We start from the raw sequence: 55,816 nt of genomic DNA, 5'->3' as shown, positions 1-55,816 counted from the left end.
ATGCAAGCCTGCCGGAGAGAATGGAACAGCACGAAGCCGAATTGATCCGCGCGGCGCTGATCGAGAACGGCGGCGACGTCCGCCGCACGATTGAGGCGCTGCAGATTCCCCGCAAGACCTTCTACGACAAGCTGCAGCGGCACGGCATCAATCGGGCGGACTATGAATAGGAATGCTCCAAAGGACGCGCGCTATTCGTCGTCGATGCGCAGCGGCGCGCGACTGTGCTCGTTGCTCGCCTCCGCCGCCTTGTAGAGAAGCTTCACCAGCACCTCGCCTTCGCCGACCGAAAGCCCGGCGAGAATGCGTTGCTGCACCTTCTCGACCAGCGGCTCGATATCGTTGCGAACACGCTTTCCCTCCTCCGTGAGATGGAGTTGCTTGGCGCGCCGGTCCTGGCTGCTGGTGCCGCGATGCACCAGCCCCTTGCCGACCAGGCGGCTGACCACCCCGCCTATGGTGGCGCGGTCATAGGCGATACGTGCCGCAAGCGTCGCCTGATCGATCCCGGGCGCGACCTCGATCTCGGCCAAGGCCGCATATTGAACCGGTGTAAGGTCGTATCCTGCCCGGCCGACCTCTTCGAGGAAGAGCGAGACGGCCGCCTGGTTCAGGCGGCGGATCAGGTGTCCCGGGCTATGCGCGATTTTCGATATGCTCATACCGGCCTCCCGGCCTCGTCCGCGGAGCCCCGCGGAACCGCTGGGCGTCATCTGACGCGCTTAGATAGGGCGGAAATAACCGGCTGCCACAGGTAACATGCCGAAAGAAGACAGGTTCAATCGTCGGCGACGAAGCCGGCGGCGGCATCCACTTCGGAGACATCGACCTGCGCCATGGCGCCCTCAAGCTCTTCGAGAAGCTTCTGCAGGTCGCGCATCCGCTCGGCCCCGTAGGCATGGATGATCTCGCTGTAGATCTCGTCGGAATGACGGGTCATCTTCTCGATCAGTTCGAGGCCTGCCGCGCTGATCGAAATGCGGGCACGGCGCAGATCGTTTTCGTCAGGATGGCGCTCGATCAGGTGGCGGCCTTCGAGTTCCTTGAGAATTCGCGACAGGCTTGGCCCGAGCAGGAACGTGGCGCGCGCCAGTTCCGTCACCTCGATTTCCTTCACCGAGACCAGCGCACGCAGGATTCGCCACTGCTGCTCGGTGATGTCGTACATGCGTAGCGCATTGCGGAAATGCTTCATGACGGATTCACGGGCTCGCAACAGGAGCATCGGCATGGACCGCGAAAAATGGCGCAGCCGCAATCGTTGCGTGCCCGCGCCGCCATCCCTCTGGCCCTCGTCGCCCTCTCCGTATTTGTCCACCATGCCGTCCCCACGGAAATCCCGCCGCCGCATCGAAAGAGATGCAAGGACGGGGCCCCTTATAATTTCAAGAATAACTCATATGCCTTTGTTTGGCGTCTCTATACCAATCATTGCCCGCCACCGGCAAGAATGCGCATCCACCGGGAAAACGGGATTGGCCGCGCGGACGGCGCCACCGCAGCCAACGGCATCCGTCCGGGACCGAAGCACCGTTATCCACACATGATTAACACGTTAATCATTAAAGCGCAGCTTCGCGATTCAACCCCTTGACAATCTTCTCCGAATGCCATCTTATTAACTTGTTAAGTTCGCTTTCACCCCTCGAGGAGGCCGTCTGCTGCACTTGGTGCCGGACGGGAGGGGGCTTCAAAAACTCCGGGAGGGAGGAGAGTGCCGGTTGGCGTGGGAGGACGCCATTACCGGCATTTCTCGTTTAAGGGCACGCAAATGCCGCCCGCCTGCAAAGACCGAATCGCCCGGTCGATACGGCGGCTGTCCGCTCCCATCAAAAGACACCCGAAACGTCCGCGACGGGATCGCCGGCAGAGTGAGCGACAACATCGCCGCTCATCCCTCGATTGAAGTATGGCGTCTGCTCGTGATAGGAGAGCGCGAAACGCCCGCAGACAGCAAGAAAGACCGGCATGATCCCCTGGAAGCAGCTCGATATCGCCAGCATTCCGGGCGGCGGTGAATTGCGTCTCAAGCAGCGGGGAACCGAATTTTCCATCATGCTCGGCACCAACGAGTTGATGAACAGCCGCCTCAGCGGCTCGGAAGAGGCGCTCGCCACGCTTTCCTGCGAGCATATCAAGGACAAGAAACGCCCGGCCGTGCTCATCGGCGGGCTCGGCATGGGCTTCACCCTGCGTGCGGCGCTTGCCGTCCTGCCCGAGGATGCGGAAGTCACCGTCGCGGAGCTCGTGCCGGCCGTCGTCGCATGGGCGCGGGGCCCGATGGCCGAAATCTTCAAGGGCAGCCTCGACGATCCGCGCGTTCGGGTCCATGAAGGCGACGTCGGCGCGCTCATCCGCACGTCCCCCGGCAAATTCGATGCCATCATGCTGGACGTGGACAACGGTCCGGATGGCCTGACCCGCGCCTCGAATGACGGTCTCTACGATTTCGGCGGCCTGAATGCGTCGAAGACCGCGCTTCGGGCAAACGGCGTGCTGGCCGTCTGGTCGTCAGGCCCCGATGCCGGCTTCACCCGCCGCCTGCAAGGCAGCGGTTTTGCCGTGAAGGAAGTCAATACCCGCGCCAACGGCAAGCGCGGCGGCGCTCGCCACGTCATCTGGCTGGCGAGCAAACGGTGACCTCCCCGCAACCGCCGAATTGACACCAAACGGCTGCAACGCTACTCAAAATCGAGCAAAGGATTTCGATGGCGAAAAGAGCTGGCAATCTCGGACGGCTTGACGATGCGGCCCGCGCCGGCTGGCTTTATTATGTCGCCGGTCGGACCCAGGACGAGATCGCCGCCGCCATGGGCATTTCCCGCCAGAGTGCCCAGCGCCTCGTGTCTCTCTCCGTCGCCGAAAAGCTGATTAAGGTCCGTCTCGACCATCCGATCGCGGTCTGCATGGAACTCGCGGAGGCGGTGAAGCAGAAATATGGACTGCGACAGGTCGAGATCGTCCCCACCGACCCCGGTTCAGATGCGGCCCCGACCGGTGTTGCCGAAGCCGGTGCCGCCGAACTGGAGCGCTGGCTGAAGCAACCCGAACCGCTCATCATCGCCATGGGCACGGGACGTACGCTGCGCGCCGCCGTCGACCAGTTGTCGCCGATGGAGTGTCCGCAACACCGCATCGTGTCGCTCACCGGCAATATCAGCCCCGACGGCTCCGCTGCCTATTACAACGTCATCTTCTCCATGGCTGACGCGATCAAGGCGCGCCATTTCCCCATGCCGCTGCCGGTGCTCGTTTCCTCCCGGGCAGAACGGGAACTCCTGCACCAGCAGGCGCTCGTCCGGCCGACCATCACGCTCGGCACAAAGGCCGATGTGACCTTCGTCGGCATCGGTGAAATCGACCCGCAGGCCCCTCTCCTGCTGGACGGCTTCCTGCAACCGCAGGAAGTGGAAAGCCTGATGCAGGCGGGCGCGACCGGCGAGATCTGCGGCTGGACATTCGATGCGGACGGCAGGCTGCTCGACAACCCCGTCAACGAGCGGGTGGCCAGTATTCCGCTGCCTTCGCGGGAGACCTCCTGCGTCATCGGATTGGCCCGCGGCAGGCGCAAACATGCGGCCATTCGCGCCGCGTTGCGTGGCGCCCATATCAATGCGCTCATTACGGACGAGGATGCAGCCCGCTTTCTGCTGCTTCCCTGACATCCCCGATAACAACATTTTTCCTTTCAAATGAAGCGGCTTAACCGTCACCTTCGGCGCTGCAGCATGGAATCGGCATTGACTCTGTCCGCAGCAAAGTGAGAAATTGCTCACGAGCAAAGCGAATGCTCATTTTTCTTCTGGGAGGAAGATATGACATTGAAGACGATCCTGCTGGGCGCCTGCTCGGTATTGGCCATGGCTGGCCTGGCTTCCGCCGAAACCCTCACCATCGCCACCGTCAACAACGGCGACATGATCCGGATGCAGAAGCTGACGGACGACTTTAAGGCGAAGAATCCGGACATCGACCTCGAATGGGTGACGCTCGAGGAAAACGTGCTGCGCCAGAAGGTGACGACCGATATCGCCACCAAGGGCGGCCAGTTCGACGTGTTGACGATCGGCACCTACGAGGTTCCGATCTGGGCCAAGCAGGGCTGGCTCCTGCCGCTCGACAATCTCGGCGCCGACTACGACGTCGACGACCTCCTGCCGGCGATCCGCTCGGGCCTGACGGGAGAGGACGGCAAGCTCTACGCCGCGCCCTTCTACGGCGAAAGCTCGATGGTCATGTACCGCAAGGACCTGATGGAAAAGGCCGGCCTGACCATGCCCGACGCTCCGACCTGGGACTTCATCGCCGATGCGGCCCGCAAGATGACCGACAAGGCCAACGAGGTCTATGGCATCTGCCTACGCGGCAAGGCCGGCTGGGGTGAGAACATGGCCTTCCTCACCGCCACCTCCAACGCCTTCGGCGCCCGCTGGTTCGATGAGAACTGGAAGCCCCAGTTCGATCAGCCGGAATGGAAAACCACGCTGGACTTCTACGTCAATCTGATGAAGGACGCCGGCCCTCCGGGCGCCTCCTCCAACGGCTTCAACGAAAACCTGGCACTCTTCCAGACCGGCAAGTGCGGCATGTGGATCGATGCAACGGTGGCAGCCTCCTTCGTCTCGAACCCGAAGGAATCCACGGTCGCCGACAAGGTGGGCTATGCGCTCGCTCCCGACGCCGGCCTCGGCAAGCGCGGCAACTGGCTCTGGGCCTGGAACCTCGCAATCCCGGCAGGCACTCAGAAGGCGGGAGCCGCCGAGAAGTTCATCGCCTGGGCAACCGGCAAGGACTACCTGAAACTGGTCGCCGACAAGGAAGGCTGGGCCAACGTTCCTCCGGGAACCCGCACCTCGCTCTATGAAAACCCGGAATACCAGAAGGCAGCACCCTTCGCGAAGATGACGCTCGACTCGATCAACGCCGCCGATCCGAAGAACCCTTCGGTCAAGCCCGTTCCCTATGTCGGCGTGCAGTTCGTCGCCATTCCGGAATTCCAGGGCATTGGCACCGCCGTCGGCCAGCAGTTCTCTGCCGCCCTCGCAGGACAGGTCAGCGTCGACCAGGCGCTCAAGAATGCCCAGCAACTGACCGAGCGCGAAATGATGAAGGCCGGTTACATCAAGTAAACTCCCGTGGACTGTGGCCGGACGACGAGAGCGTCCGGCCCGCCTGGAGCGGGAGAGAAAGAGAAGCGTCAGCTCTCCTCCTTTCTCCCGCTTCTTTTTTTACCGGCGACATCGAGGAACCGGGCGATGGCTCAGTGTCCCTCGCCGACGTGGACCGGCATGGGTCGCCGAGAGTTGAACACCGAGATCGAGAAAGGCGCGGGACCGTCATGGCGACTACGCACACCCACTCCTCGGCGCGCCTGATGATGGCGCCCTCCGTTCTGCTCCTGCTGGCATGGATGATCGTGCCGCTGGTGATGACGGTCTACTTCTCCTTCCTGCGCTACAACCTGCTGATGCCGGGGATGGAAGAGTTTGCCGGTTTTATGAATTACCGGTTCTTCCTGACCGACCCGGCCTTCTTCGCGGCCTTGACCAACACCCTGCTGCTCGTCGGGGGCGTTCTCGCCATCACCGTGATCGGCGGCATTGCCTTCGCCCTGCTGCTCGACCAGCCAATGTTCGGCCAGGGCATCGTGCGCATTCTGGTGATCGCACCCTTCTTCATCATGCCGACGGTTTCCGCGCTGGTGTGGAAAAACATGCTGATGAACCCGGTCAACGGGCTCTTCGCCTGGATCGCCAAGCTCTTCGGCCTGCAGCCGGTCGACTGGCTCGCCAATTATCCGCTGCTGTCGATCGTCATGATCGTCGCCTGGCAGTGGCTGCCCTTCGCCACGCTGATCCTTCTGACCGCGCTGCAATCGCTCGACGAGGAACAGAAGGAAGCCGCCGAGATGGATGGCGCAGGCCCCGTTTCCAAACTCATCTATATCATCCTGCCCCATATGGCCCGCGCCATCACGGTGGTGATCCTGATCGAGACGATCTTCCTGCTCTCGGTCTTCGCCGAAATCCTCGTCACCACCAATGGCGGTCCCGGCTACCAGAGCACCAACATCACCTATCTCGTCTATGCCCAGGCGCTGCTGCAGTTCGACGTGGGCGGCGCATCCGCCGGCGGCATCGTCGCCGTGGTGCTCGCCAACATCGTCGCCTTCTTCCTCATCCGCCTGATCGGCAAGAATCTGGAGAGCTGACATGGCACGCGCTATTTCCACCCGCCGCAAAGTCGCCTGGACCGCCATCGCCTGGACGCTCGGCATCCTGATCTTCTTCCCGATCCTCTGGACCTTCCTGACAAGCTTCAAGACGGAAGCCGAAGCCATCGCTTCGCCGCCCTCCTTCCTGTTCTTCGACTGGACGACGGAGAACTATGCGGAAGTGCAGAGCCGTTCGAACTACTTCCGCCACTTCATGAACTCGGTGGTGATCTCGTTCGGCTCCACTCTGCTCGGCCTCATCATCGCCATTCCGGCCGCCTGGGCCATGGCGTTTTCGCCGACGAAGCGCACCAAGGACATCCTGATGTGGATGCTCTCCACCAAGATGCTGCCGCCGGTCGGTGTGCTGGTGCCGATCTACATCCTCTTCCGCGACTTCGGACTGCTCGACACCCGGACCGGCCTCGTCGGCGTGCTGACCCTCATCAACCTGCCGATCATCGTCTGGATGCTCTACACCTACTTCAAGGAAATCCCCGGAGAGATCCTCGAGGCGGCCCGCATGGACGGCGCATCGCTGATGAAGGAAATCGTCTACGTACTGACGCCGATGGCCGTGCCCGGCATCGCGTCCACGGTGCTCCTCAACATCATCCTCTCCTGGAACGAAGCCTTCTGGACGCTGAACCTGACGGCTTCCAAGGCCGCGCCGCTCACCGCCTTTATCGCCTCCTATTCCAGCCCCGAAGGGCTTTTCTACGCCAAGCTCTCCGCCGCTTCGACCATGGCGATCGCGCCCATCGTCATTCTCGGCTGGTTCAGCCAGAAACAGCTCGTCCGCGGTCTGACCTTCGGCGCCGTCAAATAAGGAACACGCACATGGGTAGCATCAAGCTCGAAAATGTCTCCAAGTCCTTCGGCGAGGCGACCGTCATTCCCTCGATCGACCTTGAGATCAATAATGGCGAATTCGTCGTCTTCGTCGGTCCTTCCGGCTGCGGCAAGTCCACCCTGCTCCGCCTGATCGCAGGCCTCGAAGATGTCTCCGGCGGCCGCATCCTGATCGACGGAAAGGACGCGACCGAAAAGGCGCCCGCCCATCGTGGCCTTGCCATGGTGTTCCAATCCTATGCGCTCTACCCGCATATGAGCGTGCGCTCCAATATCGGTTTTCCGCTGAAGATGGCCGGTGTCGACAAGGCCGAGATCGACCGCAAGGTGAACGACGCCGCGCGCATCCTGAACCTCACCGACTATCTCGACCGCAAGCCCCGCCAGCTTTCGGGTGGCCAGCGCCAGCGCGTCGCGATCGGCCGCGCCATCGTCCGCTCGCCGGAATGCTTCCTGTTCGACGAACCCCTGTCGAACCTCGATGCGGCGCTCCGGGTCAACATGCGGCTCGAAATCTCCGAGCTCCATCATCAGCTCAAGGCCACCTCGATCTATGTCACGCACGACCAGATCGAAGCCATGACCATGGCGGACAAGATCGTCGTCCTGAACAAGGGCCGTATCGAACAGGTCGGCTCGCCGCTGGAGCTCTATCGCAATCCGGCCAATCTCTTCGTCGCGGGTTTCATCGGCTCGCCCCGCATGAACCTGATCTCCGGCCAGACGGCAGCGGCCTACGGCGCCCACACCATCGGCATACGGCCGGAACATGTGACGCTTTCGACCGAAAGCGGAACATGGAAGGGCAAGGTCGCGGTCGCCGAACATCTGGGTTCCGACACCTTCCTCCACATCACGGTGGATGGCATCGGCCAGATCACCGCCCGCGCCGGCGGCGAGTTCGCGGCAAGGAGCGGCGACACGGTGTTCGTCAGCCCCGACACCGACCGCATCCATCGCTTCAATGACAAGGGACTTGCAGCATGACCGGCAGACTTCAGGGCAAATCGGCGCTGATTACCGGATCGGCGCGCGGCATCGGCCGCGCCTTCGCGGAAGCTTATGTCCGCGAAGGAGCAACTGTCGCCATCGCCGACATTAACTTCGAACGCGCCAGCCAGACTGCCGCAGAGATCGGGGATGAGGCCTATCCGGTGCTGCTCGACGTCACCGAGCAGGCCTCGATCGACGCCGCCGTCAAGGCGGTGGAGGAGAGAACCGGCGGCATCGACATTCTCATCAACAACGCCGCCCTTTTCGACCTTGCGCCAATCGTCGAAATCACCCGCGAAAGCTATGACAGGCTCTTCTCGATCAATGTCGCGGGCTCGCTCTTCACACTGCAGGCCGTCGCGAAATCGATGATCGCCCGCGGCAAGGGCGGCAAGATCGTCAACATGGCAAGCCAGGCGGGGCGGCGCGGCGAAGCGCTCGTCGCCGTTTACTGCGCCACCAAGGCCGCGATCATCTCGCTCACCCAGTCAGCCGGTCTCGACCTCATCAAGCACGGCATCAACGTCAACGCCATCGCACCTGGAGTCGTCGACGGCGAACACTGGGACGGCGTCGATGCGCTCTTCGCCCGCTACGAGAAGCGCCCTATCGGAGAAAAGAAGCGGCTCGTCGGCGAGGCTGTTCCCTTCGGTCGCATGGGCCGGGCCGAGGATCTCACGGGCATGGCGATTTTTCTCGCCACGGCGGAAGCCGACTACATCGTCGCCCAGACCTATAACGTCGACGGCGGCAACTGGATGAACTGAAGACCGCCTTCAAAGACAACATGTCTCGCTTTCGAGGACGACCGAAATGACCTGCAAGCTATCGCTGGCAAACCTTGCCGAAATCTCCAGGAACGCAGCCGTTCCGGCCTATCGCCGCGAACAGTTGAAGGCCGGCATCCTGCATTTCGGTGTCGGCAACTTCCACCGCGCCCATCAGGCCGTCTATCTCCACGAGCTCTTCAACCAGGGCCGGGACATGGATTTCGCCATTCTCGGCGCGGGCGTCCTGCCGTCCGACCGAAAGATGAAGGAAACTCTGGAGGAGCAGGATTATCTGACGACGGTTGTCGAACAGGACATCAACCGCAGCTCCGCCATGGTTACCGGCCCGATGACGGGTATGATCGCCGCCCCGGATTTCGGCGATATCATCGCTGCCCTTTCCGATCCGGCGATCCGCATCGTGTCGATGACCATCACCGAGGGCGGCTATTTCATCGATCCGGCAACCGGCAAGTTCGACCCCGGCCATCCGGCCATGGTGGCCGACGCCGCCAATCCCGGAGAGCCGAAGACCGTGTTCGGCCTCATCATCGCCGGTCTGAAGGCGCGCAGGGCCAAGGGCATTCCGCCCTTCACCGTCATGTGCTGCGACAACATTCCCGGCAATGGCGAAGTGACGGAGGCCACCGTCACCGGCCTTGCGAAACTATCGGATGCCGACTTCGCCCACTGGATCCATGAAAACGTGGCCTTTCCCAATTCCATGGTCGACCGCATCACGCCGGCAACCGGCGAACGCGAAATCGCCATCGCCCGCGATACCTACGGCATCGAGGACGGCTGGCCGGTCTTCTGCGAGGAGTTCAAGCAATGGGTTCTGGAGGATCGCTTTCCGCTCGGCCGCCCGGCGCTCGAAGAAGTCGGCGTCACCTTCGTGCCGGATGTCGCGCCCTACGAACTGATGAAGCTGCGCATCCTGAACGGCGGCCATGCGGCCATCGCCTATCCCGCCGCGCTGATGGACATCCATTTCGTTCACGAGGCGATGGAGGAACCGCTGGTCCGTGCCTTCCTCGCCAAGCTGGAGAGAGACGAAATCATCCCCGTTGTGCCGCCGGTGCCGGACACCAGCCTCGAAGACTATTTCCAGCTCATCGAACGCCGCTTTTCCAATCCGAAGATCGGCGACACCATTCCACGTCTCGCCCAGGACGGCTCGAACCGCCAGCCGAAATTCATCTTGCCCTCCACCGCCGACCGCCTGAACAAGGGACTGGATGTCGTTGGGCTGGCGCTGGTCTCGGCGCTCTGGTGCCGCTATTTCGAGGGCAAGTCGGACGGCGGAAAGACCATCGCCTTCAACGACGCAAGCGCCGAGCGCCTGCAGAAGGCAGCCCTTGCCTCCCGCGACGACCCGAAGGCATTCCTGGCGCTTGGCGATATCTTCGGCGCGGTCGGCCAGAACCCGCTCTTCATCAAACGCTTCAGCCATGCGCTCGCAACGCTCCGCGAGGTCGGCACCGCGGAAACGCTGAAGCGCTATCTCGACGGCAGGCTCGCGGCCTGATCCGATGATGGGGAAGGACGGCAAACGGCTGGTCATCTTCGATTGCGACGGCGTGCTCGTCGACAGCGAGCCGATCTCGCTCGCCGTTCTCGTCGATGCCTTCCGGCAGGCCGGCGTGACAATCGATGCAGACTATGCCCATCGGCGTTTTCTCGGCAAGAGCCTTGCGGCGGTGATTGCGACGGCACGCGACGAATTTTCGCTCGAAATCGGAGAACCCTTCCTCCTCGACCTGAGGAACGCCCTCTATGCAAGATTCCGCAGCGAGCTCAAACCGATGCCCGGCATCGCGGAAGCGCTCGATGCGCTGGCCGCAGCCGGTATCCGCTGGTGCGTTGCCTCGTCCAGCCAGCCGGAGCGTATCGCCCTGTCGCTGACGGTCACAGGTCTGATGGACCGTTTCTCGCCACATCTCTTTAGCGCGACGATGGTCAAAAACGGCAAGCCGGCGCCTGATCTCTTTCTTCATGCCGCCGCCGCCATGGGTTTTGCCCCCCGCGACTGCGTCGTGATCGAAGACAGCCCCGCCGGCATCATGGCCGCAAAGGCAGCCGGCATGACCGTCTTCGCCTTCACCGGAGGCTCGCACACGACGCTTGCCGCCTATCGCGACGAAATTGCAGCCCTTCGACCGGACCGGCAGTTTGACGACATGGCCGAATTGCTCCACCTTGTGCAAAAATGAAAAAACGGGACGGAAACAGGCCACGATGCGCGACCACGTGATTGCGGTTGATGTCGGGACGGGCAGCGCGCGCGCCGGTATCGTCGACAGACAGGGCCGGCTGCTTTGCCGCAGGGAACACCCGATCGAGATGCGGCGTCTCGGCGACCACATTGCCGAATACGATTCCGAACAGATATGGAGCGCCACCTGCATGGCCGTCCGCGAGGCGCTCGCAGTCACCGACCTGCCGGCTGAACGCATCGCTGCCCTTGCCTTCGACGCCACCTGCTCGCTGGTGCTACGCGATACCAGGGGCGAGCCGTTGGCGCTAGCTCGCGAAAGCGGCGCCACCTTCGACACGATTGCCTGGCTCGACCATCGCGCCAGCCGCGAGGCCGCCGAGATCAGCGCGACGCGCCACCCGTTGCTCGCCTATGCCGGCGAGGCGATCTCGCCGGAGATGCAGATCCCGAAGCTGATGTGGCTGAAGCGCAATCGCCCCGATCTCTGGGCGATATCCGGCCATTTCTTCGATCTCGCCGATTTCATGAGCTGGCGCGCCACCGGCAGCACCGGCCGGTCGCTTTGTACGCTCACATCGAAATGGAATTTTCTCGCCCATGAGAAAAGCGGCTGGAGCCCCGATTTTCTCGACAGGATCGGCCTCGGCGACCTTCTGGCGCGGGGCGGCCTGCCGCAACAGGGTGTGGCCGTCGGCAAGGCGGTCGGCCCGCTGACGGAAAGGGCCGCGACAGAGCTCGGTCTCGACCGGGCCGTCGTGGTCGCCGCCGGCATGGTCGATGCCTATGCCGGCGCGCTCGGCGTGCTGGGCGCCATCGCCGAGGAACCGAAATCGCTGGAAAAGCGGATCGCGCTGATCGGCGGAACCTCAAGCTGCCTGATTTCCTTTGCCGCCGCGCCCCATTTCGGCAAGAGTCTCTGGGGCCCCTTCCTCGACGCGGTGTTTCCCGGTCAATGGCTGGTCGAAGCCGGCCAGTCGGCCACCGGCGGCCTGCTCAATCATCTGCTGCGGCTGCATGCGGAAGGCGGAGAACCGACGCCGGCCCGGCATCGACAGGTCATCGAACGGGTGCAGGCCCTCAGGCAGACGGAAGGGCCGGATTTTGCCGCCCGCCTCCATATCCTGCCCGATTTTCACGGCAATCGCTCGCCCTTTGCCGATCCGGATCTCACCGGCGCGATCTTCGGCCTCACGCTCGACAGCTCGTTTGACGGCCTCTGCCGCATCTACTGGCGCGCCTGCGTGGCGATTGCGCTGGCGCTCCGCCAGATCCTCGAAGCGATGGAAAAGAGCGGCATCCGGCCGGAACGGCTGCATCTCACCGGCGGGCACGTCAAGAACCCGCTGCTGGTCGAACTTTATGGCGATGTCACCGGGCGCGAACTGGTCATCCCCGAAACCGACGACGCCGTGCTCGTTGGCACCGCCATGAATGCGGCAGCTGCAGGCGGGCTCTATCCCTCGCTTGCCGCCGCAGGCGTCGGAATGGCCGCATCCTCGCTGACCCGGCGGCCCGATGAAGCCAAACGCCCCCTCTATGAGCGCGACTATCGGCGCTTCCTTGCCATGCAGCGCCATCGCGCCGAACTGGATGCATTATAGAGTCGAGACGCCATCAACCCCAAAGCCGCGCCGCGGGCGGCTGCATCATCGACCCCTCATATCGGACCGGATCGTCGCGGTCGGCGGCGAGCAGCAGCGGCCCGTCGAGATCGACATAAGGCGCGCCCTGCGCCACCAGAAAGGCCGGCGCCATGGCGAGCGAGGTGCCGAGCATACAGCCGACCATGACGTCGAAACCGGCGGCAAGCGCCGCCTCCCGCATCGCCAGCGCCTCGGTCAGGCCACCCGTCTTGTCGAGCTTGATGTTGACGGCATCGTACTTGCCAACGAGCCTGGCGAGCGAAGCGCGGTCATGGCAGCTCTCGTCGGCGCAGACGGGCAGAACCCGCTCGATATCGAGAAGGGCATCGTCCTTGCCCGCCGGCAGCGGCTGTTCCACAAGCGCCACGCCGAGCTTGACCAGAACGGGCGCAAGCGCCTGATACTCATCGATCGACCAGCCCTCATTGGCATCGACGATGATTTTCGAGGCAGGCGCGCCCGCCCTCACCGCCTCGATCCGTTCGATATCGCCCTCGCCGCCGAGCTTCACCTTGAGGAGCGGCCGCGCAGCATTCTTCGCCGCAGCCTCGCGCATGCTCTCGGGCGTCCCGAGCGACAGCGTGAAGGCGGTCTCGACCGGCTTCGGCGTGGACAGGCCGGCAATCTGCCAGGCGGGCCGTCCGCCGCGTTTTGCCTCGAGATCCCAGAAGGCGCAATCGAGGCCGTTGCGCGCGGCCCCCGCCGGCAGCCGCGCTTGCAGCGCCTCGCGCGTCATGCCCGTCTTCAGGTCGGCCGCACAGGAAAGAATGGTCGCGATCACCCCGTCGACGGTCTCGTCATAGCGGGCATAGGGCACGCACTCGCCTCGCCCGGTGAAACTGCCGTCCGAAAGCATAACCGTCACGACGTGGATTTCGGTGCGCGACCCGCGCGAAATGGTGAAGCTGCCGGCGACCGGAAAACGCTCTTCCGTCGCAGTCAGAATGAGGCCTGTCATCGTCGTCCATTCCTTTGCCTGCAGGGCCCTTGCCGCCGCTCCCGAATCGCCGCCCCTTGCGCGGGACGGCAATCCTTTCTATATCCGTCAACAATCTGGTCGAGGTCTTCGCGATCCATAATCGCAATTTGCCGCATTCCGATGGCGGAATGCCGGCCGCATGCCTCGCCTTTCTAACGCATGAAATTGGCGGACAAGCCCCGTGAATACGCTGGATTTTGACAAGAAGCCTGAAGATACCCGCGTCGTTGTGGCGATGTCGGGCGGCGTGGATTCGTCCGTTGTCGCCGGCATCCTCAAACGCGAGGGCTACGATGTCCTCGGCATCACGCTGCAGCTCTACGATCACGGCGCCGCCGTGCATCGCGCCGGCTCCTGCTGCGCCGGCCAGGACATCGACGATGCGCGCCGCGTCTGCGAAACGCTCGGCATTCCCCATTACGTCCTCGATTACGAACAGCGCTTCCGCGACACGGTCATCAACCCGTTCATGGAAAGCTATGTCGCCGGAGAAACGCCGATCCCCTGCGTTGCATGCAACCAGACCGTCAAGTTCGCCGACCTCTTGGCGACCGCCAGGGAACTCGGCGCCGACGCGCTGGCAACCGGCCATTATATCCGTTCCAAGGCGACGCCCCTTCCCGGCAATCCGGGCCATCGGGCGCTCTTCCGCCCGATCGACAGCGAACGCGACCAGAGCTACTTCCTGTTCGCTACGACGCAGGAACAGATCGATTACCTGCGCTTTCCGCTGGGCGGCCTCTCCAAGGCCGAAACCCGGGCGCTGGCCGAGGAAATGGGCCTCGTCGTCGCCCAGAAGGCGGACAGCCAGGACATCTGTTTCGTGCCGCAGGGCAAATATGCCGACATCATCACCAAGCTCCGCCCCGATTCAGCGCTTGGCGGCGATATCGTGCATCTCGACGGCCGTGTGCTCGGTCGCCATGAAGGCATCCTGCATTACACCATCGGACAGAGGAAGGGCTTGGGCGTCGCCACGGGCGAACCGCTCTACGTCATCTATCTCGATGCCCGCTCGCGCCGCGTCATCGTCGGCCCGAAGGAAGCGCTGGAAACCCACCGCGTCTACCTGCGCGACATCAACTGGCTGGGCGACCGGCCGCTGGCCGACGAAGCCCGTGACGGTTTTGCCTGCTTCGCCAAGGTCCGTTCCACCCGCCCGCCGGCACCGGCTATGCTGCATGCCGACGAAAACGGCGTCTATGTCGATCTGGAGATCGGCGAAGCCGGCATAGCGCCCGGCCAGGCCTGTGTCCTTTATTCGGCGCCGGGCGCAGATGCCCGCGTCTATGGCGGCGGCTTCATCGATCGTTCGGAGCGCGCAGCAGAGGCGGAAGCCTCCCTGAAGGCGCTTCTTTCCGCTCCCGTTGCCGCCTGAAGGCAACGCTTCCCAACGCCGGTGAAAACGCTTCTGTTTTTGCCTGTCACGCGCTTGACACTAACGGGAGCCTCGCCTTATAAGCCGCCCATCGCTTCGGGCGGCTTTGATTTTTCAAACGCCTCGACCGATGTGTGGCGGGATAGCTCAGGTGGTTAGAGCGTGGGATTCATAACCCCAAGGTCGGCGGTTCAAGTCCGCCTCCCGCTACCAAATTCTCCTTCTCCCCTATGACCTTCCGCTGGATACCTTGATGCGCGCGGCGCTGCCTTTGGCACAAATCAACATTGGCTTTGGCACACAAAACCGAAAGCTGATGCTTCATAGTCTGTCTTACAGTCATATGTCATCACTCTCCCGACACAATTGAAGCGCATAAACGTTTATCTCCAGCACACAAAACGGGCGCTGGTGACAGAAGGGGATGCTCTTCGCCCCAACAAAGGAGGACGTCATGTCTTCCATCTCCCACAACCCTTATAAACAGTACACGCTTGCCGAAATGATCGGCTATGGCGTGTCCGGTCTCAGCATGATCTTCGTCGCATTTGTTCTGACGGAGGGATGGCTATGGTAGCGGTTCACATATTCACTCGCCGAGCAGCTGTCCGTGAATACAGCCAGGGCATCTTGATGCGTCTTCTTAGCCGTGCGGCCTACGCTACTGCAAATCTCGTCGCCGTCGCCGGCAGGGACTATGAAGAGGAGCTGTCAACAATCAGCCGCATTAAAGCCGGCATGGTTGGCAACGAGCCTCGTGACCCATCGGCCATAAACAAGCAAGATACTGCCGAAGCCTTGAACGAATGGGAAAACGAAGGCGGCGCATTGCAACGCGCTACCCCCAGCGAGAATGATCTTCAGCCGAAAGGAGGAAGGGTATATTTGCAACGGTACGCGAGCCGCAAGGACCATTCCGGCACATGGAGTGTCGTTGATTCATACGATGAAGCAATCTGCGAGATCGGCGGCCGGCAGGTCTCCCGGCTTCGCGAGAGCGACGCGGCCGAAATGGCTGATATCCTGAACGAGCACCCGAACGAGGCCATATCGCGCTGACAACACGCAGAAACAGCGGCTTGCGGATCTCTTGGCCGTTTGCTGGCCTCTGCCCTTATCCCCCATAAAGGTCAGAAAACTTTTCATTAAATTTTAAGGAATAGACTGAGGGCTCCAAGAGAGGTCTTTGTCATGCGTACCGCCCTTGTCTCTACGCTCAGCGTCATGCTGATCCTGTCTGCCTGCGCCAAGCCGCCGAGCCAGACGCGCAATGCCTGCGCCATATTCGAGCAGCGCGACGGCCTGTTCAACAACTGGCGAAGGGCGGCGCAGAACACCGAGCGCGAATATGGCGTGCCGGTGCCGATCCTGATGGCGACGATCTATACGGAATCCGGTTTCAAGGCCAATGCCAAGCCTCCGCGCACCAAGCTCTTCGGCTTCATCCCGTGGAAGCGCAGGTCGACGGCCTACGGCTATTCGCAGGCGCTCGACGGCACCTGGGATCGTTATCAGCGCGAAACCGGCCGTTACGGCGCGCGCCGCACCGACTTTGCCGATGCCATCCAGTTCATCGGCTGGTACCACCGCCAGAGCAACATCAAGAACGGCATTCCGCTGAACGAACCCTATCAGCTCTATCTCGCATACCATTCCGGTCATGCCGGCTACTCGCGCGGAAGCTACCGCAGCAACAGCGAGGCGCTGCAGGGCGCCAAGCGCTTCACCAACATCGCCTATACCTATTCCCGGCAGTTGCAGAGCTGCCCGAACTGAATTCGGGCTTCAAGTCGAAGACACGAAAAGGCCCGCGAACGCGGGCCTTCAGCTTGTTGAGAAAGGTCTTTGTTGCAAGCCGATTCATCCTTTTCCGTCATGCCGGACCTGTTCCGGCATCCAGCGGCGCGATGTCCATCGCGCGCAAGACTCTTTTACGATCAAGGACTTGATCGCGCTGGTTCCCGGCTCAAGGCCGGGAAGACGGCAGTAAGCGAAGCGCCGTCGAATTCACTCGGGGTCGCCGACCGCCTGGATTGCCGAAATCTGCCAGTCGGTGCCCGGGCGGCGGACGAAGGTCCAGATCTCCGTCGATTCAGAGAGATGATCGGGATCGCCGCTGACGACCCGGCCCGTCGCGCGGTCGCGCAGGTAGTCGATGCTCTCGTAGCGCATCGCAACGGTGGCGTAATCGACATTGCCTTCCCGCCAGGCCTCGGCGACATCGCCCTGTACCAGATGCACGTCGCGCACTTCGTTCTTGACGCCGCGGGTCGCGTTTTCGCTCAGTTCCTCGGCGAGATAGGACATCGCCTCCGGCGTGGTGATCCGGCGGAGCGCCGAATAGTCTTCCCCCGCATAGGCCGCCTGCATTTCTTTCAGGAGCACCTCGAAACGGTCGAGGTCGGACTGACCGACGCCGATTTCATCGGCATTGCCGTTCCGAGGTGCCGCCGGCGTTGCCGAAGCTGAACCGCCACCCATGCGCGGGATTTCGAAAGACGGACGCGACTGCGACGGCTGCGCATTGTTGCGCGCCGTGCCGCCTGCGCCGGAAAGCGCCGGCTGGTTATTGGCGAACATGCGCATGAGGAAACGCACGACGAAGAAGATCAGCACCATCTGCAGCAGCAGTCCGAGGAAGCCGAAACCGCCGCCGAAACCGGAGCCGAGCAGCATGCCGAACAGGCCGCCCATCAACAGGCCGCCGAGGATACCGCCACCCAGGCCGCCGAGAAGTCCGCCGAACAGGCCGGGGCGCGTGGCGTTCTGGCGCGACTGGGCAACCGAGGGCTGGGTCTGCGTGGCGCCGGTGTTCGGTGTCATCGACCGCTCGATAGGGGCAGCCGGCGCAGGCGCGGTGCGGGTGACGGGCGGAGCGGAATAGGTCCGCGTGCCACGGCTGCCGAAGCCGCCGCTTGCCTTGCGTGCTTCCGCCATGTCGGCAACGCTCAGCGCAACCGCCATACCGATTGCCAGAACTCCGAAAAACTTACCGTATCGCCCCATGGTCCGAACCTGTCCCTTTCCTGGCCTTCTCCGGCATAAGCGCCGGAATTCGATGCCCCTCATATGGGACGGCTTCGCGAAATATTGAAGACGGACCATGCGCTTTTCCCGCTTGCGCCACCGAAACACCGCGAATTTCACGGGTTCGGCAGCGGCATTCGTCTTCACGTTTTGGTGAGGCGCGAACACTGCGGTCCGCGAATACGAACACGCCCGCGACAAAAATAGAGAAAAGCCCGGCAGGACATCGCCTGCCGGGCTTTCCGGATCTTTCTCTTGGGAGGAGAAACCTTATTCGACGCTGAAGGTCAGCGGCTTGGCCTGCTTGATCGCCGGATTGGCCGTCAGTTTGTCGAGAACCGCCTGGTCAACCTGGCCGTCCACATAAAGGAGAGCGATCGCGTCGCCGGCTTCCTTTTCGCGTCCGAGCTGGAAGTTGGCGATGTTCACGCCGGCATTGCCGAGCGTCGTGCCGATGAAACCGATCATGCCGGGAACGTCGGTGTTGGTGATGTAGATCATGTGCTGGCCGACATCGGCATCCATGTTGATGCCCTTGATCTGGATGAAGCGCGGCTTGCCGTCGGAGAAGACCGTACCGGCAACCGAACGGGTCTGCCGCTCGGTCGTGACCGTGAGCTTGATGTATCCGTCATAAACGCCGGTCTTGTCGCGCTTGACCTCGGACAGGATGATGCCCTTTTCCTTTACCATGACGGGCGCCGACACCATGTTGACGTCAGCCACCTGCGGGCGGATGAGACCGGCGAGCAAAGCCGAGGTCAGCGCCTTGGTGTTCATGGTCGCGGTCTGGCCGTCGTAGAGGATTTCGATTTCCTTGATCGGGCCTTCCGTGACCTGGCCGACGAACGCGCCGAGGACGTCGGCGAGCTTGATGAACGGCTTCAGGATCGGGGCTTCCTCCGCCGTGATCGACGGCATGTTGATGGCGTTGGTCACGGCGCCCTTGACCAGGTAATCCGACATCTGTTCGGCCACCTGCAGGGCGACGTTTTCCTGCGCTTCCGTCGTCGAAGCGCCGAGATGCGGCGTGCAGACGACGTTCGGCAGGCCGAACAGCGGGCTCTCCGTTGCGGGCTCGACCTCGAACACGTCGAAACCGGCGCCGGCGACGTGTCCCGACTTGATGGCTTCCGCAAGGGCGACCTCGTCGACCAGCCCGCCGCGGGCGCAGTTGATGATGCGAACGCCGGGCTTGGTCTTGGCAAGGGCTTCCTTGTTGAGAATGCCGCGGGTCTTGTCGGTCATCGGCACGTGCAGTGTGATGAAATCGGCCTTCGCCAGCAGTTCGTCGAGCTCGACCTTGGTCACGCCCATTTCCTCGGCGCGTTCCTTCGACAGGAAGGGGTCATAGGCAAGGACGTGCATCTTGAGGCCAATGGCGCGCGAGCAGACGATGGAACCGATGTTGCCGGCACCGATGACGCCGAGCGTCTTGCCGGTGATTTCGACACCCATGAACTTCGACTTTTCCCACTTGCCGGCCTGCGTCGAGGCGTCGGCAGCCGGAAGCTGGCGGGCAACCGCGAACATCAGGGCGATAGCATGCTCGGCGGTCGTGATCGAATTGCCGAAAGGGGTGTTCATGACGATGATACCGCGGCGCGATGCAGCCGGGATATCGACATTGTCGACGCCGATGCCGGCGCGGCCGATGACCTTCAGGTTGGTCGCGGCTGCGATCAGCTTCTCCGTTGCCTTGGTCGCGGAACGAATGGCAAGACCGTCATAGTTGCCGATGATTTCGGCGAGCTTGTCCTTGTCCTTGCCGATCTTCGGCTGGAAATCCACTTCAACGCCGCGATCGCGGAAAATCTGGACGGCGGTTTCCGACAGTTCGTCGGATACGAGAACGCGAGGTGCCATTGCGAGGCCTCCTTCAAAGAGTTCGTGTCGATGAATGCTGGGAATTTTCAAAGAGGCTCCGCCTTTTGACGGCGGAGCCGGAAAGCCTCAGGCCGCAGCCTTGGCAAGCGTGGCCTTCTGGGTCTGGTAAGCCCATGCGAGCCACGGCATCAGCGCTTCCATGTCGGCCTTGTCGATGGTGGCACCGGCCCAGATGCGCAGACCGGACGGAGCGTCACGGTAAGCGCCGATATCGAGAGCGACGGCCTCCTTCTCGAGGAGAGCGACAACACCCTTGGCGAAAGCAGCCTGTGCATCTGCGTCGAGCGCCGCCACATCCTTGTCGACGATCTTCAGGCAAACGGAAGTGTTGGAACGGGTCTCGTCCTTGACGGCGAGATTGGCGATCCAGTCGTTCGCCGCGACGAAGTCGAAGATGACCTTGGCATTGGCGTCGGCACGGGCCATCAGCGCATCGAGACCGCCGATCTGCTTCGCCCAGAGCAGCGCGTCGATGTAGTCTTCGACGCAGAGCATGGACGGCGTGTTGATAGTCTCGCCGGTGAAGATGCCCTCGATCAGCTTGCCGCCCTTGGTCATGCGGAAGATCTTCGGCAGCGGCCATGCCGGCGTATAGCTTTCCAGCCGTTCGACGGCGCGAGGAGAAAGGATCAGCATGCCGTGACCGCCCTCGCCGCCCAGAACCTTCTGCCAGGAGAAAGTGACGACATCGAGCTTGGCGAAGTCGAGGTTCTGCGCGAAAGCCGCCGAAGTCGCGTCGCAGATGGTCAGGCCCTTGCGGTCGGCCGGGATGAAATCGGCGTTCGGAACGCGAACGCCCGAGGTGGTGCCGTTCCAGGTGAAGACGACATCGCGGTCGAAATCGACGGCAGTAAGATCGGGGAGTTCGCCGTAGTCGGCTTCGAACTTTCTGACATCCTTGAGCTTCAACTGCTTGACGACGTCGGTAACCCAGCCGGCGCCGAAGCTTTCCCAGGCCAGCATGTCGACGCCGCGCTCACCGAGCAGCGACCAGAGCGCCATTTCGACGGCGCCGGTGTCGGAGGCCGGAACGATACCGATGCGGTAATCGGCCGGAACCTTCAGAATTTCGCGGGTAAGATCGATGGCCTGCTTCAGCTTGGCCTTGCCGACCTTGGCGCGGTGCGAACGACCGAGCGGAGCATCGGAAAGAGCCTCAAGCGTCCATCCGGGGCGCTTGGCGCAGGGGCCAGAAGAAAAATGAGTATTCGCCGGACGCGCGGCGGGGGCGACGATATCAGCCATATAGATACCCTTCCAGGTAATTAGCCTCTCGTTGGGGAGAGGTGTCCCGCCGTCGGAACTACGCCTGTCGGGATTTCCCGTCAAGCGAATTTCGTGTCGCTTTCGGAAAATTTTTCGCCGCTGGCGGATCATGCCGGAAACACGGATTTGCACGCAAAACGCGAAAAGCCGCCCGGCGACCGGACGGCTTTGAAAATCGAAGTAAAACGATATGTATTACTTGTAGACGATCGGCTGCGGCGGCGGTTCGTAGGCAACCGGCTGCTCGCAGGCACCGAACACATAGCGGGCACCGGCGCGGATTTCGTGGCTGTAGAAACCCTTGTCGTAGCCCGGGCCGCCGTTCAGCTGATAGCCGAACATGTCGCCGCCGAGCGTGTGGCGGAACCGATAGCCGACATCGGCCTTGACGTTGCAGGTGAGGTCGATCGAGGCACCGGCCATCAGCTGGTAGGCGAAGCGCCATTCGCCCTTGCCGCCATGCTCGACCGTATCGTCGCAACCGCTGCCATCGTCGGCGCAGGAGGTGTTGCGCAGCTTGTCCCACTTGACGTAGGAACCGCCGATACCGCCACCGACATAAGGCGTGAACAGGCCGTAGGTGCCGAGATCGACATAGGCGTTGGCCATCAGCGTGTAGGCGCGCATGGCCGAAACGTCGGAGGAAGTGCAGGCAGAGGAGACGCCGCAGCTACCGATCGTCGAGCCGTCGAAATCCGACTTGAACATGTAGTCGAACGTCAGATCCGTGCGCAGGTAGTTGTTGATCTGGTAACCGACACCGGCGCCGACCGAGAACGCATCCTTCAGCTCGGCATCCTCGAAATCGACCAGATTGGCGTTGGAACCCTGATAGTATTCAGCCCCGCGCAGATGATTGAAGGAATAGCCGACATCGCCGCGCAGGTACCAGCCGGACGCCTCGGCTACGGTCACCTCCGGAGCCTCCATGATCGGAGCCGGCTCAGGCTGATAAAGATCTGCCGCATAGGTTGCGGTCGTGCTGACAAGCAGTACGGCCGCCGCAGCGAGAAGGCTCGTCTTCATGGTTAGGTACTCCAAAATCCATCGTTGAGGCATCGGACCCGCATGGCCGACTGGTGATTTCTCTTGGATAATGAAGGAAAAAAGTTAAGGTCGGCTTAACTACGTCTGTTTACCGTGTTTGCTGTCATTTTACTTACCATAGGCATGTAGCCCGAAGAAAAGGCACCTGTCGAAGGACAAGAAAATCGCCTTTTGGTTGCGCGTCCTTTATCCACGGTTCCCCGGGCAAACGAAAAAACGCGGCAGGATCGACCCGCCGCGTTTCGACTGGAACAGAGAAGCCTGTCGCGACTAGCTTGCCCGTCGCACTTCGTAGGAACCGGCGTGGCGCGGAGCGGCATCCTGTTCGCCGAGCGTGAACTGCCCGAGCTGCTGGTCCATCTCCGCAGCCTCGCTCGCCAGCCGGTGAATGGCGGCGGTGGTTTCCTCGACCATCGCGGCGTTCTGCTGGGTCATGACGTCGAGGGCATTGACCGAACCGTTGATCTCGGAAAGCGTCTGCGCCTCCTCGCGGGTCGAATGCATCATCTCGCCGATCTTCGCGTTGATGGAGAGCACCCGTTCACCGATGCCCTGCAGCGCGCTGCCAGCCTTTTCGACCAGGCCGACGCCATGCTCCACCTCGCCGGTCGACTTCGCAAGCAGGCTGGTGATCTGCTTCGCAGCCGTTGCCGACCGCTGGGCAAGTTCGCGTACTTCCTGGGCAACGACCGCAAAGCCCTTGCCGCTCTCGCCGGCACGCGCCGCCTCGACGCCGGCATTGAGTGCCAGAAGGTTGGTCTGGAAGGCGATCTCGTCGATCACGCCGATGATCTGATTGATCTCCTGGGACGAGCCGCGGATGGCTTCCATCGCCGCAATCGTCTCGCGCATGATGCGGCTCGACTGCTCCGCCTCGTCCTTGGCATTGCGTGCGATCCGCTCCGCATCCTCGCCGCGGGCGATCTGGGTCTTGACCGCATCGGTCATCGCCTTGATTGCGCTCGCCGTTTCCGTCAGCGCCGCGGCCTGGCGTTCCGTGCGTTCGGCCAGTTGGTCGGCGCCGGCGCGCATCTCCTCGGAGCCGCCGCGCACCGCAAGCGAATTGCCGCCGATACCGGAAAGCGTGGCGCTCAAGGTCGAAAGCGCGTTGTTGAAGTTGATGCGCAGGGTTTCGAGTTCGCTCGGGAACGGCTGGCGGATTTCGAAGGCGAGATCGCCATGGGCAAGACGATCGAGACCCTGATCGAGAGCGGCAACGACGCCCTCAAGCGTGCGGGCCTCGGCTTCCCGTTCCGCGAAGCGCTGGCGACGCTCCGCTTCTGCCTGCTCTCGCTCCTCGTTCGCCCGGCTTTCCAGCTGCTGCTGCTCGATGAGCGCGGTCCGGAAGCGTTCCAGCGCCCGGGCCATGGTGCCGATTTCATCACCGCGGTTCTGGTTGGCGACGGGGTTGTCGAGCTGGCCATCGGCCACCTGGCCCGTTACCACGGCAAGACGGGTCAAAGGTGCGAACAGACGGCGGGTTATAACACCTGTGGCAATCGCCATGACCACCAGAGCTGCGACAGCGATTGCCGTGAGTGTCAGGGCGATCTGCAGCGAGCCGGCGCCGAGTTCGGCCAGCGTCAGGCTCTCGACCATCAGGTATTTCCCGCCGCTGAATTCCACGGCGCGGCCATAGGCCCGCGCGGCGCCGTCCTCCCGATCGAAATCGCTGATGACGATGCCGCCATTGCCCTGCATGGCCTCCGGCGCAAAGCCGAAGGGTGCGGCGGCGATGTCGACAAGCCTGCCGTCGGCGCCGAGACTGATGCCGGTGCCGTCCTCGGAGAGAACGGCCGCCCGCTCGACGCTGTCGGCGGCGATCCCCTTGGACAGCAGGCTGGTGATGGCCGTATCCTGCAACTGGAACAGGATCGAGCCCTTGAAGGCTCCGAACTTCACGACCGGCACGGAGAAATAGATGTCCGGGGACTGCGCGTCGCTGCCGGTCTTCAGACCCGAAAAGGTCGTCGGCGCGGCATCCTCGACCGCCTTGGCGGCGACCTCGACGCTACGGGCGAAGGCCCGGCCAAGGCCGCTGCCTGCGAGGTTTCCGCCGGTGACATTTTCCGCGAACACCTGCCCCTTGCGATAGGAGTAGATCACATTGCCCGCCGGGTCGACCATCAGCAGGTCACGGAACTGGGTGCCCTTGAGGTAGCCGGCCACCAGATTCTGGGTCGCCTCGTGGTTCGAATAATAGAAACCGCTCGGCCCTTCCGGTTTCAGCAGCTTTTCGCGTTCACCCGCGGGATAGGGGTTGTTCTTGATGAAAACCGTCTGAAGCTCACCCTTCGCATCGCCGGAATTCTTGACGATGGTGTTCCAGCCGCTCTTCATCGAGGTGAACGACTGCTGGAGACCTTCGATCTTGGCGATGGAGGTCGCCTGGTTTTCCAGTTGCTGCAACTGTTCCTTCAGCATGTCGCCCCGGAACGTCAGCGTCCCGTGCATGGCACGGTATGTTTGCTTGTCGAAAAGCGAGCTGGAGGTGAAATAGGCGAGGACATTGAGTATCCCCACCGACAGCGCCGTCAGCAGCAGGAATATCCCGATCACCTTGGAAGAAAGCGAGTTGAAACGAAAAACCATAAGCGAATCCCCGCGGCCGCCGTCGCCTGTTCTTGAATGCGGCGGTCTTTTTTAAAGCCATGCCAGGCGGAACCGCGTTCATGCGGCCACCCTGGAGACCGCATCATTCAAGGTGTTGTTTAAACGCCAGTTAAGGGGAACGGCAATTTCTGGTGGGCGACACCCCCGAAATTTCAGCTATTGCAGGAGACTTTTTCCATCAGGCCGCCGAAGATCTCCACCGAGCGTAGGCGGGCATCGAGATCGTGGATCGGCATGGAAACGATGAGCTCGTCCGCGCCCGTCTCGTCGAGAAAATCTTTCAACTTGCTTTTCACCGTGGCGGGAGATCCCACCACGGCATAGCGCAGCGTATGTTCGACGCCCATGCGCTCCATGTCGGTCCATATGCCATCCATCGTGTCGACGGGCCGCGGGAAAGGACGCCGCACATTGCGCCGCAGATTGACGAACTGCTGCTGGGAGGACGTGAAGAGATATCGTGCCTGCGCATCGCTGTCGGCCCCCACCCCCATGACGCCGACCATCACATGCGGCTCGTCGAGTTCCGCCGAGGGCTCGAACCGCTCGCGATAGATGGCGATCGCTTCCAGGAGCGAATCCGGCGCGAAATGCGAGGCAAACGCATAGGGCAGCCCGAGGGCGGCGGCGAGATGGGCGCTGTAAAGGCTGGACCCGAGGAGCCAGATCGGGACATGGCTTCGCGCACCCGGAATGGCGAGAAGGGCCTGATCCTCGCCCGGCTCGCCGAGAAGACGCTGCAACTCGATGATATCATGGGGAAAACTCTCGGCGCCCGCCTCAAGATTGCGGCGGAGAGCCCGCGCCGTCCGCATATCTGTGCCGGGCGCGCGGCCCAGACCGAGATCGACACGGTCGGGAAACAGCGCCGCAAGCGTGCCGAACTGCTCGGCAATCACCAGCGGCGAGTGGTTCGGCAGCATGATGCCCCCGGAACCGATGCGAATGCGCTTCGTCGCGGCCCCCACATGGGCGATCACGATGGATGTTGCGGCGCTGGCGATCCCCGGCATGCCGTGATGCTCGGCAAGCCAGAAACGCTTGAAGCCCAGTTCTTCTGCCTTCTGCGCCATTCGCCGGGAAGCGTCCAGCGCCTCTGTTACGGTATGTCCCTCGGCGATCGGTGACAGGTCGAGGATCGAAAAGGGTATCATGCGCGGCATCCTATTCTGGTCTTGCTATGCACTCATATGTAGAGACCCGCCGAGGCAATACCAGAACGAAATGACGATCCGGAGCAACCGTCACCACAATCTTTTTGAACCGATGTTGTGGACTCTTGAACCGAATGTTTTTGGTTTGTTCACTTTTCGCTGGCAGAGCCGTAAGACAGCCAGCTAGGATAGCGCCATGCGAGATACGATTCGGATTATCGGCATAGACCCCGGCCTCAGGCGCACGGGATGGGGCATCATCGAGACGCTCGGCAACTCGTTGCGCTTCGTCGCCTCCGGCACTGTCACCTCCGACGGCGACATGGACCTCGCCTCGCGCCTTCGCCAGCTGCATGACGGACTGGAGGACGTGGTTCACAACTATCGGCCCCACGAAGCCGCCGTCGAACAGACCTTCGTCAACAAGGACGCGGTGGCAACCCTGAAGCTCGGGCAGGCCCGCGGCATCGCCATGCTGGTTCCTGCCCGCGCCGGCCTGCCGGTTTCCGAATATGCGCCGAACGCGGTGAAGAAATCGGTGATCGGCGTCGGCCACGGCGAAAAACAGCAGATCCACATGATGCTGAAGATCCTGATGCCGAAGGCCGAGTTCAAAGGCAACGACGCCGCCGACGCGCTGGCCATCGCCATCTGCCACGCCCACAATCGCGGCGGCGATCGCATGCGGAAGGTGCTGGCATCCGCCTGATTTGTTCTTGACTTGTTCTCGTTGGCTCGCTAGGTAATACTTGAGAGGTATTACCATGCGTGTAACGGAAAAAGGTCAGGTGACCATCCCCAAAGACATTCGCGACCGGCTCGGTATCGTCCCGGGTTCGGAAGTGGAGTTCGTCGCGGATGAAAAGGGAGCAAGGCTGGTCCTGATCGCCGGCAATACCGATCAGAAGCCGGCAGACTTCGAAGCTTGGCTGAACAGCGTAAGCGGCTCTTTCGACACCGGCGGCATGAGCACCGACGAATTCATGCAATGGCTCAGGGGACCGCGCGATGACCTCGATCCTCGTTGATACCAATATCTTCATCGACGTGTTCGGTCCGCCGAACGTATTTCGGGATTGGTCAGCCGGCCAGCTTGCATCGTGGAAGCGGCGCTCCCAGTTGATTCTTACCCCGATCGTTTGGGCCGAACTGGCCAGCATGACGGCAAGCGAGGCAGATCTGGCCAACCTGTTGGCACGTCTGGACCTTGTGCGAGAAGTCCTGCCGTTTTCCGCCGCCTACGAGGCCGGCAGGGCCCACGTCGCCTACAGACGGAGCGGCGGTCTGCGTGAGCGAACCTTACCGGATTTCTTCATCGGGGCGCATGCATCCGTGCGAGCACACCGGCTGCTGACCCGCGACCCTCAGCGCTACCGCTCCTATTTTCCGGATATCGACATCATCTCCCCCGAAACCCATCCCTGACGGACACACTTCATGATCGGCAAGCTCAAAGGCACCATCGACGAAATCGGCGACGACCACGCGCTGATCGACGTGCATGGCGTCTGCTACATTGCTCACTGCTCCTCGCGCACGCTGTCCAGGCTCGGTTCGCCCGGAGAGGCCGCGGTCCTGTTCATCGAGACCTATGTCCGCGAGGACCAGCTGAAGCTCTTCGGTTTCCTCACCGCGCTCGAACGCGAATGGTTCAACCTCCTGCAGAGCGTGCAGGGCGTCGGCACCAAGGTGGCGCTCGCCGTTCTCTCGACATTGACGCCGTCGGAACTTGCCAATGCCATCGCGCTTCAGGACAGGACCGCCGTTTCCCGCGCGCCGGGTGTCGGACCGAAGGTCGCTGTCCGCATCATCACCGAACTGAAGAACAAGGCGCCCGCCTTTGCCGGCGAGGCCGCCGCCACGATCGGCCTGAAGCAGGAACTCGGCGAAGGCGTTGCCGCGGCTCCGGTCGCGGATGCCGTCTCAGCACTCACCAATCTCGGCTATTCGCGCGAGCAGGCGGCCAATGCCATCGCCGCGGCCCTGAAGAACGGCGGCGAAGGCGCGGACAGCGCGAAGCTGATCCGCCTCGGCCTCAAGGAGCTGTCGCGGTGATACCGCGCTTTACCCCTTCTACTGAATCTGGTCAAAGGCGCTTGAGCGGTCCCCTCCGCGCTGCCAAGATGGCCGCCAACCGGAAGTACTGTCATGAGTGAAGCCGACCGTCTCATCTCATCGGAAAAGCGTGGCGAGGATATCGACACCGCGCTGCGTCCGCAGTCGCTCGACGAATTCACCGGCCAGGCCAAAGCCCGCGCCAACCTGAAGATCTTCATCGAGGCCGCCAGGAATCGCGGCGAAGCGCTCGACCATGTGCTGTTCGTCGGCCCGCCCGGTCTCGGCAAGACCACCCTTGCCCAGATCATGGCGAAGGAACTCGGCGTAAACTTCCGCTCGACCTCAGGCCCCGTCATCGCCAAGGCCGGCGATCTGGCCGCGCTGCTGACCAATCTCGAGGAGCGCGACGTGCTCTTCATCGACGAAATCCACCGTCTGAACCCCGCGGTGGAGGAAATTCTCTATCCTGCGATGGAGGATTTCCAGCTCGACCTCATCATCGGCGAAGGGCCCGCCGCCCGCTCGGTCAAGATCGATCTCTCCAAGTTCACCCTCGTCGCGGCAACCACCCGTCTCGGCCTGCTGACCACGCCGCTTCGCGACCGTTTCGGCATTCCGGTCCGGCTGAATTTCTACACGGTCGAGGAACTGGAACTGATCGTGCGCCGCGGCGCGCGCCTGATGGGGCTCGGCATGACCGACGAAGGCGCCCGCGAAATTGCCCGCCGCGCCCGCGGCACGCCCCGCATCGCCGGTCGCCTCCTGCGTCGCGTACGCGACTTCGCGGAAGTCGCCCGCGCCGAAGCGGTCACCCGCGAGATTGCCGACGAGGCGTTGACCCGCCTGCTCGTCGACAATATGGGCCTCGACCAACTCGACAAGCGCTATCTGAACATGATCGCCGTCAACTTCGGTGGGGGCCCGGTCGGCATCGAGACCATCGCCGCCGGGCTTTCCGAGCCTCGCGATGCGATCGAGGATATCATCGAGCCCTACATGATCCAGCAGGGGTTCATCCAGCGCACGCCGCGCGGCCGCGTCCTCACGGCCATCGCCTGGAAGCATCTCGGGCTTCAGCCGCCCAAGGATCTGGAAGCCGCGCAATTCCGGCTATCGCTCGAGGAGGATTGAATGATCGCGCGGCGCGGGTTCCTCAAGCTTCTCGGCAGTCTGCTGATGGCCGGCTTTGGAACCAGCACCTACGCGGTCGGCGTCGAGCCCTTCGCCCGGCCCCGCGTCACTCAATATTCCGTCCACCCACGCGCCTGGCCACGGGATCTCAGGCTCCGGCTTGTAGTGCTGGCCGACTTCCATGCCTGCGAACCATGGATGCCCGCCGAGCGGATTGCGGCGATCTGCGATCAGGCCAACGCCCTTAACGGAGATATCGTCCTCCTTCTCGGCGACTACATGACCAGTATGTGGTTCAACACCGGCTACGTCGAACCGGCGAGATGGGCGGAAGCGCTGGCCCGCCTGAAAGCGCCGCTCGGCGTTCATGCCATCCTCGGCAATCACGACTGGCTGAACGACCCTGCGGCCCTTGCCGCAAGACGCGGACCGACGCTCGCGCACAGGGCGCTCGGCAATGTCGGCATCCCCGTCTATGACAATCTCGCCGTCCGGCTCGAAAAGGACGGACGCGGCTTCTGGCTCGCGGGCCTCGCCGACCAGCTCCAGCCGGGCTATCCGGCGCCCGACGGGTCGGGCATCATCCACGGTCTCGACGATCTCTCCGGAACCCTGACGCAGATCAGGGGAGATGAACCCGCCATCCTCATGGCCCACGAACCGGACATTTTCGTCGAGGTTCCCGGGCGAATCTCCCTGACCCTGTCGGGACACACCCATGGCGGCCAGATCAGGCTTTTCGGTTTTTCGCCGCTGGTGCCCTCGCGCTACGGTAACCGCTATGCCTATGGCCACATCGTCGAGGATGAACGCCATCTCATCGTTTCCGCCGGCTTCGGACTGTCCAACCTGCCGGTTCGACTCGGCGCTCCGCCTGAGATCGTCGTGGTCGAACTCGGCGGAACCGGAGCGGCGGAAATACCGGCCTCATGAACGAGGATTCCAGAGAGAGGAAGGGCAGGCCATGACGGAGGAAATCGACCCCTGCCGCGTGTTTCGAAAGCTCGCTCGCAACAATGCGCTGGCCAATCTCAGGCTGCACGATGCCGTGGCGCGCCTCCGGCCCGGTGAATTCGAGGCGGAGCGCACAAGCTTCTTTCCCTCGATTCGGGCAACGCTCAACCACATCCTCGTCATCGACTGGTTCTATGTCGATGCATTGGAAGGTGGAACCCTCGGCCCCAGGGCCTGGGAAAACGACATGCCCTTTCCGGACCCGGAAACCCTGCACGCTGCGCAGGCGGCTGTCGACCGGCGATTGCTTGCCTTCTGCGATGGACTGAAGTCGGAAGACCTCAGCCGCGTGGTCGATATTCATCGCGGCAGCCGTATCCAGCACGACCGCTGCGACGATGTCTTGAGCCACCTTTTCCAGCATCAGACCCATCATCGGGGACAAGTGCACGCCATGCTGGCCGGTACCGGCATCAGGCCCCCGCAGCTCGATGAATTCATTGTCGGAGACGATGCATCGGCAAGGGAAAGGGAGATGGCGGCAATCGGCTGGAGCGAGGCGGAGCTCATGCGCTGAAAGCTTTGGACGCAGGGTCTGCAACGCGAAAACCGGAAGGCCTCATACAGCCGCGTCGCGTTTTCCAAGCCCATCGGGCGCAGATAAAAAGCATACTCATCTAGCTGTTTTCATTACAAATTGTTAATTACAGCATTCATATTGCATTCACCTCTCGGGGTCTAGCGTCGGGTCATAGACAACGAGGTACAAGACCATGAAGAAAGCATTCCTGATCGCACTGGCCAGCCTGATGATCGCTGCTCCGATGGCCCAGGCGCAGCAATACCGCCCGGATGATCGCCGTCCGCCCCAGCACCATCAGCCGGTCAAGCCGCAAAAGCCCGTTGCCAGCAAAGTCGCGCCTAAGCCCTATTACTGGAAGAAGGGCCAGCGCATGAACGACTGGAGGCGCCATCAGGCAATCAACGATTACCGGCGCTACGGCCTTCACAAGCCGGGTCGCGATCAGCGCTGGATCAGGATCGACAACCAGTATCTCCTGATCGGCGTCACCACCGGCCTGATAGCCGGCATCGCAAACGCCCGCTAGATCGGCCTATCCTCACAAACCGGAGCCGCGGGCGTCCCGTCGCCAGCGGTTCCCTCAAGGCGGAAAAAGACGGTGGCACTGTTGCCCGGCGCGTCTTCTCAATAGCTTTCCGCCAGGAAGCGGACCGTGCTTTCAAACAGCGATTGGCCACCGGGCTTCCAGCCAAGCCCCCTGATCTTGTCGGTCGGCATCGCCCGCACCGCCGCCTTGTCTGCCGGAGGAGGCAGCGGTCGCGAACACGGGACCGCCGACCGGAACATCCCCAGGATATCGCGGCTGTCGGCGACGATATCGGAAACGTTGAAGGACTGGCCGCTGACCTTCGCCGCCTCAGTGGTCAGCATCAGCCGCACGGCCTGCCCCACGTCCCGGCCATGAACCTCCGAACCGGCTCGCGCCGGAAGATCCCGCCCGGCAAGATAGTCGGCGAAGAGCGCGTCCCACTTGTTCGGCCGGGCTCCTCCATAGACACCCGTCACCCTCAGGCTCGCCGTCACGAAACCGGGCGCGGCGAGATCCGCCAGAACCCGCTCGGCCAGCAGCTTCACTTCGCCATAAAGGCTCGACGGCTTCAGAAACTGCTCTTCGGTGAGCGGCGTCTCGACGGTAAGTCCGTCATAGACCGCCCGGCTGGAGAGGAAAACGGCCCGCCGGACACCGGCCTGCTTTGCGGTTTCAAACAGACGGATGGTGCCGTCGAGGTTGAGTTTGCGAAAGCCGTCGGGATCGGCCCCCTCCCCGCCTCTGTACTTTCCGGGCAGATGGTCGAAAGCCGCATGCACGAAGAAATAGGCATCGTCGAAAACCTGCATCTGGTCGTCCCGAGGGTCGAGCGACAGACGACGGAATTCGACAGCCTGGGAAAACAGCCGCTCCGCCGGCTCATGCCGCGCCCCGACGACCACGCTATAGCCGGCGGCAAGCAGGTCCTCGACGATATAGCGTCCGACCAGCCCGGTTCCGCCGGAGACCAAGACTTTCATGCCGCCGCCCGCTCGGGCTTGGAGAGCGATCCGACATCGGGGATGTCCTGGCCGGTATAATAGGCGTTCCACAGGTCGATGAGGGGTTTCAGTGCCGCCGCCTTGGGATGATCCTTCTCCCAGGGCTTTTCGTACTGGTAGTGCAGGATGCCGATCTGCCGCCAGTCCCAGAGCTCCGGCAGGTTGAACCACACATATTGCAGCATGTTCATGAACACCGGCAGGCCATGCCAGTCCGGAAAATAGCTTTCAAGGAAGGTCTGGTCGGTGCGGCGCCAGAAGACCTCAGGCTGGTCCAGCCGGCGCAGCATGTCCTCGAAGGTCGCAAGCGAGGGGCGCGCAACGAAGACGCCCGAATTCAGCCTGTGGAAATCAGCAAGGCTTTCATAGACGTTCGGCGCAGCGGAGAACTCGGGATAATCGAACAGCCGGTCGACGTTGCGCAGTACAATCGCATCCGCATCGATGAAGACGCAGCTCTCATAATCGATCAACTGCCACAGCCGCAGCTTGCAGAAATTGTCGAGCGGCGAATGGAAGGCCGGCTTGCGCCCTTTGGTGAAGGGTGCGTTGGCATGCAGGTTGCCTCGCGCGTGCCGCTGGTTGAAGCCGTCGGACAGCGGCAGGTGCTCGACCTCGACAAGCCGGCAACCGAGCCGGTCGAGCGGCTCCAGCGCATCGGCCTCCACCCCGCCCGTATAGAGCACGACGACATCGGCGGAACTGCCCGTCAGGCGGATGGAACGCACAAGCGCGGTCGCGCCCATCGCATAATCGCGATTGGTCACCAGCGTGACATAGGCCTCCCGCGAGCCGGCAGTCGTGACCGGCCGGATGCCTTTCAGCAGTTCGGCCCCCATCATCATGACACCGATTTCAGCTTCTTGCCTTCCGGATCGCGGTTGATCGTCCGGGCGATGTCCTTGGTCCAGGCGGAAACGGCCGGCACGCGGGAACGGTCGACGCGATAGGCGAACTTCTTCGCAACGTCGACGATTTCCTCCAGCAGGCCGCCCTCAAGCGTCGTCGGCTTCAGCCCGAGCCCCAGGAACTTCTCGTTCCTGACGATGAGGTCGTTTTCCGGCGCTTCCTTGCGCGGATTGGGCAGCCAGGCAATCTCGGCGCCCGACATTTTCGCAATCATCTCGGCAAGGTCGCGCACCCGATGCGTTTCCGTCATCTGGTTGAAGATCTCGACCCGCGACCCACGCGCCGGCGGATTGTTCAGCGCAATCTCGATGCAACGGACCGAATCCTGAATATGGATGAAGGCGCGGGTCTGCCCGCCGGTGCCGTGCACCGTCAACGGATAGCCGATTGCCGCCTGGATCAGGAAACGGTTGAGAACCGTTCCATAATCGCCATCGTAATCGAAGCGGTTGACGAGTTGCGGATGACCGCGCGTCTGCTCCGTATGGGTGCCCCAGACGATGCCCTGATGCAGGTCGGTGATCCTGAGACCATCGTTCTTTGCATAGAACTGGAAGAGCAACTGATCGAGGCATTTCGTCATGTGGTAGATCGAACCCGGATTGGCCGGATAAAGGATCTCTTGCGAGACCGTCTCGCCCTGTGTGGTTTCGATACCGACCGGCAGATAGCCTTCCGGAATCGCAGCCCCCACCGTCGAATAACCGTAGACACCCATCGTACCGAGATGGACCAGATGCGCATCGAGCCCGATTTCGACGAGCGCATTCAAGAGATTGTGTGTCGCCGAGACATTGTTGTTGACGGTGTAGTTCTTGTGCCGGTCGCTCTTCATCGAATAGGGCGCGGCGCGCTGCTCGGCGAAATGGATGATGGCGTCGGGGCGCTCCTCGGCCAGCCACTTTTTCAGAAGCTCATAGTCCTTGGCGAGGTCGATCAGGTTGAAATGGATACGGCGGCCGGTTTCCGCATGCCAGATGCGGGTCCGCTCCTGGATCGAATCCATCGGCGTCAGCGACTGCACGCCGAGTTCCGTGTCGATCCAGCGGCGTGACAGGTTATCGAGAATATGAACATCGTGGCCGGCATCGGAAAGGTGCAGGGATGTAGGCCAACCAACGAAACCGTCTCCGCCCATGACTGCGATCTTCATAAGATGGTCTCCTTTGCCGATGAGGTATCAATCCTGATAATGCCGATTTATGACAGAACTACAATCAGCGTCGAAAAGGTTCCGGACAGACCTTGAAGACTTCTCGCCGCGCAGGGATAACATGATGACGAATATGGATTTTTTGCTTTCCGGCCACCTTGTGGAACACGGACATCGGCTCGTTCAGCGGGTCTATTATGAAGACACCGATTTCTCCGGCCTCGTCTATCACGCCCGCTATCTGCACTTCCTTGAGCGCGGCCGCACCGACTACCTGCGCTGCCTCGGCGTCGAACAGAGCGCGCTGATCGGCATCGACGAGGAAGGCCTCGTTTTCGTCGTCCACCGGATGGAAATCGACTTCAAGTCGCCGGCTCGCATGGACGATATCCTGGAAATCCGCACCACCACCACCAAGGCCGGCGGCGCCAAGATGGTGCTGGAACAGGAAATCCGCCGCGGCGACGACCTTCTGATCGCGGCGAAGGTGGTCATCGCCGTGGTCAACCGCCGCGGGCGCCCGCGCCGCCTGCCGGAAGACCTTGCGGCCCAGTTTCTCTCTTGAGACCGGGTCCCGGTTTTATCATTGCCGACATATCGGGATGATAACGGTCCTTTAACGATAATGATGTCTTACTTCGATTATGGAAAATTGTGCGTCGCACGCCTTCCTTTGACCAAATTTCGACGCAAGAAGGCAATCTGGGAGCTTGATGCGGGATAGGGCGTTCGGCGATGGCTACCGCAAATTTCCGGCAATAGAGCTTTTTCACCGCCCGGTCATGCGCCGGGCGTTTGGATTTCGGGGATAAGAGAGCGATGGAAGAAGTTGGATTGGCAGCAGCGACCCATGACGTGAGCCTCTGGGCCCTGTTCATGCAGGCCGGCTTCGTGGTGAAACTCGTGATGCTGGGACTGATCGCGGCCTCGGTGTGGACCTGGGCGATCGTCATCGACAAGTTCATGAGCTACTCGCGCGCCCGCAGGCAGTTCGACCAGTTCGAACAGGTGTTCTGGTCCGGCCAATCGCTGGAAGAACTTTACCGGACCCTGGCGGAGCGCAACAACAGCGGCCTTGCGGCGATGTTCGTCGCCGCCATGCGGGAATGGAAGAAGAGCTTCGAGCGTGGCGCCCGTTCGCCGATCGGGCTTCAGATGCGTATCGACCGTGCCATGGACGTCACACTGGCGCGTGAGTCGGAAACGCTCGAAGCCCGCCTCGCCTCGCTCGCCACCATCGGTTCGGCCGCCCCCTTCGTCGGCCTCTTCGGTACGGTTGTCGGTATCATGACCTCTTTCCAGGCGATTGCCGGTTCGAAGTCGACCAACCTGGCCGTCGTCGCCCCCGGTATCGCGGAAGCGCTTCTGGCAACGGCCATCGGCCTCGTCGCCGCTATCCCCGCCGTTATCGCCTACAACAAGTTCTCCGGCGAGGCCGGCAAGCTGACGGCCCGCATGGAAGGCTTTGCCGACGAGTTCTCCGCCATTCTTTCGCGCCAGATCGACGAGAAACTGCAGCCCCGTCAGGCGGCGCAGTAATCGGTCCGACTTAGGAGACGCAAGCAATGGGTATGTCTGTTGGATCGAGCGGTGGCGGCGGTGGACGTCGTGGCAGGCGCGGCGGCCGCAAGGCCCCGATGAGCGAGATCAACGTGACGCCGCTCGTCGACGTCATGCTCGTGCTGCTCATCATCTTCATGGTCGCCGCCCCGATGATGACCGTGGGCGTTCCCCTGGACCTGCCCAAGACCGGGGCCAAGGCGCTCAACTCAGAAACCCAGCCGATCACCGTTTCCATCAAGGCCGACGGATCGGTCTTCCTTCAGGAAACCCCGATCTCGACGGACGAGATTGCAGCCAAGCTCGCAGCCATCGCCACCACCGGCTACACCGAACGCATCTTCGTGCGCGGCGACGGCGCGGCGCCTTACGGCGTGATCGCCGACGTGATGGCACGCATGCAGACCGCAGGCTACACGAATATCGGCCTGGTGACCGAGCAGAAAACGGATAACTGATCGTATCGCAATGAGAGGCAGTCTCGCGACATCGGCTGTACTGCACGCACTGGCGCTCACCTGGGCACTGGTCTCCATCGGCGCGCCCGAAACTTTCGACGTCGCCAATGTCGAGGCGCTGCCTGTCGATCTCGTGCCGATCGAGGAACTGACGCAGATCCAGCAGGGCGACCAGAAGGCGCCGAAGGCGGAAAAGGCAGCCCCCGTTCCGACCAAGAAGCCGACCTCCGTCGACAATGCCGAAAACCTCGGCGACAACAAGGTCGACCTGAAGTCGGTTCCGACGCCGAACGCCAAGCCGAACGCCAACGAATCCTCTGCGGCACCGGAAAAGGTCGAGAAGGTCCAGCCGAGGCAGGACAACGAGACCAACGACATCAAGGACATCATCAAGGAAGACACGGTCGCCGAGCCGCAGAAGGAAGTGGCCAAGGCCGAACCGCCGAAGCCGCAGGTGACCGAGCCGCCGGCCCCCGAGAAGCCGCCGGAGCCTACGCCGCAGCAGCCGGACGAGACGGCCGAAATCCCGCTGCCGGAGAAGGCGCCCGTCCCGTCCGTCCGCCCGAAGCCCGAGACACCGAAGCCGGTCGAGCCCAAGACTGCCGAGGCCAAGCCGACCGAAAGTCAGTCGGAGAAAGCGCCTGACAAGAAGAAGGACACCAAGACCCAGGAAGCGGCCAAGTCGAAATCCACCAAGGAAAGCGACTTCAACGCCGACGAGGTCGCCGCCCTCCTCAACAAGAACGACCCGACCGCCGGCGGCGCCAAGGCTTCGCAGGACAAGGCTGCATTCGGCGGCAAGAAGACCACCAGCGGCACGAAATTGAGCCAGACCGAAATGGATGCGCTAAAGGGCGTCATTCAGAACAACTGGTCGTTCATCCCCGGCCTTGCCGGAATGGAGGGCATGGTCATCACGGTTCGCTTCAAACTGGACGAAGCCGGAAATCTGATCGGAGAGCCAGAGGTCAGCGCCAAAGGCGGAGAAGCTTCCACCCAACAGGTGATGATGGGTAGTGCAAGGCGCGCCGTTCTGCGCTCCGCTCCCTTCACCAATCTTCCACGCGACAAATACGACGCATGGTCTGAGGTCATCGTAAACTTCGACCCCAGCGAAATGATGTAAAAGCTAAAAAGGCTTGGAACTCATGATGAAACTCAATCTTCTTCGATATCTGGCGGTGATCGTCGGCCTTGCCGGCGCCTTCGCCACGCCGGCCCACGCGGTCGTCGAGATCAACATCAACAAGGGCAATGTCGAGCCGTTGCCGATTGCGATCACGGACTTCGTTTCCGGCAACGGTATCGGCGCCAAGATTTCGGCGGTGGTCGAGGCGGACCTCAAGCGTTCCGGTCTGTTCGCCCCCGTGAGCCGTGCGGCCTTCATCGAAAAGAACAGCAATCCGGACCAGACGCCGAACATGCAGAGCTGGACGGTGCTGAACGCCCAGGCGCTCGTCGTCGGCCGCATCACGCAGGAAGGCGACGGACGTCTGCGCGCCGAGTTCCGCCTGTGGGACACCTTCGCCGGCCAGCAGATGGCCGGCCAGCAGTTCTACACCCAGCCGGAAAACTGGCGTCGCGTCGCCCACATCATCGCCGATGCGATCTATGAGCGCATCACCGGCGAGAAGGGCTACTTCGACACCCGCGTCGTCTTCGTCGCGGAAAGCGGCTCCAAGCAGGATCGCAAGCGGCAGCTTGCCATCATGGACCAGGACGGCGAAAACGTCCGTATGCTGACCAACAGCAAGGACATCGTCCTGACGCCGCGCTTCTCGCCGAGCCGTCAGGAAATCACCTACATGTCCTTCGAGGGCCAGCAGCCGCGGGTCTACCTCCTGCAACTGGAATCCGGCCAGCGCGAAGTGGTCGGCAACTTCCCGGGCATGACCTTCTCCCCCCGCTTCTCGCCCGATGGCCAGCGGGTCATCATGAGCCTGCAGCAGGATGGCAACGCCAATATCTACACGATGGACCTGCGCTCGCGCACCACGACGCGCCTGACCTCCACGGCCGCGATCGACACCTCTCCCTCCTACTCGCCGGACGGCAGCCGCATCGTCTTCGAAAGCGACCGCGGCGGACGCCAGCAGCTCTATGTGATGAATGCCGACGGCTCCGGCCAGCAGCGCATTTCCTTCGGCGACGGCTCCTATTCGACGCCTGTATGGTCTCCGCGCGGCGACCTGATCGCCTTCACCAAGCAGTCCGGCGGCAAGTTCTCGATCGGCGTGATGAAGACCGACGGTTCGGGCGAGCGCATCCTGACCACCGGCTTCCACAACGAAGGCCCGACCTGGGCGCCGAACGGCCGCGTCATTATGTTCTTCCGCCAGGGCGCCGGCGCAGGCGGTCCGCAGCTCTATTCGATTGACCTGACCGGTTACAACGAACAGCTCATCAAGACACCGGGCTACGCCTCCGACCCGGCCTGGTCGCCGCTGCTCGAATAGGGCGCGGAAAAACGCCTCTTTCTTGCCGCAATGTGTTGGGAATCGGCGCATTGCGGCAGTGTTTTGACAGTTTGTTAACCATGTTCGTTCGAAGCCGGTTAACCTCGAATGGTTAGAGTCCGGCAACCCTAACGGAAAGAATCAAGGAGACCGGCGATGAGCCGCATTCACACTCCGGCGAAGAGCCGCATGCAGCAACTTGCAAGCAACCCCGCCATCGTCGCAATCGCGATGACGCTGGCGCTTGCCGGCTGCGCCTCGAAGAAGAACCTGCCGAACAGCGCTTCCGAACTCGGCCTCGGCGCCGGCGGTGCCGCAACGCCGGGCTCGACCCAGGACTTCACCGTCAATGTCGGCGACCGCATCTTCTTCGACACCGATTCGACCTCGATCCGTGCCGATGCCCAGCAGACGCTCGACCGTCAGGCTCAGTGGCTCGCCAAGTACCCGAACTACGCCATCACCATCGAAGGCCATGCAGACGAACGCGGCACCCGCGAATACAACCTCGCGCTCGGCGCTCGCCGCGCTGCCGTCACCCGCGACTACCTCGCCTCGCGCGGCGTACCGGCAAGCCGCATGAAGACCATCTCCTACGGCAAGGAACGTCCGGTCGCCGTCTGCGACGACATCTCCTGCTGGTCGCAGAACCGCCGCGCCGTCACCGTTCTCGGCGGCGCCGGCCTCTGATCCGGCCGGTCCCTCAAGCTTATGTGAAGGCGGCCGCTCGGCCGCCTTTTCTTTTCTCCACACTTTGGCCGAACTTGAGTTGCTTTTTTACGGTCAATTGTAAAAATCCGCCATGTGCGCCATCCGGCGTGACGATTCAAAGGATAACAGGACGAACCATATGAAGAGACTTGTCATGGCCGCATTGCTTGCGACGGCCTCGCTGGCAGGCCTGAACGGAACGGCAAGCGCGCTGCAACTGTTTCCCTCGCTCAACAAGAGCCAGCCGGCGCCGGCCGCAAGCAGCCGCCAGCCCGTGCAGCTCGCGCAAAGCGCCGATCCCTCGATCCGCGTGCAGCAGCTCGAGGAGGAGATCCGCAGCCTCAACGGCCGTATCGAGGAAATGAGCTATCAGTTGCTGCAGATGCAGGAACAGATGCGCAAGACCCAGGAAGACAATGAATACCGTTTCCAGGATCTGGAAAAAGGCGGCGCCAAGAAGAGCGGTTCGCTCGACAGGCCGGTGAATGCCGGCGCGACGCCGGAGGATTCGGTCGCCGAAATCATCACCCAGGAACCGGCGCCCGGTGGAGACATCGGCGCCTCCTCCTCGTCGCTCGGACAGCCCGAGCAGACGCTGGGCTCGATCGAGCTCGATTCCAGCGGCATGCCGCAAACGGCCACGATCAATCAGGACGCGGTCAACAAGTCCTCCGCACTGCCCGGCGTCAGCGCGCCCGCGGCGACCCAGACCGCCTCCACCGGCTCGGAAAGCGACGTCTACCAGGTCGCCTATGCGCATGTGCTTTCCGGTGACTACGGCATGGCGGAAAACGAGTTCCGGGACTTCATCGCTCGTTACCCCAAGAGCTCCAAGATCGCCGACGCCAACTTCTGGCTGGGCGAAGCGCTCTATTCCCAGGGCAATTTCAACGAAGCCGCCAAGACCTTCCTCAATGCCCACCAGGCCTATAGCTCCTCGCCCAAGGCTCCCGAAATGCTGCTGAAGCTCGGCATGTCGCTCGCCGCGCTCGACAATACCGACACGGCCTGCGCAACGCTGCGGGAAGTGACGAAGCGCTATCCGAAGGCCTCCCGCGCGGTGGTATCCAAGGTGGCGAGCGAACAGAAGCGCCTCCGCTGCTGACCCGCGTCCGCCCGGCCACCCCTGCCGTGGACCACGCCCCATCTCCCGAGGATGCAGCCGCAAGGCTTCTTGACCGACTGTCCGGCACCCGCCGGCTTCTCGTCGCCGTTTCCGGCGGCAGCGATTCCACCGGCCTGCTGATCGCCCTCGATCGCGCCATGACCTCGCTTCGCCTGCCCCATTCGCTCATCGCCGCCACGGTCGATCATCGGCTGAGACCGGAGAGCACTGCCGAGGCCGAAGCCGTCGCAACCCTTTGCGCATCGCTCGGCGTTCCCCATCGCATTCTCGCTTGGACCGGACCGAAGCCGGAAACGGGAATATCTGCCGCAGCCCGCGACGCGCGTTACCGTCTGCTTTCCCATGCGGCCGCAGAGGTCGGCACGGATCTTATCGTCACCGGCCACACGCTCGACGACCAGGAGGAGACCATCGCCATGCGCGCCGCCCGCGCCGCCGGCGAAAATCTCGGCCTCGCCGGAATGGCCGAGGCGACGCTTCATGACCGGCGTTTCTGGCTTCTCCGTCCCTTCCTTGAGATCCGGCGGCAGGATATCCGCGATTATCTCCGCCGGCTCGGCACCGGCTGGATCGACGATCCGAGCAACGAGGATCGCAAGTACGAACGCGTGCGGGTGCGTCACGATCGCGAGGCCATGGATACGCAGAGCATCCGCTCTGCGGGCACCGACCGAACCGCACTGTCGCGACAGGCCGCAGCCCTCCTCCAAGCCCATGCGACCGGCTACGCCTCGCTCGCGGTGAGAGTGGCCCCGGAAGCCCTGGACCTTCGGTCGCCCGCTCTCCTTCATGCCCTCTCGACACTGTGCGCCGTCGTCGGCGGCCGGTCCCACCGGCCGGGCCGGGACAGCATGGATCGGCTGGCATCTTTCCTCGCCTCAGGTCGACAGGGTCGCATCACCCTCTCCCGCGCACTCGTCGAACGGCACAGGGACGGCCTGTTCCTCATGCGCGAGAGCCGCGATATTTTGCCGCTGGAGATCCCGCCCGGCGATTGGGCGGAATGGGACGGACGCTTTCGCATCACCAATCGCGGGCCGGAAACCGCCTTCGTCACAGCCGGCCGAATGACCCCGCCCATGCATGGCCCTCAGTTTCTCCCCGACGGCCTCGTCCGCCATCTGAACCGGATCGGCCCCTCGGCGGCCCTCGGTAAAGCAAGTGTGATGCCCGCGGCTGCACCGGCCGGCTCCGTCGAAATCGAGCCTTCCCTGCCCTTGTTCGATCGCTTTTTACCCGCCTTCGACCTCGATTTGGCCAATGCCATCGCGCGTCTCATGGGACGGAAGGACTATTGCCCTCTCCCGTTTAATCCTTATTGACGGAAAAAGCAGCCAAACCGCCGCTTTGCCTTGGCAAGGCCGCAGTGCAATCCTATGTTAGTCGATAATCCGGCGGGCATTATCCCGCGCATCTTATTCGGGGAGTTCGATGAACCCAAATTTTCGGAACTTTGCGCTATGGGCGATCATAGCCCTCCTGCTGATCGCATTGTTCAGCATGTTCCAGACGACTCCGTCGCAAACCAGTTCGCGCGAAATTCCGTATTCGCAGTTCCTTCGCGAAGTGGATTCCGGCCGTGTCCGTGACGTGACCGTCACAGGCAATCGCGTTCTCGGCACCTATGCCGAAAACGGCACTGCCTTCCAGACTTACGCACCGGTTATCGACGACAACCTGCTCGAAAAGCTGCAGTCGAAGAACGTGATGATCGTCGCCCGTCCCGAGACGGACGGGTCTTCCAGCTTCCTGAGCTATCTCGGCACGCTGCTGCCCATGCTGCTGATCCTCGGTGTCTGGCTCTTCTTCATGCGCCAGATGCAGGGCGGTTCGCGCGGCGCGATGGGCTTCGGCAAATCCAAGGCGAAGCTTTTGACGGAAGCCCATGGTCGGGTCACATTCGACGATGTCGCCGGTGTCGACGAAGCCAAGCAGGACCTGGAAGAGATCGTCGAATTCCTGCGCGACCCGCAGAAGTTCCAGCGCCTCGGCGGCAAGATCCCGCGCGGCGTCCTGCTCGTCGGCCCACCCGGCACCGGTAAGACGCTGCTCGCCCGCTCTGTTGCCGGCGAAGCAAACGTGCCCTTCTTCACCATTTCCGGTTCGGACTTCGTCGAAATGTTCGTCGGTGTCGGCGCAAGCCGCGTCCGTGACATGTTCGAGCAGGCCAAGAAGAATGCGCCCTGCATCATCTTCATCGACGAAATCGACGCCGTCGGCCGCCATCGTGGCGCTGGCCTCGGCGGCGGTAACGACGAACGCGAACAGACGCTGAACCAGTTGCTCGTCGAGATGGACGGCTTCGAAGCGAATGAAGGCATCATCCTGATCGCTGCGACCAACCGCCCCGACGTTCTCGACCCGGCGCTGCTGCGTCCCGGCCGTTTCGACCGTCAGGTCGTCGTGCCGAATCCCGATATCGTCGGTCGCGAGCGTATTTTGAAGGTCCATGCCCGCAACGTGCCGCTGGCACCGAATGTCGACCTCAAGGTTCTTGCCCGCGGCACGCCCGGCTTCTCCGGCGCGGACCTGATGAACCTCGTCAACGAAGCCGCCCTCATGGCCGCCCGCCGCAACAAGCGCGTCGTCACCATGCAGGAATTCGAGGACGCCAAGGACAAGATCATGATGGGCGCGGAACGCCGTTCGTCCGCCATGACCGAGGCCGAGAAGAAGCTCACCGCCTATCACGAAGCCGGCCACGCGATCACTGCGCTCAACGTGCCGGTCGCCGACCCGCTTCACAAGGCGACCATCATCCCGCGCGGCCGCGCGCTCGGCATGGTCATGCAGCTGCCGGAAGGTGACCGCTACTCGATGAGCTACAAGTGGATGGTCTCCCGTCTCGTCATCATGATGGGCGGCCGCGTCGCCGAAGAACTGACCTTCGGCAAGGAGAACATCACCTCGGGTGCATCCTCTGACATCGAGCAGGCGACCAAGCTTGCCCGCGCCATGGTCACCCAGTGGGGCTTCTCCGACGAGCTCGGCCAGGTCGCCTACGGCGAGAACCAGCAGGAAGTCTTCCTCGGCCATTCGGTCTCCCAGACGCGCAATGTCTCGGAATCGACGGCCCAGAAGATCGACAACGAAGTGCGCCGCCTGATCGACGAGGCCTATACCGAGGCCCGCCGTATCATCTCGGAAAAGCACGACGAGTTCGTGGCTCTGGCCGAAGGCCTGCTGGAATACGAAACGCTCTCCGGCGACGAGATCAAGGCGCTGCTGAAGGGCGACAAGCCCGCCCGCGACCTGGGCGACGACAGCCCGACCAGCCGCGGTTCGGCGGTTCCCTCGACCGGCCCGAAGAAAGATCAGCCGAAGGGCGGCGAGCCCGAAAGCGGTCTGGAACCGCAGCCGCACTGATCCACAGGTTCAGAGCAGGATAGAGAGCCACCCCCGGCAACGGCGGGTGGCTTTTTCATAAGCGGTAACGGGATGTAATGGTTTTTTGCGCTAATTTACGTGTCCTGTTGCGGTTTTTGTGGCAAGAGCAGCCCAGTCGATATCGCGCTCGCCGCCTCGGGCGGCGCTTCCGTCGAACAGACGGAAGTAAGCGGCAAACGGAGCATTTCGGGAAACACATGACACGTCGTTATTTTGGCACGGATGGCATTCGCGGACAGTCCAACCAGTTTCCGATGACGCCGGACCTTGCGATGCGGGTCGGCATTGCGGTCGGCACCATCTTCCGGCGGGGCCATCACCGTCACCGCGTGGTAATCGGCAAGGATACCCGCCTCTCCGGTTACATGCTGGAAAATGCGCTGGTCGCCGGCTTCACCGCAGCGGGCCTCGATGTCTTCCTGCTCGGCCCGATCCCGACGCCAGCGGTCGCCATGCTCACCCGCTCGCTGCGCGCCGATATCGGCGTCATGATCTCGGCGTCCCACAATCCCTTCGCCGACAATGGCATCAAGCTTTTCGGACCGGACGGCTACAAGCTCTCCGATGAGATCGAGGCCGAGATCGAAAACCTTCTCGAACAGGACATCTACGGCCAGCTCGCACCGGCCCAGGAGATCGGCCGGGCAAAGCGCGTCGAGGGCGACATCTATCGCTACATCGAATTCGTCAAGCGCACCCTGCCCCGTGACGTGACCCTGCACGGCCTGCGCGTCGCCATCGACTGCGCCAATGGTGCAGCCTACAAGGTCGCTCCGCTGGCGCTTTGGGAACTCGGCGCCGAAGTGGTGACGATCGGCAACGAACCGAACGGCACCAATATCAACCTCGACTGCGGCTCGACCCACCCCGCCGCCCTGCAGAAGAAGGTGCATGAGGTACGCGCCGATATCGGCATTGCACTCGACGGCGACGCCGACCGCGTCATCATCATCGACGAAAATGGCGCGATCGTCGACGGCGACCAGTTGATGGCGGTCATCGCCGACACATGGGCGCAGGACCAGATCCTGAAGGGTGACGGCATCGTCGCCACCGTCATGTCCAATCTCGGGCTCGAACGCTTCCTCTCCGGCAAGGGTCTGTCGCTTGCCCGCACGAAGGTCGGCGACCGCTATGTCGTCGAACACATGCGCCAGCACAATTTCAATGTCGGAGGCGAACAGTCCGGCCATATCGTTCTTTCGGACTTCGGCACGACCGGCGACGGTCTCGTGGCCGCGCTCCAGATTCTGGCCTGCGTCAAGCGCACCGGAAAGACCGTCAGCGAAATCTGCCACCGCTTCGATCCGGTGCCGCAGCTCCTGCGCAACGTCCGCTATTCCGGCGGCAAGCCGCTGGAGGATGCGTCCGTCAAGCAGGCGATTGCCGATGCCGAGAGCGAACTGGCCAGGAACGGCCGCCTCGTCATCCGCCCTTCCGGCACCGAGCCCCTGATCCGCGTCATGGCCGAAGGCGACGACCGCGGTCAGATTGAGCGCATCGTCAACGACCTCGTCGGCGTTATCGCCAGCGTGCGCAGCGAGGCGGCCTGAGACGCGGCAATACTCCGCGCCGCACAGTTGTATTTCCATGGGCTTGCCGCTACTTTCTAACAGAAAGGCGAAGCTTATGACCCAAGAAACCGTTGATCTCAGTTTTCTGGCAAAGCTCAACCAGAAAAACAACGAGGAACTGAAAGTGCTTCGCAAGGAAATTGCGGAGATAAGAACTCTTTCCTTGCAGACATATGAATATATGAAGCGGGTCGAACGACGTCAGAGCGAGCTTCGCGACGATCTCGAGATTGCCATCAAGATGGAAATTGGCGGCGGGCTTACACACCTTCAAGCAGTTCTTGAGAACACTTTATCCAGAATCGAAGGCAAGGTCGATGAGGCAATGGATCGGGTAACAGCCATCGAGCGGCGCCCGTGAAGCGCGATCGAAGAAGCTAAGACAAAAAAGGCCCGGCCGCCATTGGCGCCGGGCCTTCATTTTGAAACGTATACCGACGTCAGGCCGAAAGCTTGGCCATGATCTCGTCGGAAACTTCGAAGTTCGAATAGACGTTCTGCACGTCGTCATCGTCTTCCAGCGTGTCGATGAGCTTCATCAGCGACTGGGCCTTTTCCTCATCGACCGGAACGGTGTTCTGAGGCTTCCAGATCGCCTTGATGGATTCGGCTTCGCCGAGGGCTGCTTCCAGCGCCTTCGAGACTTCGTTGATGTCCTCGAAGCCGCAATAGATCGTGTGGCCGTCCTCGTCGGTGACGACGTCTTCGGCGCCGGCCTCGATCGCCGCTTCCATCACCTTGTCCGCATCGCCAACGGAAAGCTTATAGGTGATTTCGCCGACACGGTCGAAGGAGAAGGAAACCGAACCGGTTTCCCCGAGGGCGCCGCCGGCCTTCGAGAAGGTCGAGCGCACGGAGGAGGCGGTGCGGTTGCGGTTGTCGGTCAGCGCCTCGACGATGACGGCGACGCCGCCCGGACCGTAGCCTTCGTAGCGGACTTCTTCGTAGTTCTCGCTGTCTGCTCCGGATGCCTTCTTGATGGCGCGCTCGATGTTGTCCTTCGGCATCGACTGCGCCTTGGCGTTCTGAACGGCAAGACGAAGACGCGCATTCATGTTCACGTCGGGAAGGCCGGTCTTGGCCGCGACCGTGATTTCACGCGCGAGCTTGGAGAACATTTTCGACCGCACGGCATCCTGACGGCCCTTGCGGTGCATGATGTTTTTAAACTGTGAATGGCCAGCCATGGCACCCCTGATCAGGTCTAAATATTGGGAATGGGCGCCTTATACGGATGAAAACCTCCGCGTTCAAGGGGAAGGAGGGGAAAACGGAAGTCCGTACGGGTCCGGCACGGCCCCGCGCGAAGGCGTCACATTCCCTGCATCACCAGGATCAGCGGCTTGCGCGGCAGGGTGCGCATCGAAACCGTAACACCCCGGCTTTCGGAGATCTTCACGTCGAAGCTCTGGTCGAACATGGCGATGAAATCGCGAACGGGAGGGCCGGTGCGATGCATCGGCAGGATCAACGCCGAGCGCAGTCGCTTGATCGTGCGGCTCATGCTGTCGGCCCCCATGGTGAGCCCCCCGTCGACAGGCACCATCACGATGTCGAGGCGACCGATCTCGGCGTAGTGCCCATCCGTCAGTTCATGATGCAGATGGCCGAGATGCCCGATGCAAAGCCCGGCCACTTCGAAGATGAAGATCGAATTGCCGTTGCGCTCGAAATCGCCGCCCCAGGTACGAATATCGGTCGAAACATTGCGGATATAAGCGTCGCCGACCACCAGCCGGTGCTCGATCTTCTCGCCCGGCTTTTCGTCGTTCCAGCCATGCAGCACATTGACGATCGCCGGATCCGGGGAAAGCGTGTAGTGGCTGGAATGCGCCTTGTTCATGGTCACGACATCGGGAACCCTAGGCATCCGAAGCCAGCCGTTGAAGTCGGTGGCGATGGAGATTCCGCCCGGCGTATCGATCTGAAAGGTCGAATGGCCGAGAAAGGTGATCGTCACGTTCTCCGGAAGCGCCGCGAACTGCCGAGAAACAATGTCCTCGGATGGCTTGTAAGCGGCGAAGCTCGCCGATGGCAATGTCTCCGCGATCAACTGGCACTGGCTCGCCGGCGGACGACTGTCCTGGGCGCCAGCGCCAGCGGCGGCAAACATCAGGGAAATGAACGCCATCGCAAGTCGCAGCAGCATCGCGCAGGCCCCGCTCATCGATCCGAGACCTCAGGATGCGACAGGCGGCATGTCAGGTAAAGCGCCCTGCAGGGCATACACCGTCACATTAGCGTGAGAGCAAGGCAAAATCCGGCCGAAGTGGCGTTACTCTAAACCCAGAAATCCGGAATGCTCTCCGCCAGCCGCGGCCCGATCCGGAGCGGTGCGATCTTCTCGGCAAGGCCGGTTCGGTCGGAGATTTCGACGCCGACGCCGCAGATCGTGGCGGGGCCGTGGGCAGCCTCGAAACGGCCCTTCGGCATCTTGGAGATGAAGCGGTTGAGCGGTTCTTCCTTCTCCATGCCGAGCGAGGAATCGTAATCGCCGCACATGCCGGCATCCGACATATAGGCCGTGCCGCCGTTGAGGATCTGGTAGTCGGCGGTCGGCACATGGGTATGCGTGCCGACGACGAAACTCGCGCGGCCGTCGACGAAGTGGCCGAAACACTGCTTCTCGCTGGTTGCCTCGGCGTGGAAGTCGAAGACGATCGCATCCGCCTGTTCCTTCAGCGGGCAAGCGGTCAGGATGGCCTCCGCCGACTTGAAGGGATCGTCGAGTTCGGGATGCATGAAGACCCGGCCCATGATGTTGGCGACGAGCACACGGGCGCCGTTGCGCGCGTAATAGATGCCGGAGCCACGGCCGGGGGTTCCGGCGGGATAGTTGGCCGGCCTGAGGAACTGGTCGTGGCGCTCGCAGAACACCACGGCCTCCTTCTGGTCCCAGACATGGTTGCCGGTCGTCACGACGTCGGCGCCGGCATTGATCGTTTCGAGATAGATGTCCTCGGTAATGCCGAAACCGCCAGCCGCGTTCTCGCCGTTGACGATGACGAAATCGAGCTTGAGGTCGGAGATCAGGCCGGGCAGCCGCTCCCATACCGCCGTGCGTCCCGTCTTGCCCACCATGTCCCCGAGAAAAAGCAGCCTCATTCGCCCTGTCCAGTCTCCGTCAGAATTGCCTGTAGCCGCTTTCCGTCAGAACAGCCTCCAGCTGGACGTCATGCGGTTCAAAGGGCACTTCTGCCACCTCCTGACAGTCGAATGCAATGCCGATCAGCCTGGGGTCGTGGCCTTTTTCTCTCAGCCGGGCGATGGCGCGGTCGTAATGGCCGGCGCCGTAGCCGATCCGGTGGCCGCGACCGTCGAAGGCCGAAAGCGGGACAAGCATGATTTCCGGATCGAGGACAGCGGCATCCGGACCGGGGCCGCGGGTGCCGAAACCGGTATCGACAAGTTCAGCGCCTGTCACCAGCTCGCGGAAAACGATGGTTTCCCGGTCCTGGATGATCGGCAGGCAGAGCCGCGCACCCCGGGCCTTCAGATGCGCCATCAGCGGTCGGATATCGGCCTCCGAACGGATCGGGAAAAAACCGGAAACGATCGTCCCCGGCGAAAATGCCAAGCGATCGCCGCCGTGGTCGGCCATCGCAAGGCTGAATTCCGTCCTGACATCGGCGGGAATAGCATCCCGGGCTGCCAGCCGTTCACGGCGAATGATCGCCTTCCGTTCCCTGTTGCTCATATCGCGATTGTATCCTTCGGGGCGAGCGGACCATATCCGAGATCGTTTTTTTTGCAATCGCCGGACGGCCTCGGCGTCCATCGGCACCCCCAAAGCGCTTTTGATCCGGATTTCTCGGGTTTTTCAAAGAATGAATTAACACTCGTCAATTATGATGGCGGCAATTCAACAAGGGATCTTTCATGAAGATTTTCTCACGTTACGGCATCGTCAAGACCGTCACCGCGGCGACCGTTCTCGTTCTGATGGCTTCGCTCGCGGCAGTGTCTTGGGTCATCTCGGAAAGCATTGCCGCCCGCATCGCCGAACAGGCGGTGGCGAGCCAGAATGCCAGTCTGAGGACGGCGGCAACCATCGTCGAACGCGACCTTCCGGGCACCACGGTTACATGGAGCAAGGACGGCAACGTCCAGCGCATCGTAACCACTGCGATCCCTGCGGAATTCTCGTCTCACGATATGATCGACACCATTGGCCGCATGACCGGCCAGACGGCCACGATTTTCGCCTGGGACCCGGCCAGCAAGGATTTCTGGCGTAGGACGACGAACATCATCAAACCCGATGGCAAGCGCGCCGTGGGCACCGCGCTCGGACAGACGGGCGCCGTCTATCCCGTCGTCACGAAGGGCGAAACCTATCGCGGCGAGGCCGTCATCCTGGATGTGCCTTATTACACCATCTATCAGCCGATCTTCACCCCCACCGGTGAGGTCACCGGCATCCTCTATGCCGGTGTCCGCGCCGCCGAAATCGACAGCATGGCGCAGCAGATGGCATGGGCAATCGGCGCGACCGCTCTCGTGACCCTGTTGCTCGGAACCCTTGTCACCGCCTTCATCGCCCGCCGGATCATCGGCCCGCTGCCCCGGCTGACAGCGGTCGCCGGCGAAATGGCCGCCGGCCATCTGGATGTCGTCGTACCCCATCGCGATCTCGGCAACGAGATCGGTGCCTTGGCGCAAGCCCTCGACGTCTTCCGCGAAAGCGCGCAGCAGAAGATCGAACTGGAGCGGCAGGCCGCGGAGAACATCGCCCTCGGTGAACAGGAGCGCCTCGAACGCGAAGCCCTCGAAGCCGAAAAAGCGCGAAACACGCAAATCGCGGTCGATGCATTGGCGACCGGTCTGCGCCGCCTCAGCGAAGGAGACCTTACCATTCGCCTCGAACAGAGCTTCGAAGGCGAACTCGACCGGCTGCGCACGGACTTCAACCATTCCGTCGACAAGCTGAACGGCACGCTTTCGCAGCTTCGCAACGAGACGCTCGGCATCGAGGCAAGTTCGTCGGAAATGCGCGCGGCGAGCCTCGATCTTTCGAAGCGCACGGAACAGCAGGCTGCGTCGCTGGAAGAGGCCTCCGCCGCACTCGAGGAGATCACCTCCACCGTTCGCGGCTCCTCCGCCAAGGCCGACGAGGCCTCCACCCTTGCCATGGCCGCCCGCAAAAGCACTGAGGGTTCGAGCAAGGTCGTCTCGGACGCCGTGGAAGCGATGAACCGGATCGAGAACGCATCGAGCGAGATTTCCAAGATTATCAACGTGATCGACGAGATCGCCTTCCAGACCAACCTTCTGGCGCTTAACGCCGGTGTCGAGGCCGCCCGCGCAGGCGAGGCCGGCAAGGGCTTTGCCGTCGTCGCCCAGGAAGTGCGCGAACTCGCCCAACGCTCCGCCAACGCTGCCAAGGACATCAAGGCGCTCATCACCAAGTCGGGCGAGGAAGTCGGCGGCGGTGTCTCACTGGTACGTGAAACAGGCAAGGCGCTGCGGGAGATCGCCGGTCAGGTCGCCGCCATCAACGATCACATCCATTCGATCGCCACCGCCGCGCGCGAACAGGCGACCGCCCTGCACGAGATCAGCGCCTCGGTGAACCATATGGACCAGTTCACCCAGAAGAATGCCGCGATGGTCGAGGAAACGACGGCGGTAACGCACCGTCTCGCCGACAGCACGTCGACGCTTTCGGGCCTTGTCGCCCAGTTCCGCACATCGGAAACCGACCCGGTCGCAGCACCCGTCCGTCGCGCCGAACCGGCATCGGCTCCGGCCGCCGCAACCGCACGCGTCGCTCCGCGCGCCGCCGCCCCGGCCTCACGGACGGTCTCCTCCCCGGCCCGGGCCATGGCCGGCCAGCTCGCCAGGGCATTTCCCGCAACCGGGACGACGGCGGCGGCGGCTGCCGATTGGGAAGAGTTCTGACCTGACCTCCGACCCCGCCGGCCCATGAGGCGAGGCGGTTTAGATTGCGAAAACCGGCGCCGGCGCAGCCAAAAGCTGCGCCGGCGCCGTTTTGCGATCATCTGCACACCTCTTCCATTTCGGGATGCGCGCGCCGCCATTTCCGCTAACATGCGGAACTGAACGCTCGACTCGCTATGAGGTGTACATGTTCCTGCTGTCGCACATGTTGACGTCATTCATCCGCAAGGGCCAGCTCACCGTGATCGACGCCGAGGGCAAACGCCACGTATTCGGCGGAATGGAACCCGGCCCGCAGGTCACCATGCGGCTGACCGATCCCAAACTCTATCGCAGTCTGGTCTTCAAGGCCGAGCTGGTGGCCGGCGAAGCCTATATGGACGGCACCATGCGCTTCGAGGAAGGCTCGACGCTGCGTGATTTCCTCATGCTGTTTTCGATAAACCGGCTGTCGCTCGGCAAGTACCCGATCCAGAAGGTGCTGCGGGCGCTCAAGATGCGCTTCCGCAAGCATCTGCAATCCAACAAGAAGGGCGAGGCCCAGCGCAACGTCGCCCACCACTACGATCTCGGCAACGATTTCTACAAACTCTTCCTCGATGAAAACATGCTCTATTCCTGCGCCTATTTCCGCGAGGAAAGCGAGACGCTGGAACAGGCACAGCGCAACAAGCTGAGACTGCTTGCCGCCAAGCTGGACCTGAAGCCGGGACTGAAGGTGCTCGATATCGGATGCGGCTGGGGCGACCTCGCCCTTTACATGGCACGGCTCGAAAACGTGGAGGTCGTCGGCGTCACGCTTTCGAAGGAACAGCATGCGCTGGCAACGCAAAGAGCGGCCGAAGCCGGGCTTTCGGATCGCGTCCGCTTCGAACTGAAGGATTACCGCGACGTCACCGAAACCTTCGACCGCGTGGTTTCGGTTGGCATGTTCGAACATGTCGGCGTCCAGCACTACGACGAATTCTTCAAGCAGTTGAACGCGCTGATGCCCGATGACGGGCTGGCGGTCATCCACTCCATCGGCCATATGAGCCCGCCCGGCATGACCAGTCCGTGGATACGCAAGTACATCTTTCCCGGCGGTTACTCGCCCGCCCTTTCCGAAGTGCTCGCCGTTACCGAGCAGAACAGCCTCTGGGTCACCGACATCGAGGTCTTGCGCCTGCACTATGCCATGACGCTCGCCCATTGGGGCCAGCGTTTCGAGGCCAACCGCGACAAGGTCGTCGCCATGTATGACGAACGCTTCGCCCGCATGTGGGAATTCTACCTCGTCAGTGCGGAGATGACCTTCCGCGCCGGAAGCCAGATGGTCTTCCATCTCCAGCTTTCCCGCAAGCGTGACGGAGCCCCGATCGTGCGCGATTACGTCACCGACCGTCAGCGCGCCTATATCGAAAAGGAAAAGGAACTCGGCCTGAGCATCTGAACGGGCCGTTGCCTGAACTGCGGCGACATATTAACGTCCCGCCTCAAAGAGCCTTTCCGGGACGACAAAATGACCACCGACACCATACTATGGTTCATCCCCGCCTGCTTCGCGCTCAACATGGCGTTCGGCCCCAACAACATTCTGGCGCTGACCAACGCCATGCGCGTCGGCATTCCTGCAGCGCTTCTCGCCTCGCTCGGTCGCATCCTCGCCTTCGCCATCATGATCGTCATCACCGCGCTCGGCCTCGGCGCATTGCTCATCGCGTCCGAAATCGCCTTCTCGGCGGTCAAGTGGGCGGGGGCTGCCTATCTGGTCTGGCTCGGCATCAAGCTTCTGCGCGCCGGTGCGCCGAAAATCGGCGGCCTCGACGCTGCACGGCCCGTTCGAACGACCGCAAGCCTTGCCAAGCAGGAGTTCTGGGTGGCGATCGGCAATCCCAAGGCGATCCTGATCTTCACCGCCTTCTTTCCGCAGTTCCTCGACCGCGGCGACTATGCAACGAGCTTCGCCCTACTTGGCGCGATCTTCCTTCTGCTGGAAATGGCGGCAATCGCCGTCTACGCCTTTATCGGCAGCCATCTCGGCCGCTTCGCCGGCAATTCCAGCGTCTTTGCCTGGATGAACAAGGCCAGCGGCGGCCTGATGATCGCCTTCGGCGCCATGCTGGCTCTCGCCCGCCGGCCCGCGGCATGATCTGAAGAAAAAGGGAAAGTGCGATCCACGGCAACCGATGGATGATTACGATCCTGGGAGCCTACAAAGTAGGTGGGTGCCGTATGACCAAGCCCACGGACCTGGTCAGGGACAGCTCCCTTAGGATCGGGTATGGCCCCAGGGATTGTGTGTTCCTGTCGAGAGGCGCAGACCGCAATCGCAATATAGGATGAAACCCCGGCCTCCGCCAGAGGCGGCGGAACCGTTCCGCGGAAATTTTGAAGATCGCGGGTCAGGCTTCCGCCGAGGGCCGCGCAGTTAGCTTCCGGGTAATCCCGTTCAGCCGCTCGGTGAGCTCGCCGATCGCCTGGGTGAGCATTTCCTCGCGCTCTCGCGCGCCATTGACGGCCGAATCCTGGCCCGCGCGGAAGGAAGCGACTTCGCCCTCCAGCGCCGCCAGACGGCGATTGAGCTCCGACAGTTCGTCCATCACCATGATGCCCGCCATGACGGTCAGGCGCAGATCGCCGATCTCGCCGAACTGGGACTTCAGATGGCCGACATAACGGTCGAACTGGTTGGCAAGATCGGTCAGATGCCCCTCCTGCCCCTCGTCGCAGGCCATGCGATAGGCTTTGCCGTCGATCGTTACCGTCACCTGTGCCATCGAACTTCCCAACTGGCGCCACGGCGCCGGGTTTGCATTTCCATCAACGCCCGAGCCGGTCTCAGCGATCCAGAACCGCCCTGATCGTTTCCATCGCCGTCACCAGCCGGCGCGAAACCTCACGGTTCACCTCTTCCAGCCGGTTGGCCCGGAATTCGGACTGGTCCAGCTCCTGGGCGAGCCGCGCACGATCGGCATGCACGCGCTTGACCTCGTTCTCGACCTCGCTGTGCTCCCGCTGTGCCTCGATCCGCATGTCTATGGCGTTCTCGAGGCCGGTTATCGCCTGGCGAAGGGCGATCAGCGCTGTGTCGAACGAACTTTCCGTCGGCATTTCCTAGGCCCCTGCTTTCCAGAAAAAGTGACTCGAATCGCCCTCGAAGACATGATGAATTGAAGGCGGACAGTATGCGGCGGTATTGTCGCCCGTCAATAAACAGCCCCCGTCCCCGGACGGCCTATCTTGTGGACGAAGCCTCCATCCTTTCCGGGAATGGAACGACACTGTGCAGCGCATAGAAAAGAGGCAGAAACGTGATTTTTGACACCATAAACGCCAGAATACAGGGCATTTGTTGACTTGCGCGATTCACCTGCTAAGGATCAGCCGCTTTCAAACGACCGCGTGGACACGCGCGCCGTCTCCCACGACCCGGAACAAGCGGAATAGCCATGATTTCTCCCGATAAACATAACCGGATGGCGAATGCGATCCGATTCCTTGCCATGGACGCAGTGGAAAAGGCCAATTCGGGACATCCCGGCATGCCCATGGGATGCGCCGATGTCGCGACTGTGCTCTTCACCCGCTTCCTGAGCTTCGACCCCAAGAACCCGCTCTGGCCCGACCGCGACCGTTTCGTTCTGTCGGCAGGCCACGGCTCCATGCTCCTCTATTCGCTGCTCTATCTCACGGGCTATGAGGACATGACCATCGAGGACATCAAGCAGTTCCGGCAGATGGGGGCAAAGACCGCCGGCCATCCGGAATACGGCCATGCTTCCGGCATCGAAACCACCACCGGTCCGCTCGGCCAGGGTATCGCCAACGCCGTCGGCATGGCGATCGCTGAAAAGAAGCTGTCCGTCGAATTCGGCTCCGACCTGCAGAACCACTATACCTACGCGCTGGTTGGCGACGGTTGCCTGATGGAAGGCATCAGCCAGGAAGCGATTTCGCTCGCCGGCCACCTGAAGCTCAACAAGCTGATCGTGCTGTGGGACAATAACGGCATTTCGATCGATGGCGCGATTTCGCTCGCCGATTCGACCGACCAGCATGCCCGCTTCCGCGCGTCAGGCTGGAACACGCTCGCCGTCGACGGCCACAATCCGGAAGAGATCGCAGCGGCTCTGGAAACCGCCCGCAAGTCCGACAAGCCGACGATGATCGCCTGCAAGACGGTGATCGGCTTCGGCGCCCCGAACAAGGCCGGCACCCACAAGGTTCACGGTTCGCCGCTCGGTGCCGACGAAATCGCCGCGGCCCGCAAGGCGCTCGGCTGGGAGGAAGAGGCCTTTGTCG

The 55,816-nt window shown here is 62.2% G+C and carries 57 protein-coding genes, 1 tRNA gene and 1 other RNA gene (2 of these 59 only partly in view); 39 read left to right on the top strand and 20 right to left on the bottom strand.

The window, feature by feature from the left end:
• A protein-coding gene (locus J5N58_RS05870) for a sigma-54-dependent transcriptional regulator (RefSeq protein ID WP_244710009.1) crosses the window boundary here: on the top strand, positions 1–170 show its 3' portion. It extends 1,180 nt beyond the left edge of the window; only the last 170 of its 1,350 coding nucleotides appear in the window; the start codon falls outside the window, past its left edge; it ends in the stop codon at positions 168–170.
• 21 nt (positions 171–191) lie between these two features.
• Here J5N58_RS05870 and J5N58_RS05865 read toward each other — a convergent pair whose 3' ends face one another.
• The 3 genes from J5N58_RS05865 to J5N58_RS05855 all read right to left on the bottom strand — a co-directional run bounded on the left by J5N58_RS05865 (position 192) and on the right by J5N58_RS05855 (position 1,970).
• Positions 192–662: a MarR family winged helix-turn-helix transcriptional regulator gene (locus J5N58_RS05865; protein ID WP_112828621.1), complete on the bottom strand. Its 471-nt coding sequence runs from the start codon at positions 660–662 to the stop codon at positions 192–194.
• Positions 663–778: 116 nt separating this feature from the next.
• Positions 779–1,321, bottom strand: a complete 543-nt coding sequence (gene hpaR / locus J5N58_RS05860) for a homoprotocatechuate degradation operon regulator HpaR (RefSeq protein ID WP_112828806.1) — start codon at positions 1,319–1,321, stop codon at positions 779–781.
• Between the two features lie 508 nt (positions 1,322–1,829).
• Positions 1,830–1,970, bottom strand: coding sequence for a hypothetical protein (locus tag J5N58_RS05855; protein ID WP_244710007.1), 141 nt, complete (start codon positions 1,968–1,970; stop codon positions 1,830–1,832).
• Between J5N58_RS05855 and J5N58_RS05850 the strand changes: the two genes are divergently transcribed.
• The 10 genes from J5N58_RS05850 to J5N58_RS05805 all read left to right on the top strand — a co-directional run bounded on the left by J5N58_RS05850 (position 1,969) and on the right by J5N58_RS05805 (position 12,648).
• Positions 1,969–2,640 (top strand): spermidine synthase, encoded by a 672-nt coding sequence (locus J5N58_RS05850; RefSeq protein WP_113457615.1) that lies wholly within the window; start codon positions 1,969–1,971, stop codon positions 2,638–2,640. The two genes, J5N58_RS05855 and J5N58_RS05850, sit on opposite strands and share 2 nt — an antisense overlap.
• A gap of 68 nt (positions 2,641–2,708) precedes the next feature.
• Positions 2,709–3,662 carry a sugar-binding transcriptional regulator gene (locus J5N58_RS05845; RefSeq protein ID WP_112828623.1) on the top strand — a complete coding sequence of 318 codons (954 nt, stop codon included), beginning with the start codon at positions 2,709–2,711 and terminating at the stop codon, positions 3,660–3,662.
• A gap of 153 nt (positions 3,663–3,815) precedes the next feature.
• Positions 3,816–5,129 (top strand): ABC transporter substrate-binding protein, encoded by a 1,314-nt coding sequence (locus tag J5N58_RS05840; RefSeq protein ID WP_112828624.1) that lies wholly within the window; start codon positions 3,816–3,818, stop codon positions 5,127–5,129.
• A 209-nt stretch (positions 5,130–5,338) separates the two neighbouring features.
• Positions 5,339–6,211 (top strand): carbohydrate ABC transporter permease, encoded by an 873-nt coding sequence (locus J5N58_RS05835; RefSeq protein ID WP_113442228.1) that lies wholly within the window; start codon positions 5,339–5,341, stop codon positions 6,209–6,211.
• Position 6,212: 1 nt separating this feature from the next.
• Positions 6,213–7,043: a carbohydrate ABC transporter permease gene (locus tag J5N58_RS05830; protein ID WP_112828626.1), complete on the top strand. Its 831-nt coding sequence runs from the start codon at positions 6,213–6,215 to the stop codon at positions 7,041–7,043.
• Between the two features lie 11 nt (positions 7,044–7,054).
• A complete protein-coding gene (locus tag J5N58_RS05825; protein WP_112828627.1) occupies positions 7,055–8,053 on the top strand; it encodes an ABC transporter ATP-binding protein in 999 nt (332 codons plus the stop codon).
• Positions 8,050–8,826: an L-iditol 2-dehydrogenase gene (locus J5N58_RS05820; protein ID WP_113340632.1), complete on the top strand. Its 777-nt coding sequence runs from the start codon at positions 8,050–8,052 to the stop codon at positions 8,824–8,826. The genes J5N58_RS05825 and J5N58_RS05820 overlap by 4 nt, the downstream gene beginning before the upstream one ends.
• A gap of 46 nt (positions 8,827–8,872) precedes the next feature.
• A complete protein-coding gene (locus J5N58_RS05815; protein ID WP_113442229.1) occupies positions 8,873–10,357 on the top strand; it encodes a mannitol dehydrogenase family protein in 1,485 nt (494 codons plus the stop codon).
• A 7-nt stretch (positions 10,358–10,364) separates the two neighbouring features.
• The gene (locus tag J5N58_RS05810; protein WP_113442372.1) at positions 10,365–11,042 is read left to right on the top strand and encodes an HAD family hydrolase; all 678 of its coding nucleotides are present in this window, start codon (positions 10,365–10,367) and stop codon (positions 11,040–11,042) included.
• Between the two features lie 25 nt (positions 11,043–11,067).
• Positions 11,068–12,648 (top strand): FGGY-family carbohydrate kinase, encoded by a 1,581-nt coding sequence (locus tag J5N58_RS05805; protein ID WP_113442230.1) that lies wholly within the window; start codon positions 11,068–11,070, stop codon positions 12,646–12,648.
• 13 nt (positions 12,649–12,661) lie between these two features.
• Here the strand turns inward: J5N58_RS05805 and dgcA are convergent, their stop codons facing one another.
• Positions 12,662–13,648: an N-acetyl-D-Glu racemase DgcA gene (dgcA, locus tag J5N58_RS05800; protein WP_112828809.1), complete on the bottom strand. Its 987-nt coding sequence runs from the start codon at positions 13,646–13,648 to the stop codon at positions 12,662–12,664.
• Positions 13,649–13,850: 202 nt separating this feature from the next.
• On the opposite strand from dgcA, the gene mnmA reads away from it, so the two are divergent.
• The 5 genes from mnmA to J5N58_RS05780 all read left to right on the top strand — a co-directional run bounded on the left by mnmA (position 13,851) and on the right by J5N58_RS05780 (position 16,823).
• Positions 13,851–15,047: a tRNA 2-thiouridine(34) synthase MnmA gene (mnmA, locus tag J5N58_RS05795; RefSeq protein ID WP_112828630.1), complete on the top strand. Its 1,197-nt coding sequence runs from the start codon at positions 13,851–13,853 to the stop codon at positions 15,045–15,047.
• 136 nt (positions 15,048–15,183) lie between these two features.
• A tRNA-Met gene (locus J5N58_RS05790) sits at positions 15,184–15,260 on the top strand.
• A gap of 241 nt (positions 15,261–15,501) precedes the next feature.
• On the top strand, positions 15,502–15,624 hold the full coding sequence (locus J5N58_RS25920; protein WP_280519901.1) for a hypothetical protein: 123 nt from the start codon (positions 15,502–15,504) through the stop codon (positions 15,622–15,624).
• On the top strand, positions 15,618–16,106 hold the full coding sequence (locus J5N58_RS05785) for a hypothetical protein (RefSeq protein ID WP_244710004.1): 489 nt from the start codon (positions 15,618–15,620) through the stop codon (positions 16,104–16,106). The genes J5N58_RS25920 and J5N58_RS05785 overlap by 7 nt, the downstream gene beginning before the upstream one ends.
• A 132-nt stretch (positions 16,107–16,238) precedes the next feature.
• The gene (locus tag J5N58_RS05780; RefSeq protein ID WP_113439392.1) at positions 16,239–16,823 is read left to right on the top strand and encodes a transglycosylase SLT domain-containing protein; all 585 of its coding nucleotides are present in this window, start codon (positions 16,239–16,241) and stop codon (positions 16,821–16,823) included.
• Between the two features lie 231 nt (positions 16,824–17,054).
• On the opposite strand, the gene J5N58_RS05775 is transcribed toward J5N58_RS05780, so the two are convergent.
• The 6 genes from J5N58_RS05775 to J5N58_RS05750 all read right to left on the bottom strand — a co-directional run bounded on the left by J5N58_RS05775 (position 17,055) and on the right by J5N58_RS05750 (position 26,041).
• Positions 17,055–18,053 carry a Tim44 domain-containing protein gene (locus tag J5N58_RS05775; RefSeq protein ID WP_244710002.1) on the bottom strand — a complete coding sequence of 333 codons (999 nt, stop codon included), beginning with the start codon at positions 18,051–18,053 and terminating at the stop codon, positions 17,055–17,057.
• Between the two features lie 291 nt (positions 18,054–18,344).
• Positions 18,345–19,940 carry a phosphoglycerate dehydrogenase gene (gene serA, locus J5N58_RS05770; RefSeq protein WP_112828633.1) on the bottom strand — a complete coding sequence of 532 codons (1,596 nt, stop codon included), beginning with the start codon at positions 19,938–19,940 and terminating at the stop codon, positions 18,345–18,347.
• Positions 19,941–20,027: 87 nt separating this feature from the next.
• Positions 20,028–21,206: a phosphoserine transaminase gene (locus tag J5N58_RS05765; protein ID WP_113442233.1), complete on the bottom strand. Its 1,179-nt coding sequence runs from the start codon at positions 21,204–21,206 to the stop codon at positions 20,028–20,030.
• A gap of 216 nt (positions 21,207–21,422) precedes the next feature.
• On the bottom strand, positions 21,423–22,253 hold the full coding sequence (locus J5N58_RS05760) for an outer membrane protein (protein ID WP_113340641.1): 831 nt from the start codon (positions 22,251–22,253) through the stop codon (positions 21,423–21,425).
• A 291-nt stretch (positions 22,254–22,544) separates the two neighbouring features.
• Positions 22,545–24,866, bottom strand: a complete 2,322-nt coding sequence (locus J5N58_RS05755) for a methyl-accepting chemotaxis protein (RefSeq protein WP_113466524.1) — start codon at positions 24,864–24,866, stop codon at positions 22,545–22,547.
• A 173-nt stretch (positions 24,867–25,039) separates the two neighbouring features.
• Positions 25,040–26,041, bottom strand: a complete 1,002-nt coding sequence (locus J5N58_RS05750; protein ID WP_113442374.1) for an LLM class flavin-dependent oxidoreductase — start codon at positions 26,039–26,041, stop codon at positions 25,040–25,042.
• Positions 26,042–26,237: 196 nt separating this feature from the next.
• Here J5N58_RS05750 and ruvC point away from each other — a divergent pair, with 196 nt between their 5' ends.
• From ruvC to J5N58_RS05710, 8 genes are all read left to right on the top strand, one after another.
• Positions 26,238–26,750 carry a crossover junction endodeoxyribonuclease RuvC gene (gene ruvC, locus J5N58_RS05745; protein WP_113442235.1) on the top strand — a complete coding sequence of 171 codons (513 nt, stop codon included), beginning with the start codon at positions 26,238–26,240 and terminating at the stop codon, positions 26,748–26,750.
• 55 nt (positions 26,751–26,805) lie between these two features.
• Entirely contained in the window at positions 26,806–27,069 is a 264-nt protein-coding gene (locus J5N58_RS05740) for an AbrB/MazE/SpoVT family DNA-binding domain-containing protein (protein WP_112828638.1), read from the top strand.
• Complete coding sequence (locus J5N58_RS05735) at positions 27,050–27,466, top strand: type II toxin-antitoxin system VapC family toxin (protein ID WP_113340644.1); 417 nt, start codon at positions 27,050–27,052, stop codon at positions 27,464–27,466. Before J5N58_RS05740 ends, J5N58_RS05735 begins: the two co-directional genes overlap by 20 nt.
• Before the next feature lie 12 nt (positions 27,467–27,478).
• Positions 27,479–28,096: a Holliday junction branch migration protein RuvA gene (gene ruvA, locus J5N58_RS05730; RefSeq protein WP_112828640.1), complete on the top strand. Its 618-nt coding sequence runs from the start codon at positions 27,479–27,481 to the stop codon at positions 28,094–28,096.
• A gap of 93 nt (positions 28,097–28,189) precedes the next feature.
• The gene (gene ruvB, locus J5N58_RS05725) at positions 28,190–29,230 is read left to right on the top strand and encodes a Holliday junction branch migration DNA helicase RuvB (protein ID WP_244709999.1); all 1,041 of its coding nucleotides are present in this window, start codon (positions 28,190–28,192) and stop codon (positions 29,228–29,230) included.
• A complete protein-coding gene (locus J5N58_RS05720) occupies positions 29,231–30,163 on the top strand; it encodes a metallophosphoesterase (protein ID WP_112828642.1) in 933 nt (310 codons plus the stop codon). It abuts the gene before it with no gap.
• Positions 30,164–30,194: 31 nt separating this feature from the next.
• Positions 30,195–30,761 carry a DinB family protein gene (locus J5N58_RS05715; RefSeq protein ID WP_113442238.1) on the top strand — a complete coding sequence of 189 codons (567 nt, stop codon included), beginning with the start codon at positions 30,195–30,197 and terminating at the stop codon, positions 30,759–30,761.
• Between the two features lie 196 nt (positions 30,762–30,957).
• Positions 30,958–31,293: an RcnB family protein gene (locus tag J5N58_RS05710; protein ID WP_112828644.1), complete on the top strand. Its 336-nt coding sequence runs from the start codon at positions 30,958–30,960 to the stop codon at positions 31,291–31,293.
• A 98-nt stretch (positions 31,294–31,391) separates the two neighbouring features.
• On the opposite strand, the gene J5N58_RS05705 is transcribed toward J5N58_RS05710, so the two are convergent.
• From J5N58_RS05705 to J5N58_RS05695, 3 genes are read right to left on the bottom strand one after another with little or no spacing between them, the layout of a single operon-like run.
• On the bottom strand, positions 31,392–32,276 hold the full coding sequence (locus J5N58_RS05705) for an NAD-dependent epimerase/dehydratase family protein (RefSeq protein WP_112828645.1): 885 nt from the start codon (positions 32,274–32,276) through the stop codon (positions 31,392–31,394).
• The gene (locus J5N58_RS05700; protein ID WP_112828646.1) at positions 32,273–33,142 is read right to left on the bottom strand and encodes a glycosyltransferase; all 870 of its coding nucleotides are present in this window, start codon (positions 33,140–33,142) and stop codon (positions 32,273–32,275) included. Before J5N58_RS05700 ends, J5N58_RS05705 begins: the two co-directional genes overlap by 4 nt.
• Positions 33,139–34,359 (bottom strand): NAD-dependent epimerase/dehydratase family protein, encoded by a 1,221-nt coding sequence (locus tag J5N58_RS05695; protein WP_244709997.1) that lies wholly within the window; start codon positions 34,357–34,359, stop codon positions 33,139–33,141. Before J5N58_RS05695 ends, J5N58_RS05700 begins: the two co-directional genes overlap by 4 nt.
• A gap of 124 nt (positions 34,360–34,483) precedes the next feature.
• Between J5N58_RS05695 and ybgC the strand changes: the two genes are divergently transcribed.
• From ybgC to J5N58_RS05640, 11 genes are all read left to right on the top strand, one after another.
• The gene (gene ybgC / locus J5N58_RS05690) at positions 34,484–34,924 is read left to right on the top strand and encodes a tol-pal system-associated acyl-CoA thioesterase (RefSeq protein WP_113439385.1); all 441 of its coding nucleotides are present in this window, start codon (positions 34,484–34,486) and stop codon (positions 34,922–34,924) included.
• 254 nt (positions 34,925–35,178) lie between these two features.
• Positions 35,179–35,898, top strand: a complete 720-nt coding sequence (tolQ, locus tag J5N58_RS05685) for a protein TolQ (RefSeq protein WP_112828648.1) — start codon at positions 35,179–35,181, stop codon at positions 35,896–35,898.
• A 26-nt stretch (positions 35,899–35,924) separates the two neighbouring features.
• Entirely contained in the window at positions 35,925–36,377 is a 453-nt protein-coding gene (gene tolR, locus J5N58_RS05680; RefSeq protein WP_112828649.1) for a protein TolR, read from the top strand.
• A 10-nt stretch (positions 36,378–36,387) separates the two neighbouring features.
• The gene (locus tag J5N58_RS05675) at positions 36,388–37,503 is read left to right on the top strand and encodes a hypothetical protein (RefSeq protein WP_112828650.1); all 1,116 of its coding nucleotides are present in this window, start codon (positions 36,388–36,390) and stop codon (positions 37,501–37,503) included.
• Positions 37,504–37,525: 22 nt separating this feature from the next.
• Complete coding sequence (tolB, locus tag J5N58_RS05670) at positions 37,526–38,833, top strand: Tol-Pal system beta propeller repeat protein TolB (RefSeq protein WP_113340947.1); 1,308 nt, start codon at positions 37,526–37,528, stop codon at positions 38,831–38,833.
• 156 nt (positions 38,834–38,989) lie between these two features.
• Positions 38,990–39,523, top strand: a complete 534-nt coding sequence (pal, locus tag J5N58_RS05665) for a peptidoglycan-associated lipoprotein Pal (protein WP_113340652.1) — start codon at positions 38,990–38,992, stop codon at positions 39,521–39,523.
• Positions 39,524–39,683: 160 nt separating this feature from the next.
• Entirely contained in the window at positions 39,684–40,649 is a 966-nt protein-coding gene (gene ybgF, locus J5N58_RS05660) for a tol-pal system protein YbgF (protein WP_112828653.1), read from the top strand.
• A 26-nt stretch (positions 40,650–40,675) separates the two neighbouring features.
• A complete protein-coding gene (gene tilS / locus J5N58_RS05655; protein ID WP_162757331.1) occupies positions 40,676–41,992 on the top strand; it encodes a tRNA lysidine(34) synthetase TilS in 1,317 nt (438 codons plus the stop codon).
• Positions 41,993–42,101: 109 nt separating this feature from the next.
• On the top strand, positions 42,102–44,036 hold the full coding sequence (gene ftsH, locus J5N58_RS05650) for an ATP-dependent zinc metalloprotease FtsH (protein ID WP_113340655.1): 1,935 nt from the start codon (positions 42,102–42,104) through the stop codon (positions 44,034–44,036).
• Positions 44,037–44,254: 218 nt separating this feature from the next.
• Entirely contained in the window at positions 44,255–45,610 is a 1,356-nt protein-coding gene (gene glmM, locus J5N58_RS05645; protein ID WP_112828656.1) for a phosphoglucosamine mutase, read from the top strand.
• Between the two features lie 76 nt (positions 45,611–45,686).
• The gene (locus J5N58_RS05640; RefSeq protein ID WP_112828657.1) at positions 45,687–45,992 is read left to right on the top strand and encodes a hypothetical protein; all 306 of its coding nucleotides are present in this window, start codon (positions 45,687–45,689) and stop codon (positions 45,990–45,992) included.
• 79 nt (positions 45,993–46,071) lie between these two features.
• Here the strand turns inward: J5N58_RS05640 and J5N58_RS05635 are convergent, their stop codons facing one another.
• The 4 genes from J5N58_RS05635 to J5N58_RS05620 form a co-directional block, all read right to left on the bottom strand.
• Positions 46,072–46,818 (bottom strand): YebC/PmpR family DNA-binding transcriptional regulator, encoded by a 747-nt coding sequence (locus tag J5N58_RS05635; RefSeq protein ID WP_112828658.1) that lies wholly within the window; start codon positions 46,816–46,818, stop codon positions 46,072–46,074.
• A gap of 125 nt (positions 46,819–46,943) precedes the next feature.
• A complete protein-coding gene (locus J5N58_RS05630; RefSeq protein ID WP_113340948.1) occupies positions 46,944–47,780 on the bottom strand; it encodes an MBL fold metallo-hydrolase in 837 nt (278 codons plus the stop codon).
• Between the two features lie 131 nt (positions 47,781–47,911).
• Positions 47,912–48,736: a TIGR00282 family metallophosphoesterase gene (locus tag J5N58_RS05625; protein WP_244709995.1), complete on the bottom strand. Its 825-nt coding sequence runs from the start codon at positions 48,734–48,736 to the stop codon at positions 47,912–47,914.
• Between the two features lie 19 nt (positions 48,737–48,755).
• Positions 48,756–49,328, bottom strand: coding sequence for a 5-formyltetrahydrofolate cyclo-ligase (locus tag J5N58_RS05620; protein ID WP_244709993.1), 573 nt, complete (start codon positions 49,326–49,328; stop codon positions 48,756–48,758).
• A 182-nt stretch (positions 49,329–49,510) separates the two neighbouring features.
• On the opposite strand from J5N58_RS05620, the gene J5N58_RS05615 reads away from it, so the two are divergent.
• The 3 genes from J5N58_RS05615 to J5N58_RS05605 all read left to right on the top strand — a co-directional run bounded on the left by J5N58_RS05615 (position 49,511) and on the right by J5N58_RS05605 (position 53,663).
• Positions 49,511–51,532 (top strand): methyl-accepting chemotaxis protein, encoded by a 2,022-nt coding sequence (locus tag J5N58_RS05615; protein WP_244709990.1) that lies wholly within the window; start codon positions 49,511–49,513, stop codon positions 51,530–51,532.
• Positions 51,533–51,719: 187 nt separating this feature from the next.
• Positions 51,720–52,964, top strand: a complete 1,245-nt coding sequence (locus tag J5N58_RS05610; RefSeq protein ID WP_244709988.1) for an SAM-dependent methyltransferase — start codon at positions 51,720–51,722, stop codon at positions 52,962–52,964.
• A gap of 69 nt (positions 52,965–53,033) precedes the next feature.
• On the top strand, positions 53,034–53,663 hold the full coding sequence (locus J5N58_RS05605; protein WP_244709986.1) for a LysE family translocator: 630 nt from the start codon (positions 53,034–53,036) through the stop codon (positions 53,661–53,663).
• Positions 53,664–53,681: 18 nt separating this feature from the next.
• Here the strand turns inward: J5N58_RS05605 and ssrS are convergent.
• From ssrS to J5N58_RS05590, 3 genes are all read right to left on the bottom strand, one after another.
• Positions 53,682–53,840: non-coding RNA, 6S RNA (gene ssrS, locus J5N58_RS05600), on the bottom strand.
• A 76-nt stretch (positions 53,841–53,916) separates the two neighbouring features.
• Positions 53,917–54,291 (bottom strand): cell division protein ZapA, encoded by a 375-nt coding sequence (locus J5N58_RS05595; protein WP_113340661.1) that lies wholly within the window; start codon positions 54,289–54,291, stop codon positions 53,917–53,919.
• Between the two features lie 61 nt (positions 54,292–54,352).
• Entirely contained in the window at positions 54,353–54,625 is a 273-nt protein-coding gene (locus tag J5N58_RS05590; RefSeq protein ID WP_112828665.1) for a DUF4164 domain-containing protein, read from the bottom strand.
• A gap of 338 nt (positions 54,626–54,963) precedes the next feature.
• Between J5N58_RS05590 and tkt the strand changes: the two genes are divergently transcribed.
• Positions 54,964–55,816, top strand: partial view of a transketolase gene (tkt, locus tag J5N58_RS05585; RefSeq protein WP_244709984.1) — the 5' portion only. 1,130 nt of this gene lie beyond the right edge of the window; 853 of the gene's 1,983 nt are visible here — the first part of the coding sequence; its start codon is at positions 54,964–54,966; its stop codon lies off the right edge, out of view.

The organism is Paenirhizobium cremeum (assembly GCF_022884085.1).
GTDB lineage: Bacteria > Pseudomonadota > Alphaproteobacteria > Rhizobiales > Rhizobiaceae > Allorhizobium > Allorhizobium cremeum.
The sequence above is the reverse complement of the archived record's forward strand: the minus strand, read 5'-3'. Positions and strand labels throughout refer to the sequence as shown.

Bases quoted from the DNA above. Each gene is read 5' to 3' on its own strand.
- J5N58_RS05865 (WP_112828621.1), bottom strand. From the start codon at position 662: ATGAGCATATCGAAAATCGCGCATAGCCCGGGACACCTGATCCGCCGC.
- hpaR (WP_112828806.1), bottom strand. From the start codon at position 1,321: ATGGTGGACAAATACGGAGAGGGCGACGAGGGCCAGAGGGATGGCGGC.
- J5N58_RS05850 (WP_113457615.1), top strand. From the start codon at position 1,969: ATGATCCCCTGGAAGCAGCTCGATATCGCCAGCATTCCGGGCGGCGGT.
- J5N58_RS05855 (WP_244710007.1), bottom strand. From the start codon at position 1,970: ATGCCGGTCTTTCTTGCTGTCTGCGGGCGTTTCGCGCTCTCCTATCAC.
- J5N58_RS05845 (WP_112828623.1), top strand. From the start codon at position 2,709: ATGGCGAAAAGAGCTGGCAATCTCGGACGGCTTGACGATGCGGCCCGC.
- J5N58_RS05840 (WP_112828624.1), top strand. From the start codon at position 3,816: ATGACATTGAAGACGATCCTGCTGGGCGCCTGCTCGGTATTGGCCATG.
- J5N58_RS05835 (WP_113442228.1), top strand. From the start codon at position 5,339: ATGGCGACTACGCACACCCACTCCTCGGCGCGCCTGATGATGGCGCCC.
- J5N58_RS05830 (WP_112828626.1), top strand. From the start codon at position 6,213: ATGGCACGCGCTATTTCCACCCGCCGCAAAGTCGCCTGGACCGCCATC.
- J5N58_RS05825 (WP_112828627.1), top strand. From the start codon at position 7,055: ATGGGTAGCATCAAGCTCGAAAATGTCTCCAAGTCCTTCGGCGAGGCG.
- J5N58_RS05820 (WP_113340632.1), top strand. From the start codon at position 8,050: ATGACCGGCAGACTTCAGGGCAAATCGGCGCTGATTACCGGATCGGCG.
- J5N58_RS05815 (WP_113442229.1), top strand. From the start codon at position 8,873: ATGACCTGCAAGCTATCGCTGGCAAACCTTGCCGAAATCTCCAGGAAC.
- J5N58_RS05810 (WP_113442372.1), top strand. From the start codon at position 10,365: ATGGGGAAGGACGGCAAACGGCTGGTCATCTTCGATTGCGACGGCGTG.
- J5N58_RS05805 (WP_113442230.1), top strand. From the start codon at position 11,068: ATGCGCGACCACGTGATTGCGGTTGATGTCGGGACGGGCAGCGCGCGC.
- dgcA (WP_112828809.1), bottom strand. From the start codon at position 13,648: ATGACAGGCCTCATTCTGACTGCGACGGAAGAGCGTTTTCCGGTCGCC.
- J5N58_RS25920 (WP_280519901.1), top strand. From the start codon at position 15,502: ATGTCTTCCATCTCCCACAACCCTTATAAACAGTACACGCTTGCCGAA.
- J5N58_RS05785 (WP_244710004.1), top strand. From the start codon at position 15,618: ATGGTAGCGGTTCACATATTCACTCGCCGAGCAGCTGTCCGTGAATAC.
- J5N58_RS05780 (WP_113439392.1), top strand. From the start codon at position 16,239: ATGCGTACCGCCCTTGTCTCTACGCTCAGCGTCATGCTGATCCTGTCT.
- J5N58_RS05775 (WP_244710002.1), bottom strand. From the start codon at position 18,053: ATGGGGCGATACGGTAAGTTTTTCGGAGTTCTGGCAATCGGTATGGCG.
- serA (WP_112828633.1), bottom strand. From the start codon at position 19,940: ATGGCACCTCGCGTTCTCGTATCCGACGAACTGTCGGAAACCGCCGTC.
- J5N58_RS05765 (WP_113442233.1), bottom strand. From the start codon at position 21,206: ATGGCTGATATCGTCGCCCCCGCCGCGCGTCCGGCGAATACTCATTTT.
- J5N58_RS05760 (WP_113340641.1), bottom strand. From the start codon at position 22,253: ATGAAGACGAGCCTTCTCGCTGCGGCGGCCGTACTGCTTGTCAGCACG.
- J5N58_RS05755 (WP_113466524.1), bottom strand. From the start codon at position 24,866: ATGGTTTTTCGTTTCAACTCGCTTTCTTCCAAGGTGATCGGGATATTC.
- J5N58_RS05750 (WP_113442374.1), bottom strand. From the start codon at position 26,041: ATGATACCCTTTTCGATCCTCGACCTGTCACCGATCGCCGAGGGACAT.
- ruvC (WP_113442235.1), top strand. From the start codon at position 26,238: ATGCGAGATACGATTCGGATTATCGGCATAGACCCCGGCCTCAGGCGC.
- J5N58_RS05740 (WP_112828638.1), top strand. From the start codon at position 26,806: ATGCGTGTAACGGAAAAAGGTCAGGTGACCATCCCCAAAGACATTCGC.
- J5N58_RS05735 (WP_113340644.1), top strand. From the start codon at position 27,050: ATGACCTCGATCCTCGTTGATACCAATATCTTCATCGACGTGTTCGGT.
- ruvA (WP_112828640.1), top strand. From the start codon at position 27,479: ATGATCGGCAAGCTCAAAGGCACCATCGACGAAATCGGCGACGACCAC.
- ruvB (WP_244709999.1), top strand. From the start codon at position 28,190: ATGAGTGAAGCCGACCGTCTCATCTCATCGGAAAAGCGTGGCGAGGAT.
- J5N58_RS05720 (WP_112828642.1), top strand. From the start codon at position 29,231: ATGATCGCGCGGCGCGGGTTCCTCAAGCTTCTCGGCAGTCTGCTGATG.
- J5N58_RS05715 (WP_113442238.1), top strand. From the start codon at position 30,195: ATGACGGAGGAAATCGACCCCTGCCGCGTGTTTCGAAAGCTCGCTCGC.
- J5N58_RS05710 (WP_112828644.1), top strand. From the start codon at position 30,958: ATGAAGAAAGCATTCCTGATCGCACTGGCCAGCCTGATGATCGCTGCT.
- J5N58_RS05705 (WP_112828645.1), bottom strand. From the start codon at position 32,276: ATGAAAGTCTTGGTCTCCGGCGGAACCGGGCTGGTCGGACGCTATATC.
- J5N58_RS05700 (WP_112828646.1), bottom strand. From the start codon at position 33,142: ATGATGATGGGGGCCGAACTGCTGAAAGGCATCCGGCCGGTCACGACT.
- J5N58_RS05695 (WP_244709997.1), bottom strand. From the start codon at position 34,359: ATGAAGATCGCAGTCATGGGCGGAGACGGTTTCGTTGGTTGGCCTACA.
- ybgC (WP_113439385.1), top strand. From the start codon at position 34,484: ATGACGAATATGGATTTTTTGCTTTCCGGCCACCTTGTGGAACACGGA.
- tolQ (WP_112828648.1), top strand. From the start codon at position 35,179: ATGGAAGAAGTTGGATTGGCAGCAGCGACCCATGACGTGAGCCTCTGG.
- tolR (WP_112828649.1), top strand. From the start codon at position 35,925: ATGGGTATGTCTGTTGGATCGAGCGGTGGCGGCGGTGGACGTCGTGGC.
- J5N58_RS05675 (WP_112828650.1), top strand. From the start codon at position 36,388: ATGAGAGGCAGTCTCGCGACATCGGCTGTACTGCACGCACTGGCGCTC.
- tolB (WP_113340947.1), top strand. From the start codon at position 37,526: ATGATGAAACTCAATCTTCTTCGATATCTGGCGGTGATCGTCGGCCTT.
- pal (WP_113340652.1), top strand. From the start codon at position 38,990: ATGAGCCGCATTCACACTCCGGCGAAGAGCCGCATGCAGCAACTTGCA.
- ybgF (WP_112828653.1), top strand. From the start codon at position 39,684: ATGAAGAGACTTGTCATGGCCGCATTGCTTGCGACGGCCTCGCTGGCA.
- ftsH (WP_113340655.1), top strand. From the start codon at position 42,102: ATGAACCCAAATTTTCGGAACTTTGCGCTATGGGCGATCATAGCCCTC.
- glmM (WP_112828656.1), top strand. From the start codon at position 44,255: ATGACACGTCGTTATTTTGGCACGGATGGCATTCGCGGACAGTCCAAC.
- J5N58_RS05640 (WP_112828657.1), top strand. From the start codon at position 45,687: ATGACCCAAGAAACCGTTGATCTCAGTTTTCTGGCAAAGCTCAACCAG.
- J5N58_RS05635 (WP_112828658.1), bottom strand. From the start codon at position 46,818: ATGGCTGGCCATTCACAGTTTAAAAACATCATGCACCGCAAGGGCCGT.
- J5N58_RS05630 (WP_113340948.1), bottom strand. From the start codon at position 47,780: ATGCTGCTGCGACTTGCGATGGCGTTCATTTCCCTGATGTTTGCCGCC.
- J5N58_RS05625 (WP_244709995.1), bottom strand. From the start codon at position 48,736: ATGAGGCTGCTTTTTCTCGGGGACATGGTGGGCAAGACGGGACGCACG.
- J5N58_RS05620 (WP_244709993.1), bottom strand. From the start codon at position 49,328: ATGAGCAACAGGGAACGGAAGGCGATCATTCGCCGTGAACGGCTGGCA.
- J5N58_RS05615 (WP_244709990.1), top strand. From the start codon at position 49,511: ATGAAGATTTTCTCACGTTACGGCATCGTCAAGACCGTCACCGCGGCG.
- J5N58_RS05610 (WP_244709988.1), top strand. From the start codon at position 51,720: ATGTTCCTGCTGTCGCACATGTTGACGTCATTCATCCGCAAGGGCCAG.
- J5N58_RS05605 (WP_244709986.1), top strand. From the start codon at position 53,034: ATGACCACCGACACCATACTATGGTTCATCCCCGCCTGCTTCGCGCTC.
- J5N58_RS05595 (WP_113340661.1), bottom strand. From the start codon at position 54,291: ATGGCACAGGTGACGGTAACGATCGACGGCAAAGCCTATCGCATGGCC.
- J5N58_RS05590 (WP_112828665.1), bottom strand. From the start codon at position 54,625: ATGCCGACGGAAAGTTCGTTCGACACAGCGCTGATCGCCCTTCGCCAG.